Annotated in this window: 59 protein-coding genes, 1 tRNA gene and 1 riboswitch (1 of these 61 cut by a window edge); of the genes, 33 read left to right on the forward strand and 27 right to left on the reverse strand. The window is 44.8% G+C overall.

Annotated elements, in window-relative coordinates; all coding sequences use genetic code 11:
• Positions 1–155: 155 nt before the first annotated feature.
• The 3 genes from AB4138_RS09265 to AB4138_RS09275 form a co-directional block, all read right to left on the reverse strand.
• On the reverse strand, positions 156–1,409 hold the full coding sequence (locus AB4138_RS09265; RefSeq protein ID WP_017063746.1) for an HD-GYP domain-containing protein: 1,254 nt from the start codon (positions 1,407–1,409) through the stop codon (positions 156–158).
• Between the two features lie 83 nt (positions 1,410–1,492).
• A complete protein-coding gene (locus AB4138_RS09270; RefSeq protein ID WP_017055297.1) occupies positions 1,493–1,900 on the reverse strand; it encodes a VOC family protein in 408 nt (135 codons plus the stop codon).
• Between the two features lie 586 nt (positions 1,901–2,486).
• Positions 2,487–2,571, reverse strand: a tRNA-Leu gene (locus tag AB4138_RS09275).
• A gap of 194 nt (positions 2,572–2,765) precedes the next feature.
• On the opposite strand from AB4138_RS09275, the gene AB4138_RS09280 reads away from it, so the two are divergent.
• Positions 2,766–3,242, forward strand: a complete 477-nt coding sequence (locus tag AB4138_RS09280; protein WP_017058939.1) for an RDD family protein — start codon at positions 2,766–2,768, stop codon at positions 3,240–3,242.
• 64 nt (positions 3,243–3,306) lie between these two features.
• On the opposite strand, the gene lptG is transcribed toward AB4138_RS09280, so the two are convergent.
• Together lptG and lptF are read right to left on the reverse strand one after the other, a co-directional pair.
• Positions 3,307–4,377, reverse strand: coding sequence for an LPS export ABC transporter permease LptG (gene lptG, locus AB4138_RS09285; RefSeq protein WP_017058938.1), 1,071 nt, complete (start codon positions 4,375–4,377; stop codon positions 3,307–3,309).
• Between the two features lie 3 nt (positions 4,378–4,380).
• Entirely contained in the window at positions 4,381–5,481 is a 1,101-nt protein-coding gene (lptF, locus tag AB4138_RS09290; RefSeq protein ID WP_017058937.1) for an LPS export ABC transporter permease LptF, read from the reverse strand.
• A gap of 192 nt (positions 5,482–5,673) precedes the next feature.
• On the opposite strand from lptF, the gene pepA reads away from it, so the two are divergent.
• The 5 genes from pepA (at position 5,674) to AB4138_RS09315 (ending at position 11,894) form a co-directional block, all read left to right on the forward strand.
• On the forward strand, positions 5,674–7,194 hold the full coding sequence (pepA, locus tag AB4138_RS09295; protein WP_017058936.1) for a leucyl aminopeptidase: 1,521 nt from the start codon (positions 5,674–5,676) through the stop codon (positions 7,192–7,194).
• A gap of 99 nt (positions 7,195–7,293) precedes the next feature.
• Positions 7,294–7,743 (forward strand): DNA polymerase III subunit chi, encoded by a 450-nt coding sequence (locus tag AB4138_RS09300; protein WP_017058935.1) that lies wholly within the window; start codon positions 7,294–7,296, stop codon positions 7,741–7,743.
• Between the two features lie 102 nt (positions 7,744–7,845).
• Positions 7,846–10,719, forward strand: coding sequence for a valine--tRNA ligase (locus AB4138_RS09305; RefSeq protein WP_017063742.1), 2,874 nt, complete (start codon positions 7,846–7,848; stop codon positions 10,717–10,719).
• 228 nt (positions 10,720–10,947) lie between these two features.
• Entirely contained in the window at positions 10,948–11,352 is a 405-nt protein-coding gene (locus tag AB4138_RS09310) for a DUF2061 domain-containing protein (protein ID WP_017058933.1), read from the forward strand.
• 47 nt (positions 11,353–11,399) lie between these two features.
• Entirely contained in the window at positions 11,400–11,894 is a 495-nt protein-coding gene (locus AB4138_RS09315) for a GNAT family N-acetyltransferase (RefSeq protein ID WP_017066666.1), read from the forward strand.
• Positions 11,895–11,943: 49 nt separating this feature from the next.
• Here the strand turns inward: AB4138_RS09315 and AB4138_RS09320 are convergent, their stop codons facing one another.
• A complete protein-coding gene (locus tag AB4138_RS09320) occupies positions 11,944–12,738 on the reverse strand; it encodes a glycosyl hydrolase 2 galactose-binding domain-containing protein (protein ID WP_017058931.1) in 795 nt (264 codons plus the stop codon).
• A 125-nt stretch (positions 12,739–12,863) separates the two neighbouring features.
• Positions 12,864–13,280 carry a ribonuclease E inhibitor RraB gene (rraB, locus tag AB4138_RS09325; RefSeq protein WP_017058930.1) on the reverse strand — a complete coding sequence of 139 codons (417 nt, stop codon included), beginning with the start codon at positions 13,278–13,280 and terminating at the stop codon, positions 12,864–12,866.
• Between the two features lie 576 nt (positions 13,281–13,856).
• Between rraB and arcA the strand changes: the two genes are divergently transcribed.
• The 5 genes from arcA to AB4138_RS09350 all read left to right on the forward strand — a co-directional run bounded on the left by arcA (position 13,857) and on the right by AB4138_RS09350 (position 18,435).
• Positions 13,857–15,077: an arginine deiminase gene (gene arcA / locus AB4138_RS09330; protein ID WP_017069412.1), complete on the forward strand. Its 1,221-nt coding sequence runs from the start codon at positions 13,857–13,859 to the stop codon at positions 15,075–15,077.
• Positions 15,078–15,234: 157 nt separating this feature from the next.
• The gene (locus AB4138_RS09335) at positions 15,235–16,239 is read left to right on the forward strand and encodes an ornithine carbamoyltransferase (protein WP_017066667.1); all 1,005 of its coding nucleotides are present in this window, start codon (positions 15,235–15,237) and stop codon (positions 16,237–16,239) included.
• Positions 16,240–16,505: 266 nt separating this feature from the next.
• Complete coding sequence (gene pyrB / locus AB4138_RS09340; protein ID WP_012604860.1) at positions 16,506–17,435, forward strand: aspartate carbamoyltransferase; 930 nt, start codon at positions 16,506–16,508, stop codon at positions 17,433–17,435.
• A gap of 12 nt (positions 17,436–17,447) precedes the next feature.
• On the forward strand, positions 17,448–17,909 hold the full coding sequence (gene pyrI / locus AB4138_RS09345; protein WP_017058927.1) for an aspartate carbamoyltransferase regulatory subunit: 462 nt from the start codon (positions 17,448–17,450) through the stop codon (positions 17,907–17,909).
• A 136-nt stretch (positions 17,910–18,045) separates the two neighbouring features.
• Positions 18,046–18,435 (forward strand): RidA family protein, encoded by a 390-nt coding sequence (locus tag AB4138_RS09350; protein ID WP_004735319.1) that lies wholly within the window; start codon positions 18,046–18,048, stop codon positions 18,433–18,435.
• A gap of 124 nt (positions 18,436–18,559) precedes the next feature.
• Here the strand turns inward: AB4138_RS09350 and AB4138_RS09355 are convergent, their stop codons facing one another.
• The 8 genes from AB4138_RS09355 to mlaF all read right to left on the reverse strand — a co-directional run bounded on the left by AB4138_RS09355 (position 18,560) and on the right by mlaF (position 24,039).
• On the reverse strand, positions 18,560–19,285 hold the full coding sequence (locus tag AB4138_RS09355) for a 1-acylglycerol-3-phosphate O-acyltransferase (protein ID WP_017058926.1): 726 nt from the start codon (positions 19,283–19,285) through the stop codon (positions 18,560–18,562).
• Between the two features lie 152 nt (positions 19,286–19,437).
• Complete coding sequence (gene murA, locus AB4138_RS09360) at positions 19,438–20,703, reverse strand: UDP-N-acetylglucosamine 1-carboxyvinyltransferase (protein ID WP_372305775.1); 1,266 nt, start codon at positions 20,701–20,703, stop codon at positions 19,438–19,440.
• An 8-nt stretch (positions 20,704–20,711) separates the two neighbouring features.
• The gene (gene ibaG / locus AB4138_RS09365; protein WP_017058924.1) at positions 20,712–20,966 is read right to left on the reverse strand and encodes a BolA family iron metabolism protein IbaG; all 255 of its coding nucleotides are present in this window, start codon (positions 20,964–20,966) and stop codon (positions 20,712–20,714) included.
• 13 nt (positions 20,967–20,979) lie between these two features.
• Positions 20,980–21,288, reverse strand: a complete 309-nt coding sequence (locus AB4138_RS09370; RefSeq protein WP_017058923.1) for a lipid asymmetry maintenance protein MlaB — start codon at positions 21,286–21,288, stop codon at positions 20,980–20,982.
• Complete coding sequence (locus AB4138_RS09375; RefSeq protein ID WP_120459707.1) at positions 21,288–21,917, reverse strand: phospholipid-binding protein MlaC; 630 nt, start codon at positions 21,915–21,917, stop codon at positions 21,288–21,290. The genes AB4138_RS09370 and AB4138_RS09375 overlap by 1 nt, the downstream gene beginning before the upstream one ends.
• A 52-nt stretch (positions 21,918–21,969) precedes the next feature.
• Positions 21,970–22,461: an outer membrane lipid asymmetry maintenance protein MlaD gene (mlaD, locus tag AB4138_RS09380; protein ID WP_017058921.1), complete on the reverse strand. Its 492-nt coding sequence runs from the start codon at positions 22,459–22,461 to the stop codon at positions 21,970–21,972.
• A gap of 2 nt (positions 22,462–22,463) precedes the next feature.
• On the reverse strand, positions 22,464–23,243 hold the full coding sequence (gene mlaE, locus AB4138_RS09385; RefSeq protein WP_017058920.1) for a lipid asymmetry maintenance ABC transporter permease subunit MlaE: 780 nt from the start codon (positions 23,241–23,243) through the stop codon (positions 22,464–22,466).
• 1 nt (position 23,244) lies between these two features.
• Positions 23,245–24,039, reverse strand: coding sequence for a phospholipid ABC transporter ATP-binding protein MlaF (gene mlaF, locus AB4138_RS09390; protein WP_372305778.1), 795 nt, complete (start codon positions 24,037–24,039; stop codon positions 23,245–23,247).
• Positions 24,040–24,303: 264 nt separating this feature from the next.
• On the opposite strand from mlaF, the gene AB4138_RS09395 reads away from it, so the two are divergent.
• The 12 genes from AB4138_RS09395 to mgtE all read left to right on the forward strand — a co-directional run bounded on the left by AB4138_RS09395 (position 24,304) and on the right by mgtE (position 33,576).
• Positions 24,304–25,269, forward strand: coding sequence for a calcium/sodium antiporter (locus AB4138_RS09395; RefSeq protein WP_017063737.1), 966 nt, complete (start codon positions 24,304–24,306; stop codon positions 25,267–25,269).
• A gap of 34 nt (positions 25,270–25,303) precedes the next feature.
• Positions 25,304–26,275, forward strand: coding sequence for an arabinose-5-phosphate isomerase KdsD (kdsD, locus tag AB4138_RS09400; protein ID WP_017058917.1), 972 nt, complete (start codon positions 25,304–25,306; stop codon positions 26,273–26,275).
• Positions 26,275–26,832 carry a 3-deoxy-manno-octulosonate-8-phosphatase KdsC gene (gene kdsC, locus AB4138_RS09405; protein WP_017058916.1) on the forward strand — a complete coding sequence of 186 codons (558 nt, stop codon included), beginning with the start codon at positions 26,275–26,277 and terminating at the stop codon, positions 26,830–26,832. The genes kdsD and kdsC overlap by 1 nt, the downstream gene beginning before the upstream one ends.
• Positions 26,829–27,392: an LPS export ABC transporter periplasmic protein LptC gene (gene lptC / locus AB4138_RS09410; RefSeq protein WP_004735306.1), complete on the forward strand. Its 564-nt coding sequence runs from the start codon at positions 26,829–26,831 to the stop codon at positions 27,390–27,392. The genes kdsC and lptC overlap by 4 nt, the downstream gene beginning before the upstream one ends.
• Positions 27,373–27,867 carry a lipopolysaccharide transport periplasmic protein LptA gene (gene lptA / locus AB4138_RS09415; RefSeq protein WP_017058914.1) on the forward strand — a complete coding sequence of 165 codons (495 nt, stop codon included), beginning with the start codon at positions 27,373–27,375 and terminating at the stop codon, positions 27,865–27,867. Before lptC ends, lptA begins: the two co-directional genes overlap by 20 nt.
• Positions 27,868–27,869: 2 nt before the next feature.
• The gene (gene lptB / locus AB4138_RS09420) at positions 27,870–28,595 is read left to right on the forward strand and encodes an LPS export ABC transporter ATP-binding protein (protein ID WP_004735304.1); all 726 of its coding nucleotides are present in this window, start codon (positions 27,870–27,872) and stop codon (positions 28,593–28,595) included.
• 54 nt (positions 28,596–28,649) lie between these two features.
• A complete protein-coding gene (locus tag AB4138_RS09425; protein ID WP_017058913.1) occupies positions 28,650–30,110 on the forward strand; it encodes an RNA polymerase factor sigma-54 in 1,461 nt (486 codons plus the stop codon).
• Between the two features lie 62 nt (positions 30,111–30,172).
• Complete coding sequence (hpf, locus tag AB4138_RS09430) at positions 30,173–30,460, forward strand: ribosome hibernation promoting factor (protein WP_009847742.1); 288 nt, start codon at positions 30,173–30,175, stop codon at positions 30,458–30,460.
• A gap of 1 nt (position 30,461) precedes the next feature.
• On the forward strand, positions 30,462–30,923 hold the full coding sequence (gene ptsN / locus AB4138_RS09435; RefSeq protein ID WP_004738707.1) for a PTS IIA-like nitrogen regulatory protein PtsN: 462 nt from the start codon (positions 30,462–30,464) through the stop codon (positions 30,921–30,923).
• 1 nt (position 30,924) lies between these two features.
• Entirely contained in the window at positions 30,925–31,794 is an 870-nt protein-coding gene (gene rapZ, locus AB4138_RS09440) for an RNase adapter RapZ (RefSeq protein ID WP_017063735.1), read from the forward strand.
• A gap of 2 nt (positions 31,795–31,796) precedes the next feature.
• Positions 31,797–32,072 (forward strand): HPr family phosphocarrier protein, encoded by a 276-nt coding sequence (locus tag AB4138_RS09445; RefSeq protein WP_017066670.1) that lies wholly within the window; start codon positions 31,797–31,799, stop codon positions 32,070–32,072.
• Positions 32,073–32,220: 148 nt separating this feature from the next.
• Positions 32,221–33,576 (forward strand): magnesium transporter, encoded by a 1,356-nt coding sequence (gene mgtE, locus AB4138_RS09450; protein WP_017058911.1) that lies wholly within the window; start codon positions 32,221–32,223, stop codon positions 33,574–33,576.
• A 96-nt stretch (positions 33,577–33,672) separates the two neighbouring features.
• Here mgtE and pmbA read toward each other — a convergent pair whose 3' ends face one another.
• On the reverse strand, positions 33,673–35,016 hold the full coding sequence (gene pmbA, locus AB4138_RS09455) for a metalloprotease PmbA (RefSeq protein WP_017058910.1): 1,344 nt from the start codon (positions 35,014–35,016) through the stop codon (positions 33,673–33,675).
• Positions 35,017–35,134: 118 nt separating this feature from the next.
• Between pmbA and yjgA the strand changes: the two genes are divergently transcribed.
• Positions 35,135–35,659, forward strand: a complete 525-nt coding sequence (gene yjgA / locus AB4138_RS09460) for a ribosome biogenesis factor YjgA (RefSeq protein ID WP_017063733.1) — start codon at positions 35,135–35,137, stop codon at positions 35,657–35,659.
• Positions 35,660–35,784: 125 nt separating this feature from the next.
• Here the strand turns inward: yjgA and thiQ are convergent, their stop codons facing one another.
• The 5 genes from thiQ to mpl all read right to left on the reverse strand — a co-directional run bounded on the left by thiQ (position 35,785) and on the right by mpl (position 41,424).
• The gene (thiQ, locus tag AB4138_RS09465; RefSeq protein ID WP_372305781.1) at positions 35,785–36,489 is read right to left on the reverse strand and encodes a thiamine ABC transporter ATP-binding protein; all 705 of its coding nucleotides are present in this window, start codon (positions 36,487–36,489) and stop codon (positions 35,785–35,787) included.
• Entirely contained in the window at positions 36,489–38,102 is a 1,614-nt protein-coding gene (thiP, locus tag AB4138_RS09470; RefSeq protein WP_017058907.1) for a thiamine/thiamine pyrophosphate ABC transporter permease ThiP, read from the reverse strand. Before thiP ends, thiQ begins: the two co-directional genes overlap by 1 nt.
• A gap of 92 nt (positions 38,103–38,194) precedes the next feature.
• Positions 38,195–39,187 carry a thiamine ABC transporter substrate binding subunit gene (gene thiB / locus AB4138_RS09475; RefSeq protein WP_372305783.1) on the reverse strand — a complete coding sequence of 331 codons (993 nt, stop codon included), beginning with the start codon at positions 39,185–39,187 and terminating at the stop codon, positions 38,195–38,197.
• Between the two features lie 53 nt (positions 39,188–39,240).
• Positions 39,241–39,360, reverse strand: a riboswitch (TPP riboswitch).
• Positions 39,361–39,403: 43 nt separating this feature from the next.
• On the reverse strand, positions 39,404–40,027 hold the full coding sequence (locus AB4138_RS09480; RefSeq protein ID WP_016787846.1) for a flavin prenyltransferase UbiX: 624 nt from the start codon (positions 40,025–40,027) through the stop codon (positions 39,404–39,406).
• Positions 40,028–40,065: 38 nt separating this feature from the next.
• Positions 40,066–41,424 (reverse strand): UDP-N-acetylmuramate:L-alanyl-gamma-D-glutamyl-meso-diaminopimelate ligase, encoded by a 1,359-nt coding sequence (gene mpl / locus AB4138_RS09485; RefSeq protein ID WP_372305786.1) that lies wholly within the window; start codon positions 41,422–41,424, stop codon positions 40,066–40,068.
• Between the two features lie 271 nt (positions 41,425–41,695).
• Here mpl and fbp point away from each other — a divergent pair, with 271 nt between their 5' ends.
• Positions 41,696–42,706, forward strand: coding sequence for a class 1 fructose-bisphosphatase (gene fbp, locus AB4138_RS09490; protein WP_017063728.1), 1,011 nt, complete (start codon positions 41,696–41,698; stop codon positions 42,704–42,706).
• 87 nt (positions 42,707–42,793) lie between these two features.
• Here fbp and AB4138_RS09495 read toward each other — a convergent pair whose 3' ends face one another.
• Genes AB4138_RS09495 through AB4138_RS09505 form a run of 3 tightly spaced genes read right to left on the reverse strand, consistent with a single transcriptional unit; the run spans position 42,794 to position 48,636 of the window.
• Positions 42,794–43,150: a gamma-glutamylcyclotransferase gene (locus AB4138_RS09495; protein ID WP_017069403.1), complete on the reverse strand. Its 357-nt coding sequence runs from the start codon at positions 43,148–43,150 to the stop codon at positions 42,794–42,796.
• 18 nt (positions 43,151–43,168) lie between these two features.
• Positions 43,169–46,927 (reverse strand): translocation/assembly module TamB domain-containing protein, encoded by a 3,759-nt coding sequence (locus AB4138_RS09500; RefSeq protein WP_372305789.1) that lies wholly within the window; start codon positions 46,925–46,927, stop codon positions 43,169–43,171.
• On the reverse strand, positions 46,924–48,636 hold the full coding sequence (locus AB4138_RS09505; RefSeq protein WP_017063725.1) for an autotransporter assembly complex family protein: 1,713 nt from the start codon (positions 48,634–48,636) through the stop codon (positions 46,924–46,926). The genes AB4138_RS09500 and AB4138_RS09505 overlap by 4 nt, the downstream gene beginning before the upstream one ends.
• A gap of 195 nt (positions 48,637–48,831) precedes the next feature.
• Here AB4138_RS09505 and msrA point away from each other — a divergent pair, with 195 nt between their 5' ends.
• Entirely contained in the window at positions 48,832–49,461 is a 630-nt protein-coding gene (gene msrA, locus AB4138_RS09510; protein ID WP_017058899.1) for a peptide-methionine (S)-S-oxide reductase MsrA, read from the forward strand.
• Positions 49,462–49,571: 110 nt separating this feature from the next.
• On the opposite strand, the gene AB4138_RS09515 is transcribed toward msrA, so the two are convergent.
• Positions 49,572–49,772, reverse strand: coding sequence for a DUF1107 family protein (locus AB4138_RS09515; RefSeq protein ID WP_017058898.1), 201 nt, complete (start codon positions 49,770–49,772; stop codon positions 49,572–49,574).
• 253 nt (positions 49,773–50,025) lie between these two features.
• Here AB4138_RS09515 and AB4138_RS09520 point away from each other — a divergent pair, with 253 nt between their 5' ends.
• The 7 genes from AB4138_RS09520 (at position 50,026) to AB4138_RS09550 (ending at position 55,774) form a co-directional block, all read left to right on the forward strand.
• The gene (locus AB4138_RS09520; protein WP_017063723.1) at positions 50,026–50,577 is read left to right on the forward strand and encodes a YtfJ family protein; all 552 of its coding nucleotides are present in this window, start codon (positions 50,026–50,028) and stop codon (positions 50,575–50,577) included.
• A gap of 91 nt (positions 50,578–50,668) precedes the next feature.
• Complete coding sequence (locus tag AB4138_RS09525) at positions 50,669–50,959, forward strand: DUF2607 family protein (protein WP_372305792.1); 291 nt, start codon at positions 50,669–50,671, stop codon at positions 50,957–50,959.
• A gap of 40 nt (positions 50,960–50,999) precedes the next feature.
• Positions 51,000–51,707: a DUF2796 domain-containing protein gene (locus AB4138_RS09530; protein WP_372148590.1), complete on the forward strand. Its 708-nt coding sequence runs from the start codon at positions 51,000–51,002 to the stop codon at positions 51,705–51,707.
• Positions 51,708–51,848: 141 nt separating this feature from the next.
• A complete protein-coding gene (locus AB4138_RS09535; RefSeq protein WP_017058894.1) occupies positions 51,849–52,565 on the forward strand; it encodes an ABC transporter ATP-binding protein in 717 nt (238 codons plus the stop codon).
• Positions 52,562–53,821 carry an ABC transporter permease gene (locus AB4138_RS09540; RefSeq protein WP_017058893.1) on the forward strand — a complete coding sequence of 420 codons (1,260 nt, stop codon included), beginning with the start codon at positions 52,562–52,564 and terminating at the stop codon, positions 53,819–53,821. The genes AB4138_RS09535 and AB4138_RS09540 overlap by 4 nt, the downstream gene beginning before the upstream one ends.
• Positions 53,822–53,835: 14 nt before the next feature.
• Complete coding sequence (locus AB4138_RS09545) at positions 53,836–54,351, forward strand: DUF3299 domain-containing protein (protein WP_017058892.1); 516 nt, start codon at positions 53,836–53,838, stop codon at positions 54,349–54,351.
• 514 nt (positions 54,352–54,865) lie between these two features.
• Entirely contained in the window at positions 54,866–55,774 is a 909-nt protein-coding gene (locus AB4138_RS09550) for a TIGR03899 family protein (protein WP_017069397.1), read from the forward strand.
• A gap of 163 nt (positions 55,775–55,937) precedes the next feature.
• Here AB4138_RS09550 and cysC read toward each other — a convergent pair whose 3' ends face one another.
• Both cysC and AB4138_RS09560 read right to left on the reverse strand, forming a co-directional pair.
• The gene (cysC, locus tag AB4138_RS09555; RefSeq protein WP_372305794.1) at positions 55,938–56,558 is read right to left on the reverse strand and encodes an adenylyl-sulfate kinase; all 621 of its coding nucleotides are present in this window, start codon (positions 56,556–56,558) and stop codon (positions 55,938–55,940) included.
• Positions 56,559–56,582: 24 nt separating this feature from the next.
• Positions 56,583–57,142, reverse strand: the 3' portion of a protein-coding gene (locus tag AB4138_RS09560) for an SLC13 family permease (RefSeq protein ID WP_017058888.1). The gene runs 1,165 nt beyond the window's last position; 560 of the gene's 1,725 nt are visible here — the last part of the coding sequence; its start codon lies off the right edge, out of view; its stop codon occupies positions 56,583–56,585.

The raw sequence follows: 57,142 nt of genomic DNA on the forward strand, positions 1-57,142 counted from the left end.
GAGGCGGCATTATAGAGATGCCGCTCATATTGGCAAGCAATAAATGCGTTTTTTATTAAAAAAAGAGGTTAAGCGAAGACATTTCAACCAAGGGCTTATTTATACCACTTTCACCCCAAGTTTCGAACAAATTACCCACAACGACCTGTGGATAACTACTCTCCACTATCAAAAAAGTAAGATAAACGAGCCCTAGGGTTTAGATACTCTCGAACTTGTTCAGGTAATTTGCTTGGATGAACGGCATTAACGATTTTGATCTCTTTAATAAAGAGGTCAATGATCGGAGCTTGGGTTCTTGGCACGCTAGGATCATAGATAAGTACATTTGGATAAAGCATATGTTTAGCGTTAACGGATATCACAATCCCAATCGAGTCATTTGAAAGCTGTACTACAGTTCCTGGTGGATAGACTCCCATGAACTTAACTAACAGCCCCAAGTTATCTTGGCTATATAGATGCTTGCAGCTCTTATATAGGTGGGACAGTGCCAAATACGGGATCATTTGTTGAGATTGCGTTTTACCATGGCAAAGGTTATCAAATGCATTAGCCACGGCGACTATCTTGGCAAATTCATCAATCTCATGTTCTTTTAAGCCCTCGGGGTAGCCAGAACCATCATTCATCTCATGATGTTGAGCGATCACCTTTTTAGCACTTTCAGGAAAGTCATCAATTGCCGATACAATATCCGCACCGTATTTAGTATGAAGCTTCAGGTAGTTCTCTTCTGGCACCGTTAGTGCACTCTGCTTTCTTAGTATCGCGACTGGTATTTTGATCTTGCCTACATCGTGAAACAACGCTGCGAATGAGAGGTCTTTCAATTGCTGTGTGTTATAGCCTTTGGCCTTTCCTATCATCAGTGCAACAACCGAAACATTTAGAGTATGAAAGTAAATATCTTCGAAATCTGCTTTAGCATTCATAAGGTGCAAGGTGACGTTATCATCGCTCACTAGAGTTTCAACGATATCATCAACAAGAGCCTTAACCTCCCCTACCGCATCTAAAGGTCTGTTACGGATCTTGGTCATCACAGATCGCATTCGAGCAAGCGAACGTTCAAACTCTCTCTCACAATGACTCACCCTGCGGCGGTAAGAGCTAAGGGTTTCGATACGCTCATGCTTATCTTTCCACATTCTTTCCGTTTCAAGGCTTACCTGTGAATCAATATCGACTTCTTGTTCACCTACGTGATTAACAGGTAAAGGTGAGGTATCACTTTGACTCAGGTTTATATAGACGTGCTTAATCCCAAGATGTCGAATTACTTTTACTTGAGCGTCATCTTTGATTTTAAAGCTGTTGAATAAAAATGGGTGTTCATTCCATTTTACGGGGAGTCGTATATGCAGACCGGGCTGAATGCGATCTACGGTAATCTTTATGCTGCCCATTTTTATATATAATATTGATGATTAATCTCTATTTATAATTCTAATAAAACCAAGCAGCAATTTCACTATCCAATTTCACAGGCTCAACTTAAAGAGTCGCAGTGCACCATCCAGCGTATACCGAATTTATCTTCTACTTTGCCAAATCGAGCCCCCCAAAAAGTATCTGCGAGTGGAGTCATTATCCGCCCTCCCTTCTTGAGCTTTTCAAAGATTTGTTCTTGAGTCGCGGTATCTTCAGTCACAAGAGAGAGAGCGAGATTGTTGCCTTCAAGTTCTTTTGCCTTAACACCATCAGACATCATCAGCTTCATACCAAACGCTTCGAACTCAGCATGCATAACCCAATCAGGTTGAGCGCCCTCGATTACCTGTGGTGCATCACTAAAAAGCTGCTTAGATAAAACCACACCACCAAAACACTTGTGATAAAAATCCAACGCTTCATTACAACGACCATCAAAAAACAAGTAAGGGGTTACTGTCAGCATATCTATCTCCTCTGTTAGTCCTTTAAACATAGACAATAGAAAAGAGAATGACAGGTAACATCATGATTTAAGATAATTAATTCATTATCAGATCGAATAGCGAAGGGAAATTATGAGATTTAGGAGTGAAACATCAAGATCTGTCTGATTGAAGAGCAACTGCAACGACACGCCGGATTTCAAATTCACATACGTCCAAAACATAGAAAGGTCGCTATAAAAGCGACCTTTCTATGTTTGGTACCGATAGGCGGACTGATTGGACAGGCATTCTTGCCGCCACCGTGAAGGCAATGCTTCCTATACCCCAGATACAACAAAGCCCCGATTTTCATCTAGGCTTTGTCATTTAAATATGGTGCCGGTAGGTGACTTGACTGGGCTTGCATCCAAGCCGACACGCTGGATTTAAAATTCACAAACGCCCAAAACGACGAAAGGTCGCTATAAAAGCGACCTTTCTATGTTTGGTACCGGTAGGCGGACTGATTGGACAGGCATTCCTGCCGCCACCGCGAAGGCAACGCTTCCTATATCCCAGATACAACAAAGCCCCGACTTTCGTCGAGGCTTTGTCATTTAAATATGGTACCGGTAGGCGGACTTGAACCGCCACGCCCGAAGGCAACGGATTTTGAATCCGTCGTGTATACCAATTTCACCATACCGGCATTATCTTGGGGCATTGCCCTTTCGATGTTTGGCATTATACGTATGCGAACTGATGTGGCAAGTATAAAAACTTGAATTCATGTGTGTTTGCCGATAATTTCGCCACTAAGTCATAAGCTGTGCGTCATGTCTCTTTTCAGGCTAAGCCTTAAACTATATTCTGACGCCTCAATTTTTAAAGAAGTAATAACACATGACATCAACAAACACTCTGCCACCAGCAGGAGTCATGCGCCGATTTGGTGCCTTGTTCTACGACGCTCTGATCGTAATCGCTATTGAAATGTTGGCGGCTGGCGTCATTGTCGCTCTACTGCACGCGCTCATGGCTCTCGGCATTTTTAACCACAGCGGTTATGCCGATGTTAGTGACTTCTTAACCAACCATCCGATTTGGAGCCCTGCATATACCTTTTACTTAGTCGCCGTTTGGGTATATTTCTTCGTGTTCTTCTGGACTAGAGCTGGTCAAACTCTCGGCATGAGAGCTTGGAAGCTGCGCGTTCAAAACAAAGATGGCTCAGCGATCACAGTAACTCAGGCGCTGATTCGTTTAGGTACTTCAGGTTTTGGACTGGCAAACCTATGTGTTCCATTCGATCCTGAAAAACGTGGCTTTCACGATATCTGGGCAAAGACCGAAGTCGTTGTGTTACCACAAGCACGATAATGTGATTTAAGTTAGCTCCAATCAAGATCAAAAAAGGAAGGCGTTATGCCTTCCTTTTTACTATTTACAGTTTCCGCCTCAAGAGCATGATGGCAATTCCAAGGAACACCACGCTCGGGGCTATTGCGCCAAAGGCGGGTGGTATTTGATAAACCAAACTCACTGGGCCAAAGAACTCACTGGATATATAGAAGGTAAAGCCAGCAATAACACCTGACAAAATCCTCGCACCCATGGTCACACTACGCAAAGGACCAAAGATAAACGACAGTGCCATCAACATCATAACCGCGATCGAAATTGGCTGGGTTATCTTTCTCCACAGCGCCAATTCATAGCGTGATGCATCTTGCTCTGACGCCTTCAGATAAGAAACATAATCATACAACCCACTTAACGATAGCTCTTCTGGTTTAACCGTTACTATCGCCAACTTATCTGGAGCTAATGACGTTTCCCAAGAGTAAGTCGGTAAACTTTCTTTAGTAATTTGAAGTTCGTTTTCAAAAGACGTGATCTCTACATCCTTCATCGTCCACACGTTGTCTCCAACGTAATCAACTTCGTCAGAATAAATAGCGGTTTTAAGTGCCTTGTTTTCATCAAAGCGCCACATGTTCATTCCATATAGCTTCTGGTCATCGATTTTGACAATGAAGATGAAGTCATTGGCATCACGAGCCCAGACACCACTTTGCGTCGAAATAATATTACCACCAGCAATCGAGATAGTTCTTAAATCACGAGCCATTTTCTGCGCTTGCGGTGCTCCCCATTGACCAAGCAATGTCACCACGATCATCAGTGGAATAGCTGTTTTAAGTACTGATAGGCCGATATCTAACTTAGAGAAACCAGCTGCCTGCATAACGACAAGCTCAGAACTTGCAGCAAGCATACCAAGCCCTATCAATGCGCCAAGCAATGCAGCCATTGGAAAGAACATTTCGATATCACGAGGGATACTCAATAAAACGAAATACAGCGCTTGTAATAGATCGTATGTACCACGGCCAACTTTTCTTAGCTGTTCTACATATTTGATGATCCCAGAGAGACCAACAAACGTCACCAATACCAGTGACGTCGTTGCGATGATGGTTCTGCCTATATATAAATCGAGAATCTTAAACACGGCTTAAGCCAACCTCTTATTCTTGAATTTTTCTTTCAAACGCCTTACTGGCACGCTATCCATAAAGTTGGCACCAATCGCGACAAATAACAATAACGCATTGATTGGCCACATGCCGATTACCGCAGGAATGCTCCCCTCTTCGATTGAAGACTTGGTTGCACTGATTGCTAAGAAATAGGTGAGATAAATCAGTATTGCTGGGCCGATTTTCGCAAAACGACCTTGTCGAGGGTTTACCGCAGACAGTGGCACGACAAGCATGGTCAACAATGGAATACAAAGTACCAAAGAAATACGCCACTGCAACTCTGCTTTCGCACTATTATTTGAGTTACCAATCAGTTCAAGCGTAGGGATCGCTTCCCAGTCTCGACCTTTCTTCTCAACTTCACGCTGACCAATCAGGCCTTCGTATTCTTCAAAGTGCGTCACCCTGTAGTCGAGGCGAGTCGGAATGCCTTCATGACGAGTACCATCGTACATTACGATCACTTGGCGACCATCACTGAGCTCTTTTACATCACCTGACTTCGAGAACATCACACTTGGCAGTACAGAATCACGCGGACGCATTTGAGCTACGAACACGTTTTCTAACTTATTACCGTCGATATCATCAATAAACACGACAGAAGAGCCATCCGGCGTACCTTCAAACTTACCTTTTGGCAGTAAATCCACACTGTTCTCTGCAGCCACTTCTTCATACATTTGCTCAACTTTATCTTGCGACCAAGGAGACAGCCAAAATGAGTTAAAAGCAGCAACAGATGCTGTGATTAAGGCCAAGTAAAGTGCAGATTGAATAAGGAATTTATTACCAATACCAGTCGCGTTCATTACGACTATTTCACTTTCAGCGTAAAGGCGACCAAAAGTAAGTAAAATACCAATATAGATACTGAGTGGAAGCATCAATAAGCCCATCGCGGGCATATTTAAGCCAACAATCGATAATATGAGGCTCGCTGGGATATCACCATCAGAGGCGTCCGCTAAAACACTGATGAATTTTTGGCTGAGAAACACGAGAAAGAGAACAAAAAAGATCGCAAATTGGCTCTTGATTGTCTCGCGGATCAAATATCTAACAATAATCACGCTCAAATTACCTATACAAAACTTGTTTTTTTGATTGAATCACTATAATTTCCCGTTGAACCTTTTATTTTTTTAAATTTTTAGCTAAGTGTTAGCGTTCTTCTTTAAGGTTAGTTCCATTATAGGATCCAACAAGTAAGAACCCATTATCTAACATTTAGTTCGATTTGTCTTCAGGATGTAGGAGTACGCATGGAGTTCAGTGTAAAAAGTGGCAGCCCAGAGAAACAACGCAGCGCATGTATCGTTGTCGGTGTATTCGAACCGCGCCGCCTTTCTCCAGTCGCCGAGCAATTAGATAAGATTAGCGATGGCTATATTAGTTCACTGCTTCGTCGCGGTGATCTAGAGGGTAAACCTGGCCAGATGCTACTACTGCATCAAGTACCTGGTGTACTTTCAGAACGTGTTCTACTGGTAGGCTGTGGTAAAGAGCGTGAGCTAGGCGAGCGTCAATACAAAGAAATTATCCAAAAAACCATCAGTACACTAAACGAAACAGGTTCTATGGAAGCTGTATGTTTCCTTACAGAACTTCACGTTAAAGGTCGCGACACTTATTGGAAAGTTCGCCAAGCGGTAGAAGCGACTAAAGATGGTCTTTACACATTTGACCAATTCAAGAGCAACAAGCCAGAGACTCGTCGCCCACTACGTAAATTGGTATTCAATGTACCAACACGTCGCGAATTGAGCCTGGGTGAGAAAGCAATCTCTCACGGCCTTGCTATTGCTTCAGGTGTAAAAGCGTCTAAAGATCTAGGCAACATGCCACCAAACATCGCAAACCCTGCTTACCTTGCTTCTCAAGCTCGTCGTTTAGCCGACGATTACGAGACAGTGAAGACTAAGATCATTGGCGAAGAAGAGATGGAAAAACTGGGTATGACATCATACCTAGCAGTTGGCCGTGGCTCTAAAAATGAATCGATGATGTCTATCATGGAATACAAAGGCGCTCCGGATCCAGATGCGAAGCCGATTGTATTAGTAGGTAAAGGTCTGACTTTCGATTCAGGCGGTATCTCGCTTAAGCCTGGTGAAGGCATGGATGAGATGAAGTACGACATGTGTGGTGCGGCGTCTGTATTCGGTACAATGAAAGCACTGGCTAAGCTGAACCTGCCTATTAACGTGGTTGGTATCCTAGCCGGTTGTGAAAACATGCCGGGCAGCAATGCTTACCGTCCAGGTGATATCCTAACGACAATGTCAGGCCAAACGGTTGAAGTACTCAACACTGATGCTGAAGGTCGCTTGGTTCTATGTGATGCTCTAACTTACGTTGAGCGTTTTGAACCTGACTGTGTTGTCGATGTTGCTACGCTAACTGGCGCATGTGTTATCGCTCTAGGTCACCACATCAGTGGCGTTCTATCGAACCACAACCCACTTTCTCACGAACTTGTTAATGCTTCAGAGCAAGCAAGTGACCGTGCATGGCGTCTACCAATGGCAGACGAGTACCATGAGCAGCTAAACAGCCCATTCGCTGATATGGCGAACATCGGTGGCCGTCCTGGCGGCACAATCACTGCTGGTTGTTTCCTGTCTAAATTCACTAAGAAGTACCACTGGGCACACATCGACAGTGCTGGTACAGCTTGGAAGTCAGGCGCAGCGAAAGGCTCGACAGGTCGTCCTGTCTCAATGCTAGTCCAATTCTTATTGAACCGCAGCGGCCAAGAGACTGAAGAGCAATCTTCAAAATAATAAAAAGGGCCTACGGGCCCTTTTTTAATAAGCGCTATTTGTTAGACCCTGTTAACCAAGTAACATTGATATCCACGATTTTCAGTTCGAGTATTAAGTATGCAGACTGCTACATTTTACATTGTGCCTTCAGACAGCCCGCAAGCCAGTGAAGAAGGTTTTGCTCACTATGTGCTGTTTCTTGCTCAGCACTTTGCGAAACAAGGCGCTAAACTTTACCTCAACTGTAATGACAAAGAACATGCCGAGCGTATCGCAGAGATTTTCTGGCAAGTTGAACCCAGCGAATTTATTGCGCACAACTTAGTTGGCGAAGGGCCGAAATATTCAACCAACATTGAAATCGGCTACCAAGGTGTAAAACACAATTGGAATCGTCAGCTGGTAATTAATCTGGCCGATAATCATACAACCTTTGCGAACGCCTTTGCTCAGGTGATAGACTTCGTTCCTTGCGAAGAAAAAGCTAAGCAACTCGCTCGAGAAAGGTATAAAATTTACCGTCAAGCTGGATATCAGCTACAAACTATCGAGATTCAACATCCATAGTCAAACCTCATAGTTAAAGCTATCTTTGGATTTAGATTCAAGAAGCTTCACTTATGAAGTTTGACCACGATTAACCATTCACAGTATCCGTTTAAGAGCACTATGGAAAAGACATACAACCCAACATCAATCGAACAAGCTCTGTATAAGACTTGGGAAGAGAAAGGCTACTTTAAGCCACACGGTGACACATCAAAAGAAGCTTACAGCATCATGATCCCGCCACCGAACGTCACTGGCAGCCTACACATGGGTCACGCGTTCCAAGATACGATCATGGATACGCTTATCCGTGCTCAACGTATGAAAGGCAAAAACACGCTTTGGCAAGTGGGTACTGACCACGCTGGTATCGCAACTCAAATGGTTGTTGAGCGTAAGATTGCTGCCGAAGAAGGCAAAACAAAACACGACTACGGCCGTGAAGCTTTCATCGACAAGATCTGGGAATGGAAAGGCGAATCAGGTGGCACGATCACTCAACAACTTCGTCGTCTTGGTGCATCTGTAGATTGGGATCGTGAACGATTCACTATGGATGACGGCCTATCGGCTGCGACTCAAGAAGTGTTTGTTCGTCTATACGAAGAAGACCTAATCTACCGTGGTAAACGTCTAGTAAACTGGGATCCTAAACTGCACACGGCAATCTCGGATCTTGAAGTTGAAAACAAAGACAAAAAAGGTTTCATGTGGCACTTCCGCTACCCGCTAGCGAACGGTGTTAAAACGGCAGATGGTAAAGACTACATCGTTGTTGCGACGACTCGTCCTGAAACCATGCTTGGCGATACTGGTGTTGCTGTTAACCCAGAAGATCCTCGTTACAAAGATCTTATCGGCAAAGAAATCCTACTTCCTGTTGTAAACCGTCTTATCCCTATCGTAGGCGATGAGCACGCAGACATGGAAAAAGGCACGGGTTGTGTGAAGATCACTCCAGCTCATGACTTTAACGATTACGAAGTGGGTAAGCGCAACAACCTACCGATGATCAACATCCTAACGTTCAATGCTGATATCCGTGATGCTGCTGAAGTCTTCACGACTAACGGCGAAGAAAGCGATGTTTACTCAACAGGTATCCCTGCTAAGTACCAAGGTATGGAGCGTTTTGCTGCACGTAAAGCTATCGTTGCTGAATTCGATGAGCTTGGTCTTCTTGAAGAGATCAAAGATCACGACCTGACTGTCCCTTACGGCGACCGTGGTGGCGTGGTTATCGAACCAATGCTGACTGACCAATGGTACGTGCGCACAGCACCTCTTGCAGAACCTGCAGTTAAAGCGGTTGAAGATGGTCAAATCCAATTCGTACCTAAGCAGTACGAAAACATGTACTTCGCGTGGATGCGTGACGTGCAAGACTGGTGTATCTCTCGTCAACTTTGGTGGGGCCACCGTATCCCAGCATGGTACGACAACGATGGTAAAGTTTACGTAGGTCGCACTGAAGAAGAAGTTCGTGAAAAGAACAACCTAGCGCCTGTTGTTGTGCTTAAGCAAGACGACGACGTACTGGATACTTGGTTCTCTTCTGCACTTTGGACGTTCGGCACACAAGGCTGGCCTGAAGATACTGAAGCACTGAAAACATTCCACCCATCTGAAGTACTAGTATCTGGTTTTGATATTATCTTCTTCTGGGTTGCTCGTATGATCATGATGACCATGCACTTCGTGAAAGACGAAGATGGCAAGGCTCAAGTACCTTTCAAAACTGTTTACATGACAGGTCTTATCCGTGATGAAAACGGCGATAAGATGTCTAAGTCGAAAGGTAACGTACTTGACCCAATCGACATGATTGACGGCATCGGCCTTGAAGAGCTAGTAGAGAAGCGTTGTGGCAACATGATGCAACCTAAACTGGCTGCTAAGATCGAAAAGAACACACGTAAAACATTCGAAAACGGTATCGAACCCTACGGTACTGACGCACTGCGTTTCACTCTTGCTGCTATGGCTTCAACTGGCCGTGACATCAACTGGGACATGAAGCGTCTTGAAGGTTACCGTAACTTCTGTAACAAGCTATGGAACGCAAGCCGTTACGTACTGATGAACACAGAAGAGCACGACTGTGGCATGTCACTGTCTGTAGAAGACCGTGCAAACATGGAATTCTCTCTAGCCGATAAGTGGATTGAGTCTCAGTTTGAAGTTGCAGCGAAAGAGTTTAATGCTCACCTAGACAACTACCGTCTAGACATGGCAGCAAACACGCTTTACGAATTCATCTGGAACCAATTCTGTGACTGGTACTTAGAGCTAACTAAACCTGTTCTTTGGAAAGGTACTGAAGCTCAACAACAAGCGACTCGTTACACGCTTATCACGGTTCTTGAGAAGACTCTGCGTCTTGCTCACCCTGTTCTTCCTTACATCACTGAATCTATCTGGCAGAGCGTTAAGCCGCTAGTAGACGGCGTTGAAGGCGAGACAATCATGACTCAAGCGCTTCCTCAGTTTAATGAAGCTAACTTCAATGCTGAGATCGTTGACGACATCGAATGGGTTAAGACTTTCATCACTGCTATCCGTAACCTACGTGCGGAATACGACATTGCACCAAGCCAAGGCTTAGAAGTAATGATCAAGGTTGCTGATGAGAAAGATGCCGCTCGTATCGAAGCGAACAAGATCGTTCTTACTTCTCTAGCTAAGCTAGACGATATTAAAGTTCTAGCTGATGGTGAAGAGACTCCTGCTTGTGCAACTAAACTGGTTGGCAAATCTGAGTTGATGATCCCAATGGCGGGTCTTATCGACAAAGATGCAGAGCTTGCTCGTCTAGATAAAGAAGTCGCTAAGACTCACGGCGAGATTAAACGTATCGAAGGTAAGCTAGGTAACGAAGGTTTCGTTGCTAAAGCACCAGAAGCAGTTATCGCGAAAGAGCGTGAAAAGCTTGAAGGCTACAAGGAAACTCTTGTTAAGCTTGAAGAGCAAAAAGCGACAATCGCTGCGCTTTAAAACCGAGTGAACGAGAAGGCTTCAAACTTCTCGGTCTAAATAGAAAGGTTGGTCTTGGTGACCAGCCTTTTTTTATGTCCCTGATTCCAATATTCCAATGCTTCTCACTCTAGCCGCACTGATTGATAGGTTTCATCTATCAAATTAATCTCTACTTCCCATTATACTTAATGATAATAATTCTCAATAATAGACCTATCAAAACAACACAACGACTGAGTAATTATCATGAAAAAGACACTAACCTTTGCTGCATTACATTTTACTATCGCATTTAGTGTCGCTTATGTACTAACAGGCGACATCTTAATTGGTAGCTTAATCGCTATGATTGAGCCCTCTGTGAATACTGTTGCCTTCTATTTTCATGAAAAGGCGTGGGCTCAAGTTCCAGCTCTTAAAGCACGCCAGTGGATGACCAAATTAAAAACAGCAAGCTTTGCTACCATCCACTTTAGTGTTGCCTTTACCGTTGTCTACTTGTTGACTGGAGATGCTTTCATAGGCGGCGTGATGGCTTTGCTAGAGCCAACTTTAAATACCGTTGCTTACTACTTCCACGAGAAAGTCTGGTTACGTAAATCAGGCGACCAAATGGCACAACAACAATTCTGTTTGCACCAACATGCTTAGTCACCATATATTGGGTCACATATTAGTGACCCTTTCATAGGCAGATCATGGAACAAATTGCTGAGTTCACCCTTAGACCCATTACACCGCAAGACAACCCAAGCATCGCACAAATCATTCGCCAAGTTTCGGCTGAGCATGGGCTCACAGAAGATAAAGGCTATGGCGTGGCCGATCCAACACTCGACGATATGTACTCTGTCTATAGCCAAGCGAATGCAATGTACTGGGTTATCGAACACAACGGAAAGATCGTCGGAGGCGGTGGCTTTGCCCCTCTAGCAGGTAAACCCAATGTGTGTGAGCTACAAAAGATGTACTTCTTACCGCAAACTCGAGGGCATGGCCTAGCCAAGCGAATTGTCGCTTTGAGCTTAAAGCAAGCCAAGCAACTTGGGTATCAACACATGTATTTAGAAACGACGAAGTGCTTGGGTGCTGCGGTCAAACTCTATGAGAAGCTTGGGTTTGAGCATCTTGAGTCAGCTTGGGGAGAAACAGGCCACGACGCTTGTGAGGTTGTCATGGCCAAGTCGTTATAAGCAGAATGCGCCGCTATAGCGAAAGAAGATAACGCTAAAATATACGGAGTTAACGTAGAAAGTTACTGACGCAAGAAGTTGGGTTCAAGGCAACAAAAGAACTCTCTTCTTGCCCATCAAGTACCACTTCTAATGGGTATAGATACTTGGGGTTAGGATTCTCAATATCAAAAATGATAGGAGCTTCGACCTGGAACACGACGCCAGTATGTTCAGCGCGTACATCAATCGGCATCACGAGAGTCATACCATTAAACTTGATGGATGCCGATACTAACCCCGCCTTTAGCGTTTGATAGATAACATCCACTTTAAACTCACAGCCACCACCGTGGTGCCAGATCTGCTCTGTGACAACTTGCTCTAGCTTGACGTTTCGAACGAACTGCAGGTATGGCGCTTGCCAAATCCCGATGCGTGAATCAGATTTAGCGATAGCCTGTGAAGATACAGAGTCATCCATGTCTTCTTCAAGCAATAGGCTCTCCTCTTCTTCAAGGAAAAGGATCTCGAAACGGTTTCGGCCGGACTGCATATAAGGACGGATATCTTTACGGTATTCAGCTTGGCTACCATCACAATCAAAAACAGCCACACCATTAAGTCGAACTTCAGCAAAATAATCGACTCCAGCCATCACTAACTCAACAAATGGACACGCTAACATAGCGTCATCCACTTCGATGTCGTGCATCAGGTGCCACTCTTGCTCTGCAATTTGACTTTCACTCAAGCTATCAGGGAGCTTTGAGCTTAACGGAGCCGGAAAGGTGATGTCATCTTGTGGGATAGAGAGATCCGTCAGTGGCGAAATTTGCCAAAGACCATCGAGAAGCAACCGCATATCATTCCTTGAGCTAGATCAATTTTGACCGCATTATAATGAATGAATGCATATAAAGACATTTATTTTTCTGAGGGTAAAAAAATGCCAGCTCGAGGCTGGCATTTTTTAAAATTGGGAAAGAATTACTCTTCGCCTTCATCATCTTCGTCTGGGTAGATAGCATCTTCACCTTCGTAGTAAGTGCCCCAACCGTCGTAGATAATGTCAAACTTCTCTGCAAGGTTTACAAGCTTCTCAACTTGCTCATCAATCGCTTCTGCATTCAGAGTACATTGCATCGTTGCATCACAACAAAGTAGCTTATTGCCATCTTCGTCTTCTGTCTCTTCAGCTTCAAGCACTTCAAAGCCCATTTTGAATGCTTCAACAACCGCTTTCTCAAGCACATCGAAATCTTCAGCAAATAGGTGATGCTCGATATCGTATAGAGCTTCAGGATCGCTACCATCTTCAATTAATGCTGTAATGATGTCGCGAGTCTCTTCCTTTTGAAATTCAATTAATTCCGCTACTGATAGATATTCATCTTCGTGAGACATGTGTCTGCTCCAGAGTGTTGACTATGAAAAGATCAAATTTGATTGCCACGAAATATGGCACGGATCGTCCAGAAAAGCCACCCAGATCAGGCCTAGAAAGGTAAGTTTATCGCGAGATCGCAGCGCCAATATCAATTCAAAAGTGAAATCAAAATCACAGAAACAAATTTTCAACATTTTATTAACTGCGCCGTATTTTAGCATTTCGTTTTTGTGGCCACTTTAGGGCTTATTGAATAAAACTTGCGTGATTAGTCACGTTAGGTGCATACGCTAAACCGCTTTTGGGGTGCATAAATCCTCAGCTTGTTATCAAAAAGTGCATAATAGTGAATAAAAAATCACGATTAATAAGCAAAATTCAATTCTAACAAGCCACGAATTGAGCATAGATCCTCAAAAACGTTGTTCCGTTCGATAGCCAGTTAGTTGGAATTTAATCTGTATAAACTTAAAAATAACAGGTTTTATGACCAATTATTACCCAAATACCTTGTATTAACTCAATCTACAAAACTTGCATATTACGGACAAGCTTGTCATAAATAGACGCTGGATTAATAGTAAGGATGCAAAATGAGTAAGCTGTACGTTGGCTCCGAAGTCGGTCAATTGAGACGAGTTCTCCTAAATAGACCTGAAAGAGCACTCACCCACCTCACCCCTTCAAACTGTCATGATCTTCTATTTGATGATGTACTTGCCGTTGAAGCCGCTGGTGAAGAACATGATGCCTTTGCAGAAACGCTGCGCAGCCAAGACGTAGAAGTACTACTGCTACATGACCTGCTAGTAGAAACGCTTGCCGTATCTCAGGCTCGTGAGTGGTTGCTGAATACTCAAATCTCAGATTTCCGTTATGGGCCGACTTTCGCCCGTGACTTAAGAAACTACCTTGCTCAAATGGATAATGAGCATCTAGCAACGATCTTACTCGGTGGCTTGGCCTACTCTGAGCTTCCTATCAAATCATCATCGATGCTGCCTAAAATGCATCGACCACTCGATTTCGTTATCGAGCCACTGCCTAACCACCTATTTACGCGAGATACTTCTTGCTGGGTTTACGGTGGTGTATCGCTTAACCCAATGATGAAGCCTGCACGTCAACGTGAAACGAACCACCTGCGTGCTATCTACCGCTGGCACCCAGTGTTCGCAGGCCAAGATTTCATTAAGTACTTTGGTGACGAAGACCTTCACTACGACAACGCTAACATTGAAGGCGGTGACGTACTGGTTATCGGTAAAGGTGCGGTACTGGTTGGTATTTCAGAGCGTACGAAACCACAAGGTGTCGAAAACCTAGCGGCTAGCCTATTTAGATCAGGCCAAGCGAGCGAAGTGATTGCGATCGATCTACCAAAACACCGCTCTTGTATGCACCTTGATACGGTGATGACACACATGGATATCGACACGTTCTCTGTCTATCCAGAGATCGTTCGTAAAGACCTCGACACTTGGCGCTTAACGCCAAAAGAAAACGGCGAAATGCGTGTCGAGAAAGCTGAAAACTACCTGTCAGCGATTGAAGGCGCACTAGGCCTTGATCAACTGAAGATCATCACTACCGGCGGTGATAACTACGAAGCTGAGCGTGAACAGTGGAATGACGCTAACAACGTACTGACAGTGAAACCAGGTACCGTGATTGGTTATGAACGTAATGTTTACACCAATGAGAAATACGACAAAGCGGGTATCGAAGTTCTAACGATTCCTGGCAACGAGCTAGGCCGTGGTCGTGGCGGCGCGCGCTGTATGAGTTGCCCTATCGAAAGAGATGGTATCTAAGTCAAAGAGCTCAGTTAAACAGACTCAATAATCTTATCTAGGCCAGTATTCATTTACTGGCCTTTTTTATCAAATTAATAAAATAAATATTCACAAATATAGCATTTTTATGTTTAACTAAGTTCTTCATTGATTCTATATACGCAAGGAGCGAGAGATGGCCTTTAATCTTCGCAATCGTAACTTTCTAAAACTTCTCGACTTTACTCCTAAAGAGATTCAGTTTTTACTCGACCTGTCTGCTGACCTAAAAAAAGCTAAGTATGCAGGCACTGAGCAGAAGAAACTCAACGGCAAAAACATTGCTTTGATCTTCGAGAAAGCATCAACTCGAACACGATGTGCGTTTGAAGTGGCCGCCTTTGATCAAGGTGCTCAAGTCTCTTACCTTGGCCCTTCTGGTTCTCAGATTGGTCAAAAAGAATCAATGAAAGATACGGCGCGTGTATTGGGACGCATGTACGATGGCATTGAATATCGTGGCTTTGGCCAAAGTATCGTTGAAGACTTAGGCGCTTATGCGGGCGTGCCGGTTTGGAATGGTTTAACCGATGAGTTCCACCCTACTCAGATTTTGGCTGATTTCCTCACTATGCTTGAGCATGGTCGCGGAAAACATCTGCACCAAATCAGCTTTGCTTACCTAGGCGATGCACGCAATAACATGGGTAACTCTCTGTTAGTCGGAGCCGCGAAGATGGGCATGGATATTCGCCTTGTCGCGCCTAAAGCATTCTGGCCAGAAGAGCAGCTTGTTGAAGAGTGCCAAGCTATCGCGCAAAGCACAGGTGCCAACATCACGCTGACAGAAGACGTTGCTGAAGGTGTTCAAGGCTGTGATTTCCTTTATACCGATGTTTGGGTTTCAATGGGCGAGGCCCCTGAAGCTTGGGACGAACGTGTAGCGGTAATGAAACCATACCAAGTGAATATGGATGTCATTAAGCTCACTGGCAATCCTCAAGTGAAATTCATGCACTGCCTACCCGCTTTCCATAACAATGAAACCGTGATCGGCCAGCAAGTCGCAGATAAGTATGGAATGAACGGTTTAGAAGTTACTGATGAAGTCTTTGAATCGGATTACTCAATTGTGTTTGATGAAGCTGAGAATCGCATGCATACCATCAAAGCGGTGATGGTTGCGACACTGGGTCAATAGCGAATACTGAAAGTAAACAAAAGCTTGATGTAATCGCTTGCGCTCACAAATTGAAAGCGTATAATTCTCGGCAATTTGTCTGAGAGTAGTGAAAATGACGCCAACCAATATTGTGATAAAACATAATGATATTGTGAAAACACCAAATATTGCTCGTAAGCTAAGATGCTTACCAGGCCGTCTATTCTGCTTTTCAGCACTTTTTTAAAGCCTCCCATTATGGGGGGCTTTTTTATGGCCAATACATTATTGTGGGGAAGAAGATCATGGCGAACTCGCTCTATCAAAAGCACATCATCTCAATTCCAGAGCTTTCTCGTGAAGAGCTAGAATTAATTGTTCAAACGGCAGGTCAGCTAAAGGCTGAACCAAACCCAGAACTCATCAAGAACAAAGTTGTTGCCAGCTGCTTCTTCGAACCTTCTACGCGAACTCGTCTCTCTTTTGAAACTGCGATTCAACGCATCGGTGGTGATGTGATTGGTTTCGACAGTGGTGGTAACACTTCTTTGGCAAAGAAAGGCGAAACGCTAGCGGACTCGGTACAGGTTATCTCTTCATACGTTGACGCTTACGTGATGCGTCACCCTCAAGAAGGCGCAGCGCGTCTGGCTTCTGAGTTCTCAAACGGTGTTCCTGTTATTAACGCAGGTGACGGCGCAAACCAACACCCAACACAAACGTTATTAGACCTATTCTCTATAGCTGAGACACAAGGCCGCCTCGACAACCTAAACGTTGCATTCGTTGGTGACCTTAAGTACGGCCGTACGGTTCACTCGTTGACTCAAGCACTAGCAAAATTCGACAACATCTGTTTCTACTTCGTGGCTCCAGAAGCACTAGCGATGCCAGACTACATTTGCGAAGAGCTTGATGAAGCGGGCATCAAGTACCAACTATTGACGGACATGGAAGATGTGATTCCTGAACTAGATGTCTTGTACATGACTCGAGTTCAAAAAGAGCGCTTCGATGAGTCAGAATACGCGCACATAAAATCCGCATACATCCTGACCGCTTCGATGCTGGAAAATGCACGCGATAACCTGAAGGTTCTGCACCCTCTTCCTCGCGTTGATGAAATTACTGTCGATGTCGATAAAACACCTTACGCTTACTACTTCCAGCAAGCAGAGAATGGTGTTTACGCCCGTGAAGCATTGCTAGCCCTTGTTCTTAACGAAACGCTGTAGAGGAGAGATATAATGTCTAAAGAGACTCAATTAAAAGTTGAAGCAATCAGAAACGGTACTGTTATCGACCATATCCCAGCCAATATCGGGATCAAGGTTCTAAAACTGTTCGACATGCACAACTCTCATCAGCGCGTGACGATTGGCCTGAATCTACCGTCTTCTGCACTAGGCGGAAAAGACCTGCTCAAGATTGAGAATGTGTTTATCACAGAAGAACAGGCGAGCAAGCTGGCACTTTATGCGCCTCACGCAACAGTGAATCAAATCGAAGATTACGAAGTGGTTAAGAAACTACCACTAGAACTTCCTGAGCAAATCAACGATGTGTTCGAGTGTCCAAACACCAACTGTATTACTCACAATGAACCGGTTGAAAGTAGCTTTAAGATCTTTGAAAAGAAAGAAGATATTCGATTGAAGTGTAAGTATTGCGAAAAAGTCTTCTCTCGCGAGATCGTAACAGAAAGATAACGTCATACGGCAAAGCAGACCGAATGTAAAAACTATCAAATACCTCGCCTGTGCGGGGTATTTTGCGCTTTACCTATCCAAAGTTTGAAGGCACACTGAAAATTGATTTTTATCTAATAACTGATGGAATAAACCAATGACTAAAGTACTTCACACAGAATCTGCTCCAGCTGCAATCGGCCCATACGTACAAGGCGTTGACCTTGGCAACATGGTACTGACTTCTGGTCAAATCCCAGTAAACCCAGCAACTGGTGAAGTATCTGCTGATATCGCAGAGCAAGCTCGCCAATCTCTAGACAACGTTCAAGCGGTTGTTGAAGCTTCAGGCCTGACTGTAAAAGACATCGTAAAACTAACGGTATTCGTTAAAGACCTAAACGACTTCGGCACAGTAAACGAGGTTTACGGCAAATTCTTCGATGAGCACGGCGTTGCAAACTACCCTGCACGTTCATGTGTTGAAGTAGCTCGTCTACCAAAAGATGTAGGTATCGAGATCGAAGCTATTGCGGTTCGCAAATAGCTTTTAATCTCTAGATTAAACACCTTCGGATAAACGACTTAGCGTAATGCTGAGTGTTTATTAGATACAAAAAAGGTTGCCCCGTTGGCAACCTTTTTTATTGTTCATCGTTTCGCTTAGATAATTACTTTTTATTAAGCTCAACCACTTCTTTGTCTAACTCTTCAAGTTTCGCAGCCATCTGCTCACGAGCTAGGTTAGCCAGTTCACGAACATTAGACTTGTCGTAGCCTTCAGTGCTGATTGGTGGCAGCATTTCAACAATCACGTGACCATTGTTCCAACGGTTTAGCTTCACGCCACCGGTTGAGCTACACACGATAGGGATGATAGGCAAGCCAGCACCAATCGCAGCATGGAATGCACCTGTTTTGAATGGCAGCAGACCACGGCCACGAGAACGAGTGCCTTCAGGGAACATCCAAACTGAAACATCGCTCTCTTTTAGACTCGTCACGACCTGATCAATCGTACCTACCGCTTTGCTACGGTTAGCACGGTCAATTAGGATGTTACCCGTCAACCAGTAAAGCTGACCAAATAGAGGCATCCACACTAGGCTTTTCTTACCAACAGTTACCACTTTTGGCGTTACCGCTGATGAAATCGTGAATAGATCCCAGCTGTTTTGGTGGTTCGCCACATAAACATGTTGGCCGCGAGAGTAGGCATCTTCTGGGATGCGAAGCTCTAACTTCATGCCGAAGATCTTCGACATGCGACCGAAATAACGGCCAAAGGTAAATACGTGTTTCGGGTTGCGTGGACTTAATAGGCAGTAACCACAACCAAATACAAACATAAGAATCGCAAATATCGCCACTGCGAAAATACGTAATATTGCTATCATTTTGTTCCTCACCGACCGCCAAGTTGATTCATCTATTCGCGCAAAAATGAGCAATAGATTTACTCGCGGTAAATACAACTATAAAAAAGCCGAAACCAAGGTTCCGACTTTTATGTTTTCATCTTACTGATTCATGAATCCACTAACCTAGGTTAGTTCGACTCACTAAATCGTGTAATGTTTGCGCCTAAGGCTGACAATTTATCTTCAATCTTATCGTAGCCACGATCGATGTGATAAATACGGTCAACGATGGTTTCACCTTGAGCAATACAGCCAGCAATAACAAGGCTCGCAGATGCGCGAAGGTCCGTTGCCATTACTTGAGCGCCGCTCAGTTTTTCCGTTTCACCACAGATAGCCGTGTTACCTTCGATTTCCGCTTTTGCACCCATTCGCTGTAACTCAGGAATGTGCATAAAACGGTTTTCAAAGATAGTCTCAGTGATAACACCACTGCCCTTCGCCATCATGTTAAGCAGAGTAAACTGTGCTTGCATGTCGGTTGGGAAACCAGGGTGAGGTGCCGTTACGATTTTCACCGCTTTCAGTTCACGACCCGTCATATCAAGACTGATCCAGTCTTCGCCCGTTTCAACCTTCGCACCCGCTTCTTCAAGCTTCGCTAAGGCAGCTTCAAGAAGATGAGCGTTGGTGTTGCGACAAACCACTTTACCGCCAGAAACAGCAGCAGCAACCAGGAAAGTACCTGTTTCAATACGGTCAGCAACCACAGAGTGTTGGCCACCACCAAGACGTTCAACGCCTTCGATAGTAATCGTATCTGTACCTGCGCCAGAAACTTTAGCACCCAGTTTGTTTAGGAAGTCAGCCGTATCAACAATCTCAGGCTCACGCGCTGAGTTATCGAGTACTGTTGTTCCTTCCGCTAGCGTTGCTGCACACATGATAGTAATGGTGGCACCCACACTTACTTTATCCATCACGATGTGCGCACCTTTCAGACGGCCATCAACACTTGCTTTCACATAACCATCTTCCAACTTAATGGTCGCACCTAGTTGCTCTAGACCGTGGATATGCAGATCAACAGGTCGAGCACCAATTGCACAACCGCCTGGAAGTGACACTTGGCCTTCACCAAAACGAGCGACTAGAGGACCTAAAGCCCAGATAGAAGCACGCATTGTTTTCACTAAATCGTAAGGCGCACAAAATTCATTAATTTCGCTGCCATCAACATGAACACTACCATTACGCGATACTTTTGCGCCTAAACGCTTAAGCAGTTCCATCGTAGTATCGATGTCACGTAGGTGAGGAACGTTACTTACTTCCACTGGCTCTTCAGCAAGAATTGAAGCAAATAAGATAGGTAGCGCTGCATTTTTTGCGCCTGAGATCGTCACTTCACCGCTTAGCGGCTTATCCGATCCAATAACTCGAAACTTTTCCATCATAAACCTTAAAGTGACATCAGTTTCTTATCACGTTCCCACTCTTCCGGCGTGAAAGCCTTAATAGAAAGAGCATGGATGTCATTGCGTTGAATGTATTCCATTAGTGGGCCGTAGATTAGTTGCTGCTTCTTAACTCGATTCATGCCGTCAAAACATGGATCAACCGCAACAACTTCGTAATGACTGCCTTCCCCTTTCACGAAAATTTCCTGAAGGTTCAGTGCTTCTGCTAATAATTCTTGTACTTTTGTGCTGTCCACAAATAGCTCCTGCCTAATTTTTTATGTGTTCTGCCATCATTGGCTGGATATTGCTCAATTGGAACAACGTTCGTAATTGTTCTGGCACGAAACTGAGCATTATATGACAGTTTTGATTTTTTGCATGCTCTAATAAGTGAATTAGCATCACCATTCCTGCTGAATCGACTCGATTTATATGGCTAAGGTCAATTTCAACGCTCGATTCCGTCGTTTGCCACTTTTCCAATATACGCCAGATTGCAGGGACACTGTCTCGGTCTAAATCACCGAACAGTTGATACTCTTTAGAGCTTAGTGCTTGCCATTGAGAATGGCTCATTATTTGTTACTCTCAAAACGAATCGGTTGTGCGGCTAATTTCTCTAGTTCGTCTGCAACTTGTAAGATGCCTTCTTGACGAATCTTAGTATTCCACTCCGATTGCTTGCTCGACAACAAGCTAATACCTTCGGCAACCATATCAAATGCTTTCCACTCGCCAGATTTCTTGTCTTTGCGAAGCTTAAATTCAAGCTTAATGTTTGGTCGCGGCGTATCGATGATGTCGACCTTGATACTGGTAATGCGGCTATCCGCTTTGATTTTTGGTTCTGGACCAAATTCAATCGTCTGATCTGTGTATTGAGTCAGCACTTGGGCATAAGAAGAAACAAGGTATTTACGGAATGAATCGATAAACACGCCCACGTCTTTTCTATCCGCGCCTTTCAAGTTTGGTCCAAGTAACTTAAGAGCTGCATATTGTGCATTCACATAAGGCATCAACTCTTCTTCCACGATGACCTTCAATAACTCTGGATCTTGGTGGATGTTGTCTTGTTCACTCTTCAAACGCTCAAATGCCACTTCGGCAACTTGAGTCATCATCTGGTAAGGCTGAGTACGGTCAATCGATTCTGCAGCAAAGGCTTGGGTAGAAATAAGCAACGCCATTGCCGCCATAAACATTGATTTCAAGTAACCAATAGCTTTTAAATAACTAATAGTTTTCAACATTATCTTATTCCTTAGCTTCGCTGTCATTAGAACCACCAACGCTATACAGCACTTGGCCAATCAAATCTTCTAGTACCAATGCTGACTTAGTGTCTTCAATTGAATCACCATCGACCAACATCTCTTCATCATCAAAAATGAAGCCTGGAACCAGACTAATGTACTGCTCACCAATTAAGCCAGATGTTAAAATTTGAGCACTAGAGGTATCTGGAAATTGTGAGTACTTCCCGTCAATAGACAGTTCAACGACAGGAAGGTAGCTCTCGGTATCAAGCTCAATGCTTTTAACTCGTCCAACAACGACGCCACCCACTTTCACTGGAGAACGAACTTTTAGGCTGCCAATGTTGTCAAAGGTCGCTTTTAGATTGTAAGTATGGTTCGAACCTATGCCTTTTACGTCAGCGACTTGAAAGATCATGATTAAGATTGCGCAAATTCCGGCAATAACAAAGGTGCCGACCCATAATTCTAATTTTCGAGTTTGTTGCATGATTAATTCCCAAACATCAATGCGGTAAGAACAAAATCTAGCCCTAGTACCGCTAGAGAAGAGTGCACTACAGTGCGTGTGGTTGCCTGACTGATACCTTCTGAAGTCGGTACTGCGTCATAACCATTGAAAAGTGCGATCCAAGTTACGGTGATAGCGAAGACCATACATTTGATCATGCTGTTACCAATATCTCGGCCAAGTTCTACTGAAGACTGCATCGCAGACCAGAAACTGCCGTGATCAATGCCTTTCCAATCAACACCAACCAGTTGACCGCCCCAAATACCTACCGCCATAAAAATCATAGCAAGCAATGGCATTGAGATAAGCCCGGCCCAAAGACGTGGTGCAATAATGCGTTTAAGAGGGTCAACGGCCATCATCTCAAGGCTTGAGATCTGCTCTGTTGCCTTCATTAACCCAATCTCTGCCGTGAGTGCTGAACCGGCTCGACCTGCAAATAATAACGCAGTCACCACAGGCCCCAACTCACGTAACAGTGAAAGCGCGACCATTTGACCAAGGTTTCCCTCAGCGCCGTAGTCAATTAACACGACATAGCCCTGCAGGCTGAGCACCATGCCGATAAACAGACCCGAAACTAAAATAATAGCCAATGACTGAACGCCAACGCTATAAAGTTGTTTTACTAATAAGGGGAAGTTTTTTAGTCGCGGGATGCCAAACAAAGCCCCAAATAACATCAGGCTTGCTCGACCAAATGACTCACAGCTCGCAAGTGTACGCTTACCGACACCCGCAATAGTTTTAACAATCATATTAAAACAAATCCTTTTCTAAGCTCTTCGCAGGGAATCTAAATGGTACTGGACCATCGGCTTCGCCTTGCAAAAATTGCTGCACTCTCGGATCGCTATTGTTGTACAACTCATCAGGTGTTCCAGCGGCAATAATCTTGCTATCTGCCATGAGGTAAACCCAATCAGCAATACTCATCACCTCTGGCACATCGTGAGAAACAACAATCGAGGTTAAGCCCAAGGCTTGATTGAGATTTCGTATCAATTCAACCAATACGCCCATGGTGATGGGATCTTGGCCAACAAACGGCTCATCGTACATGATAAGTTCTGGATCCAGTGCGATTGCGCGCGCCAGTGCGGCACGCCTAGCCATTCCGCCAGACAACTCACTCGGCATCAATTGCGCAGCACCACGTAATCCTACCGCTTCAAGCTTAAGTAATACGATGGTACGAATGAAATTTTCATTAAGTTCAGTATGCTCTCGCAGCGGAAACGCCACATTATCAAAGACATTGAGATCCGTAAAAAGCGCACCCGATTGAAATAGCATGCTCATTTTCTTACGTGCTTGATACAGCTTTCGACGTGATAATGCAGGGACATTGTCGCCATCAAACCAAATTTCGCCTTCATCTGGCGGCAGTTGCCCACCAATCAAACGCAGTAAAGTCGTTTTGCCAATCCCAGACGGCCCCATGATTGCGGTTATCTTGCCTTGAGGCACCTCTAAACTGATGTCATCAAAGATAACGCGCTCACCACGTGAGAAGCTGAGGTTCTTAACTTTCACAAGCTCAGTGTTCAACATATTTTTGTTGTTTCCTTGCTTTAAAAAACGCCAATTATGGCTGCAATAATAATGAGTCTACTTTAGAATTAAAAGCACTGTTCAATTAATTCATATTAAACAGAAATCTATGCATGGATTTGAAAGCATTAGGAAATTATCTATTGAGCTCTCTTTCTTGCCTGCTAACTGGTAATTAATTTGCCGAGTGACTTCCCTTTTATCTAGCAACAGGTCAAAATTAGCGGTTAATTCTCCGTTTTTATTAATTTTTTAGGAATCATCATGCTTGAAGCGATTGCGTTTCTTATTATCGGTCTAGGTTTTTTGGTGTGGAGTGCAGATAAGCTGGTTTACGGTGCCGCTGCTCTTGCTCGCAACTTCGGTATTTCACCACTAGTTATCGGTATGACGATCTTAGCAATGGGGTCTTCGGCTCCTGAAATGATGGTTTCTGCGACAGCAGCCCTTGATGGCAAAACAGATACAGCTGTAGGCAACGTACTGGGCTCTAACATCGCCAACATCGCGCTGATTTTAGGTATTACAGCCCTTATCAAGCCGTTATCGATTAGCTCAGGCGTGATTCGTCGTGAACTACCATTAATGATCGGTGTCACTCTGCTAGCGGGCGCCCTATTGTGGGATAACCATTTAGGCTTCTATGAAGGCGTGTTGTTGTTTGTTCTTTTTGCCGCGTTTTTGTTTGCTATGTTGCAAATCAGCCGCAGCGAGAAAAAGAACGGCGATGCTTTCCTTGATGAGCAAGAATCAGAGATCCCTGAAGGCGTAAGTAACCCTAAGGCTGCAATGTGGGTCGTGATTGGTCTAATCGTCCTACCTTTAGCTGCTGATATGCTGGTAGATAACGCTGTGATCATCGCGAAGTTCTTCGGCATGAGCGACCTTGTCATTGGTTTAACCATCATTGCTGTTGGTACTAGCCTTCCTGAACTTGCAGCATCACTAGCCGGCGTTATGAAGGGTGAAGATGATATGGCTGTAGGTAATATCATTGGTTCAAACGTATTCAACATCCTTGCTGTTATGGGTATCCCGGGCATCCTAAACCCTTCGATCTTGAGCGAGTTCGCTATGGGTCGTGACTTCTGGGTAATGCTAGGCGTATCGCTACTACTTGTTGTGATGGCACTAGGAAAATCTCGTAGTGTGAATCGTATTGAAGGCGGCGTGTTAATTGTCACGTTCGTGGCCTACCAAAGTTACCTATTAATGAACATGTCGGCTTAATTGTTGATTTAACTTCCCGTACTTGGAGTATTTGATGTCTCAGCCATTTGATTACCGCAGCGTTGCAAAACAAGTTTTGGAAACCGAAGTTGCAGGTCTCACTCAATTAGACCAATATTTTAATGATGATTTTTGTAAAGCTTGCGACCTTATCCTGAACAACAAAGGCAAAGTCGTTGTGATGGGCATGGGTAAATCAGGCCACATTGGCAACAAAATCGCAGCAACATTGGCAAGTACCGGGACATCGGCTTTCTTTGTTCACCCAGGCGAAGCGGCGCATGGCGACTTAGGCATGATCGAACCTGGTGATATTGTGATTGCAATATCCAACTCCGGCGAATCGGGAGAAATCCTCAGCCTATTTCCTGTGTTAAAGCGTCTGAGCATCAAGATCATCAGCATGACAGGCAAGCCAGCATCAAACATGGCAACCCTGTCTGATATCCATTTACAAATTTCAGTACCGGAAGAAGCTTGTCCGCTGGGCTTAGCACCAACAACAAGCACCACGGCGACTTTGGTCATGGGTGATGCATTAGCCGTTGCACTTTTGCAGGCTCGAGGCTTCACCGCTCAAGACTTTGCCCTGTCTCATCCTGGTGGCGCTTTAGGTCGTCAGCTGCTGTTGAAGCTCGACGACATCATGCACACAGGCGATTCACTTCCTGTTGTAGCACCCGACGCACTAGTAAGAGACGCTCTACTAGAGATATCTCAGAAAGGCTTAGGCATGACAGCAATCGTTGGTGAAGATGGCCAAATGGCCGGTATTTTTACCGATGGTGATTTACGCCGTATCTTAGACAAACGCGTTGATATCCATAACACGCAGATCGGTGATGTGATGACGCTAAACCCGACGGTAGCCGAGCCAAACATGCTCGCGGTTGAGGGCTTAAACTTGATGCAAGCGAAGAGCATCAATGGCCTGATGTTATGCCAAGAAGGTAAATTAGTCGGAGCGTTAAACATGCATGACTTACTGAAAGCAGGAGTAATGTAATGACACAGACAGTCGAAACTCTATACGGCACTGTTAATTCAGATGTATTTGCAATTGCAAAAGAGATCAAACTGCTGATTTGCGATGTCGATGGTGTCTTCTCTGATGGTCGCATCTACATGGGCAACAACGGTGAAGAGCTGAAAACCTTCCACACTCGTGACGGTTACGGTATCAAATCACTGATGAACGCAGGCATTGAAATCGCGATCATCACGGGTCGCAAATCTCAAATTGTTGAGAATCGTATGACCGCTCTAGGCATTAAGCTGATTTATCAAGGTCAAGACGATAAAGTTAAGGCATACCAAGATATTTGCGATAAGCTTTCTGTAAACCCTGAAAATACAGGTTACATCGGAGACGATCTGATTGACTGGCCTGTAATGGAAAAAGTTGGCTTGAAGGTCTGTGTGGCAGATGGGCACCCGCTACTTGCAAAGCGTGCAAACTACGTGACAACCATTAACGGTGGTCATGGCGCGGTACGTGAAGTCTGTGACCTTATTTTACAAGCAAGAAATGAACTCGACGTGCATAAAGGTTTAAGCATATGAGTTTTACTCGTATTATCTATTTAATACTCATATTTATTGCCTCTTGGTCGACCTATTACTTGTACGACAAAGAGCAAACATCAACGATACAAGTGGCTCCAAATTTGGAGCTGCCCGCGTTTAGTGGCAAAAGCCTGAACAACATTAGCTACGACGAAAGCGGTATTCGCAGCTATCAGGTTGAATCGACGTATTTAGAACACTACTCAGTAGTTGGCGATACGCACTTTCAAAACCCAGTTCTTTCGGTATTCCGTGAAGGGCACACGATTGAATGGCAAGTCACCGCTGATCGCGCGATTATGGATGAGAATCAAGTTGTCACGTTTTATGACAACGTCGTAGCAAAGAACCTGTTGCCAGAAGCCAGCTTCGATACAATGACCACAGATAAAATGGTTGTTGAGCTGCCTAGCCGAGATTTTTATTCAGAGACTCCGGTCCATATGATCGGTACATTTTTTGAAACTGAGGGACAAGCAATGAAAGGTAACTTCGGTACCAACAATGCAACCCTCTTTAATTCTGTTCAAGGTAGATATGAAACTCTTACACCTTAGTTTATTCGCTTTGACCCTTGCGGCACCTAATGTCTATGCTCTGTCTTCGGATAGTGAGCAACCTGTCTACATTGACTCAGACAGCCAGCAATTGGATATGAAAAGTAACCAAGTGACTTTCCTTGGTGATGTGAACCTTAAACAAGGCAGCATCAATATCAATGCCGATAAGGTTATTGTTACTCGTAACGCCGTAAACGGTGAGATTGAAGAAATTCAAGGCTTCGGTAAGCCAGCAACCTTCTCTCAGCTTACTGACGACGGTAAGACACTCTACGGTGAAGCTGACGACCTGCACTACCAGCTTGTTGCCGACCGACTGATCATGACTAAGAATGCGATGTTATCTCAAGATGGCAGCATCATTCGCGGTTCTAAGATCACTTACCAGATCGGTTCTCAGAAATTAGTCGCTGACAGTGGTGAAAACAAACGAGTGTCAACGGTTTTACAACCAACGGAAGTGAATAAGTAACGATGGCTGTTCTTAAAGCAAAAAACCTAGCGAAAACCTACAGTAAACGTAAGGTTGTTACCGATGTAAGCTTACAGGTAGAGTCAGGCCAGATCGTCGGTCTGCTTGGGCCTAACGGTGCAGGTAAAACCACATCTTTCTATATGATTGTTGGTTTGGTGGCGCGTGATGAAGGTACCATCAGCATTGATGACCGAGACATCAGTATCTTACCAATGCACAGCCGCTCTCGTCTTGGTATCGGTTACCTGCCTCAAGAAGCATCGATTTTCCGTAAGTTGTCCGTAGAGAACAACATCATGGCGGTTTTACAAACCCGTGATGAAATGACCAACGAACAACGCCAAGATAAGCTGGAAGACCTGCTAGAAGAGTTCCACATCCAACATATCCGCACCAGCAATGGTATGGCTCTGTCGGGTGGTGAGCGTCGTCGTGTAGAGATTGCTCGTGCACTAGCAGCAAACCCGCAGTTCATTCTATTGGATGAACCATTCGCCGGTGTTGACCCGATCTCAGTAATCGATATCAAAAAAATCATTGTTCACCTGCGTGATCGCGGCTTGGGCGTTTTGATTACCGACCACAACGTTCGTGAAACATTAGACGTGTGTGAAAAAGCTTACATCGTAAGCCAAGGACACCTGATCGCTGAGGGTACTCCTGAAGATGTTCTCAATAACGAACAAGTTAAACAAGTTTATCTAGGCGAACAATTCCGTCTATGATTATATAGAGAGTATCGAGAGTTCTAAGAATAATAACTAGGTAAGTCACACTGAATGAAACCCTCATTACAACTTAAGCTAGGCCAACAGTTAGCAATGACTCCTCAATTGCAGCAAGCGATTCGTTTGTTGCAATTGTCTACTTTAGATTTGCAGCAAGAGATTCAAGAAGCACTTGAATCTAACCCACTACTCGATGTCGAAGAAGGCAATGAAGATACGCCAACATCGGAAGAAAAACCTAGCAGTGACGAAAAAGAAACTGTTGAAGCCACAGAGCAAGACTTACCTGATAGCTCAGACTTAATCGAAAAATCAGAGATTGGCAACGAACTAGAAATCGACACAACTTGGGAAGACGTCTACAGCGCGAACACCGGTAACACGGGTATTGCGATTGATGACGACATGCCGGTTTATCAAGGCGAAACCACTCAAAGCCTGCACGATTACCTACTTTGGCAACTCGACTTAACGCCATTCACTGACACCGACCGAAGCATCGCTTTTGCATTAATCGATGCCATCGACGACTACGGTTACCTCACTGTAACTTGTGAAGACATCCTTGAAAACTTCGACAATGAAGAGATCGAGCTTGATGAAATTGAAGCGGTACGTAAACGAATTCAGCAGTTTGATCCGCTAGGTGTCGGTTCAGTCAACCTGCAAGATTGCTTGTTACTGCAACTGGCAACCTTTCCCCAAGATACGCCTTGGCTTAACGAAGCTAAGTTAGTACTTACTAGCCATATCGACCAACTCGGCAATCGCGATTACAAACTGGTTATCAAAGAGACCAAGTTGAAAGAAGCAGAACTACGTGAAGTTTTGCAACTGATTCAACAGCTGGACCCTCGTCCTGGCAGTAAGATTACTCCGGATGAAACTGAGTATGTGGTTCCAGATGTATCTGTCTTCAAAGACCTTGGCAAATGGTTAGTGACCATTAACCCTGATAGCGTGCCTAAGTTGAAAGTGAATCAGCAGTACGCTGATCTGGGCAGTAAAGGCAACAGCGCCGACAATCAATACATCCGCTCAAATTTGCAAGAAGCAAAGTGGTTAATTAAAAGCCTAGAGAGCCGAAATGAGACGCTACTCAAAGTTGCGCGATGCATTGTTGAACATCAGCGTGATTTCTTCGAACATGGCGAAGAAGCGATGAAGCCAATGGTTCTTAATGATGTTGCGTTAGCTGTTGATATGCACGAATCCACGATCTCTCGTGTGACGACTCAAAAATTCATGCATACGCCACGTGGCATCTTCGAGCTCAAATACTTTTTCTCAAGCCATGTCAGCACTGACAATGGCGGTGAATGTTCATCTACAGCAATTCGCGCACTCATCAAGAAGCTTGTCGCAGCGGAAAATACCGCGAAGCCTCTAAGTGATAGTAAGATTGCTGCTTTACTGGCTGACCAAGGAATTCAGGTAGCTAGACGTACCATAGCGAAATACCGTGAGTCTCTGGGCATTGCCCCATCGAGTCAGCGTAAACGCCTGCTATAAGCTCATTTAGTCGCTAGTTACTTAGCAACTATGATCAGGCAACCAACTGAAAAGGAAAGTCTATGCAAATCAATATTCAAGGCCATCACGTTGATCTTACCGATTCAATGCAAGACTATGTTCACACCAAATTCGACAAACTTGAGCGCTTCTTTGATCATATCAATAGCGTTCAGGTTGTTTTAAAAGTTGAGAAAATCAATCAAATCGCAGAAGCTACCCTGCATATAAATCAGGGGGAAATCCATGCGACAGCAACAGATGAAAGCATGTATGCCGCGATTGATTCATTGGTTGATAAACTCGTCCGCCAACTCAACAAGCACAAAGAAAAGCTAAGTAGTCACTAACATGCAATTAAGCGAAGTACTTTCATTGGACTGCACCAAAAGTGCAGTCCAATGCACAAGCAAAAAAAGAGCCCTTGAGCTCATCAGCCAGATAGCAGCTGAGAGCTGCGGTCAAGATTCAACAGAGCTATTTGAGTGTATGTTGAGCCGTGAGAAGATGGGCAGTACCGGTATTGGTAATGGTATCGCGATTCCCCATGCTCGTATGAATGTCAGTGATAAAGCGATAGCTGTATTACTGCAATGCCAAGATCCTATCGAATTTGATGCGATTGATAATCGTCCTGTCGACCTACTATTTGCCCTGCTTGTTCCTAGCGAACAATGCAAAGAGCATCTAAAAACCCTTTCTTGTATGGCAGAACGACTAAACGACAAGCAGACTCTTAAACAGCTGCGTAATGCTCAGAGCGATCAAGAGCTTTACGACATCATGATTCAAGTGCCAACTTGCGAGCAATAACATGCGATTAATCGTGGTTAGTGGCCAATCAGGGGCCGGTAAAAGTGTTGCGTTACGAGTCCTAGAAGACTTGGGGTATTACTGTGTCGATAATCTACCAGTAAACCTGCTCAACAACTTTGTCGAATCGGTACGCGAAAGCAACCAAAACGTTGCGGTAAGTATTGATATACGTAACCTACCGAAAGAGCCTCAGTTAGTCACCGACACGCTCGAGCAACTCGAGTCAGCTACAAACATCGATGTTGATGTATTGTTCCTCGATGCCAGCAAGCAGACACTCCTTAAGCGCTACAGCGAAACCCGCAGAATCCACCCTTTATCAATTGGCCAAGAAAAGCTCTCTCTTGAGCAAGCGATTGATTTAGAGAAGACACTTCTGACACCTCTCGCAGAGCACGCCAGCATTGTGATCGACAGCAGTGACTGCAACCTCTACGAATTGAGTGAAAAGGTTCGATTTAAAGTTGAAGGCAAAGAGAAGCAAGAGCTGATCATCGTCTTTCAATCTTTCGGTTTTAAGTATGGCTTGCCAAGTGATGCCGACTACGTGTTTGATGTTCGCTTTTTGCCGAACCCTCACTGGGAACCTGCACTACGACCACTAACCGGGCTAGATGCACCAATTCACTCCTTTCTAGAAGAACATTCAGAAGTTCTGGAACTCAAGCAACAGATCCAAGGCTTTGTTGAACAGTGGTTACCAATGTTAGAGAAGAACAATCGCAGTTACCTAACGGTCGCGATTGGCTGTACTGGCGGCAAACACCGCTCGGTTTATCTAACCCAGAAAATTGGTGAGTACTTTGAGCAACTTGGCCATCAAGTTCAAATCAGACACGCCTCCCTAGAGAAGCACCAACAGGGCTAACCATGGAATTAACTCGAACTGTACTGATCCAAAATCGCTTGGGTCTTCACGCTAGAGCAGCCGTAAAGTTGGTTGAGCTTGCACAAAGCTTTGATGCAACCATCACTATCCATAGCGAAGAAGATAAAACAGCAACAGCAGACAGCGTAATGGGGTTACTTATGCTGGAATCAGCGCAAGGGCAACATATTACGATTCAAGCTGCAGGTACCGATTCACAGCAAGCACTGGATGCCGTCTGTCATCTCATTGAAGACAAGTTTGATGAGGGTGAGTAGCGAAAACGCTTCACTCACAACGCCTAAGACTCAAACAACGAACCAACCAATATTAAATCTTAGTTCTATCTAAGTTTATGATTTAAATAAGCCCCAGAATTAAGTTACTATTCCAACCATTGTTAGAATAATGAGATAGGAGGAAAATATGGCAGAGCAATTAGAATTCGACCAAGCTCACCAAACCCTCCAAGAAGTCAGCGAAGCCCTAGAAAACGGCCGATTTGTTCACGTACGCCGACAACTTCAGGACATGGAGCCTGAAGATATTGCACACCTTTTAGAAGCCTCCCCTCGCAAAAGTCGTGACGTACTCTGGCAACTCACCGATCCTGAAGACTACGGTGAAATTCTTGATGAACTAAACGAAGACGTCAAAGATGCTCTTGTGTCGAAAATGGCACCTGAGACCTTGGCAGAAGCAACCGAAGGTATGGAAACCGATGACGTCGCGTACGTACTTCGAAGCCTACCCGACGATGTTTCTCGCGAAGTCCTTTCTCAAATGGACTCCGTCGATCGTGCATTAGTTGAAACTGCCCTGTCGTACCCTGAAGATTCAGCGGGTGCGATCATGAACACCGACGTAATCACGATTCGTGGTGATGTCGATGTTGACGTTGTATTGCGCTACATGCGTATGCGTGGCGAACTGCCGGATGCAACTGATGCTCTGTATGTTATTGATGAAGAAGAACGTCTTATCGGTAACCTATCACTTACCACGCTAGTAACGACTCAACCTGATGTCCCTGTTTCAGAAGTGATGGATGATGCCGACGAAGCGATCGCGGTAGAAACCAGTGCGTCAGATATCGCGAGCCTGTTTGAACGTCGTAACTGGGTTTCTGCGCCTGTCATCGATAGTAACCAGCACCTTGTTGGTCGTATCACCATCGATGACGTGGTTGATGTTATCCGTGAAGATGCCGAACACTCAATGATGAGTATGGCGGGTATGGACGATGACGAAGATACCTTCGCACCGGTCGTAAAATCTGCTCGTCGTCGTAGTGTGTGGCTTGGTGCTAACGTACTCGCAGCACTGGCGGCAGCATCTGTATCAAACATGTTTGAAGCAACGCTCGATCAAATGGCAGCGATTGCGGTTCTGATGACTATCGTGCCTTCGATGGGGGGGGTTGCGGGTAACCAAACCGTTGCTCTGGTGATTCGTGGTTTGGCACTCGGTCATATCGGTGACAGTAACAAACGCGAACTGCTACTCAAAGAGGCAGCCATCGGCTTCCTAAACGGCGTTCTATGGGCCGTTATCATTGGTGGTATCGTGGTGGCTTGGAAAGGTAACTGGATACTGGGAGGCATCATCTCAGCGGCGATGATGACCAACTTGATTGTCGCAGGTATTGCTGGTGTAACTATCCCAGTGATGTTGAAGAAGATGAATATCGATCCAGCCCTTGCTGGCGGTATGGCACTGACCACAGTAACCGATGTTATTGGCCTATCGGTGTTCCTAGGCTTAGCGACCATACTGATCTAGTTAGCATAAGCAGTTAGCCAATTTTTGGCGAAATACAGAAAACAAAAAGGGAGCCACGGCTCCCTTTTTTAATTCATCAGATTCGCTTTAATTGAATTACTCACCCGCGACTTTCATCGACTCAAGCAGGATAGAACCCGTTTGAATTTGCGAACGTGTTTCTACGTCGTTACCCACAGCAACAATCTGAGTAAACATGTCTTTTAGGTTACCTGCGATTGTTACTTCTGATACTGGGTATTGGATCTCTCCGTTTTCAACCCAGAAACCTGCAGCGCCACGTGAATAATCACCCGTTACGGTGTTTACGCCTTGGCCCATCACTTCAGTGACTAGGAAGCCAGTACCCAACTCTTTTAGCATCTGCTCAAAGTTTTGACCGGTCGATTTAACGAACCAGTTATGAATACCACCAGCATGACCGGTTGGCGTCATATCCATCTTACGTGCGGCATAGCTCGTTAGTAGGTAAGTTGCTAGCACACCGTCAGTGATGATTTCACGATCTTGAGTGAACACACCTTCGCTATCGAATGGGCTTGAAGCCAAACCACGCAAGATATGTGGTCGCTCAGAAATGTTAAACCAGTCAGGTAGGATTTTCTGACCGAGATGATCCAATAGGAATGACGACTTGCGGTAAAGGTTACCGCCACTGATCGCCATAACAAGGTGACCAATCAAGCCAGTTGCCACATCATTAGCGAACATAATTGGGTACTGGCCTGTTGGTAGCTTTTTCGCATCCAAACGGCTAATGGTCTTTTCTGCAGCTTCTTGACCTACACGCTCAGGCGTCCACAGCTCGTCACGGTGACGTGCAACGGTGTAGCTGTAGTCACGCTCCATCTCACCGTTAGCGCCTTGTCCAATTACACAGCAGCTCGTGCTATGACGACTAGAAGCATAGCTTGCTAGTAAGCCATGGCTGTTACCATAAACCTTAACGCCATAGTGGCTGTCGTAGCTTGCGCCATCACTCTGTTTGATCTTATCGCTATAAGCTAACGCTTGCTTCTCAGCAGCAATCGCAATCTCAGCGGCATAGTCAGGGTTTGGTTCATCAGGGTGAAAAAGATCCAAATCTGGAATTTCTTTTACCATGTATTCTTTTGCCGCAGGACCGGCAAATGGGTCTTCAGAAGTGTACTGAGCGATATCAAGTGCGGCCGCGACGGTTTGAGCAATCGCCTTTTCACTCAGATCAGATGTAGATGCGCTGCCTTTTTTCTGGCCGCGATAAACAGTAATACCTAGCGCACCATCACTATTAAATTCAACGTTTTCCACTTCACACATACGTGTTGAAACACTTAAACCCGTTGACTTAGTAATAGCGACCTCAGCTGCGTCTGCACTCACTGATGCCATATCCAACGCTTTAGCTACTGCGGCTTCTAGCTCAACTCTTTGCTGGGCGACTTGCTGTTTTACATCCATATCTATTCTAATTTTTTAGGTCAATATTACGTAGGATAACAAGAATTTCGCTTTCTCCCCAAGATTCTTGCTAAAATAGGCAATATATTCGTTTGAGATAGTGACATAGGCAGAAAAGATGGCTCGCAAAAACCAAAAAGCCCCATGGGAACCAGAAGAAGAAATCATCTGGGTAAGTAAGACAGAAATGAAAACCGACATGGAAGCGCTACAAAAACTGGGGGAAGAACTTGTTTCCCTGAAGCCTTCTGTATTAGACAAGTTTCCTCTGTCTGAAGATTTGGCACAAGCGATTAAAGATGCACAACGCTTTAAAAATGAAGCGAAGCGCCGTCAACTTCAATACATTGGTAAAGTAATGCGCAATGTTGATCCTGAGCCAATTCAAGCGGCTTTGGATAAAGTACGTAACAAGCACTCGCAAGCAACCGCTGAACTGCACAAGCTTGAGCAACTGCGTGATCGCGTTGTTGCTGAAGGCGATGCGGCTATTTCAGAAGTAATGGAAATGTACCCTGAAGCAGACCGTCAGCGTCTTCGTCAGCTAGCTCGCCAAGCTAACAAAGAGAAATCAGCGAACAAGCCTGCAAAGTCTTCTCGTGAGATCTTCCAAATCTTAAAAGAGCTAAAGCTAGAAGACTAATCGTTATCTCGCTTTACTCATAGAGTGAATAAAAGACCTAGCACATGCTAGGTCTTTTTGTTTTTGACGCACTCGATATCAAGAAGCACTCAATATCAATAAATACTCACAGGAGTGATGAGTCGTCACTCACCCGCTTTAACAAATGAGCTTAATTCTGTCTGTGGATGATCCGCCGTCAGTGCCTCTATCGAGTCTTCAACCAACACCTTACCTAGCGCCACAAACACAAACTTATTCGCGATACTGCGTGCGTCACCTAAATGGTGAGTCACCATCAAGACCGTAATATTTCGCTCTGCCGCTAATCGCTTCACTAAGCTAAGCATCTCTTCACGCAGCAAAGGGTCAAGCGCAGAGAAAGGTTCATCAAGCAGCCAAATATCATGAGGTTGGACAAAACAACGCGCTAACGCGACACGCTGGCGTTGACCACCGGATAAGTGCTCAGGCAATCTATCCAAATACTCTGCAACACCTACTTGTGCGGCTGCTTGCTCAACTTTGAGCTTTTGGGTTGCCGTAAGCTTTAATCCCGGGTGCAGACCTAAACCAATATTTTCACGTACCGTGAGATGGGCAAACAGGTTGTGCTCTTGAAACAACATCGCCAACGGGCGTTGGTGTGCCTCTTTACCAATAAGCGACTGCCCAACTACTGAGATCTCACCCGATGTAGGCTCGATAAACCCCGCAACTAGCGCCAACAGTGTAGATTTACCCGCACCACTCGGCCCCATAAGCGCAACAATATCGCCCTGCTCAGCTTGAAAATCAAAGCTAAACAACTCTCTGTGATAGTGGTAATCCACATCTTTCATCACTAACATCATCGGTTCCTTAATTCTTTAGCATCGAGCTTAGATCTTCGAGTAAATAAGAATTCTATTAAGCTAAAACTGCCGACACTCAGTAACAGTAAGCTCACAGAAACTACCGCCGCCGCTTCCATTTGATAGCTGCCTAACAATTGGAATAGATACAAAGGCAGAGTTCTAAAATCTTGGCTACCAAACAAAGCAATCGCGCTTAAGTCACCCATCGCCAACATAAAGCTAATCGAGAAGGCTTGCGCCATCGGCTTACGCAATGCTCGCCACTCCACTAACCTAAAACGCGTGAAACCTGTCATACCCAAGCTTGCACACACATACTGGTACTGCTGAGACAAATGCAGCATAGGTTGAGCTAGGGTTTTAATTACGTAAGGCAGCGCCATTAAGCTGTTGACGGCAATCACGATAAAGAAAGCTAAACTGAATACATCGGTGAATGAACGCAGTAATAAGAAGATACCCGTACTGATCACCAGCCCCGGAGTCACCAAGATAATAGTGCCAATCAGCTCGATTTTATCGGCTCGAAAATTCTTGTTCTGTAAACGCCATGCTCGGCTAGTCAGCAGTATGGCGATACCAATACCAACCGCGATAACACTTGCTAATGACGCGACTTTAACCGAGGTCATTAACGCCGCCCAAAACGGCTCGCTGCTGAGTACAGTTAATGCCTGCGAGTTAATTCCACTGACGATAACCATAGCTAATGGCGGCAATACCAGCATTGAAACTATGATGATCCAAAAGCTATCCCAAGCTTTTGACCACCAGCTGTCCTTAACCAAATATTTCTCTTCAGACAACTGACTGGCCGTCACTGAAATAGGTTTCGATAGCCGTTGAATGCTCACCGCTAGCACACCACACAGCAGCATTTGCCATATCGCGAGCAAGGCACCAGCTTGAAGGTCAAAGTCGAATTTAATCGCCTGATAAATAGCGAGCTCGATAGTGGTTGATTTGGGTCCACCGCCTAGCGCCATCACGGTAGCAAAGCTGGTAAAACACAACATGAAGACTAAGCCACATACATGAGGTAATTGCTGTCTTAAGCGAGGCCATTCAACCCATCTGAATTTGTTCCAATGACTCATACCCAAGTGAGCACAAAGCTTGTGTTGCTCGGCAGGCACCGTATCTAACGCTTGCAGAAGTAAGCGACTGGCATAAGGCAAGTTGAAGAAAACGTGCGCCAGCAAAATACCATTCAATCCGTATATGGAAAATGGCAATTCAATATCGAAGTTCGCCAAAAACTTAGCTAACCAACCACTATTGCCATAGATCGCAAGTAAGCCAAATACACCCACTAACACTGGCAGGACTAAGGTCGACGCGAACAGCCTTAACAACAAAGCGCGTCCAAAAAATTGTCTACGACACAGCGCATGAGCAATAGGTATAGCAAAGCCAACACTCAGCACCGTTGAGAGTGTCGCCTGATAAAAACTGAATTTCGTTACATGCCAATAGTAGGGATCGGACCATACTTGGCTGATATCAAGAGAAGGGGCATTGCTAAGCAATGCCCCAACTGCTGAAACCACGAAGGCGGTAATGAGTATCGCTACCCAAATCCCAACCTTAGGTGTTTTCTTTATCATAGATTGATTTTTTACCGTAAATGGTTCGCTCAGTTAACATCGAACAAACCTTTAAATACAGAAAGTTAGAAAGCTAATTTTTTAAAAGCAAATTAAAAAGTAAGTGCACTCTGCCATTCACGAATCCATGGCTTACGCTTAGCTGCAATTTCTTCGGGCGTAAAGCTTAGCGCTTTCTGAGGAACCGTAAGTTGCTCGAACCCTTTTGGAAGCTCAATATCGGTCACTGGGTACATCCAGTTGCCTGTTGGCATCGCCGATTGGAATTCATCACTTAGGATAAACGCCATAAACTCATCAGCAAGCTTTTCGTTCTTGCTGCCTTTAACCTTAGCGGCCACTTCCACTTGAGTGTAATGCCCTTCTTCGAAGCTTGCTGCTGCATACTTAGAATCGCTTTCAGCAATAATGTGGTAAGCCGGAGACGTTGTATAAGACAACACTAAATCCGACTCGCCTTCTAGGAACATAGAGTAAGCTTCAGACCAGCCTTTGGTTACAGTCACTGTTTTCTGAGCAAGCTTCTTCCATGCTGCTGTCGCTTCATCACCGTATACTGATTTCATCCAAAGCATCATGCCTTGGCCTGGTGTTGATGTACGTGGATCTTGGTAGATGACCTTAAGATCATCACGCTGATCAACCAGTTCTTTCAAGCTCTTCGGCGGGTTTTCCAGTTTCTCTTTATTGTAAACAAAAGCAAAGTAGCCAAAGTCATAGGGTACAAAAGTGCTGTCGTTCCAACCATTAGGAAGCGTTACCGATGACGTATCAACATTATGCTCAGCCAATAAGCCCGTCGCTTTCGCTTCAGCCATCAGGTTGTTGTCGAGACCTAGCAAGATATCGGCTTTGCTGTTGCCGCCCTCAAGACGTAAACGGTTCAGAATAGACACGCCATCTTCTAGAGCGACAAAATTCACATCACAACCACACTTCTCTTCGAATGCTTTTTCAACGGCAGGACGAGGGCCCCAATCCGCAGCAAAAGAGTCATAGGTGTATATAGTCAAAGTGTTGTCTGCAGCAAAGGCAGAAAAAGAAATAGCTGTAGTAACAGCAAGGGTAGTTAATGTGAATTTCACTGGACGCTCTCCATGGTCTGAGCGGCACAGGTTTGAGGGAGGAGAACGGTAGAGGTTGTTCCTAACTCAATTCCTACGCCAGCATTATCTGGTTCAGGTTTACGGGTCCCAAGCACCTGCTTGATCTCAGCTCGCATTCATTATTTGAATGGTTCGCTCCCCGATGAGTGTTCAGAATTGTAATTTGATTTTTAACAATAAGCTATCAAGTTTGGATCAATTACGTTGATCGTAACCCCAACGTGGCACTAAACCTTGTTCGATACCAAGGTGATCTAGAATACGCGCCACCATAAAGTCGACCAGATCTTCAATTGACTTGGGTTGATGATAAAAACCCGGAGCTGCAGGCATGATCGTTACGCCCATGGTCGAAAGTTTGTGCATGTTCTCGAGATGAAGCGTTGAGAATGGCGTTTCACGAACCACCAATAACAGCTGGCCTCGCTCTTTCATCACCACATCTGCCGCGCGCTCAATCAGGTTATCCGATAACCCATGAGCAATGGATGCCAAACTGCCCGCAGAACATGGGCAGACCACCATCTGCTTCGGCGCTGCAGAACCTGATGCAACTGGAGAGAACCAGTCATCTTTGCCGCATACCACCAGCTTTTCTGGATCGCAGCCCAAGTGCTTAACCAAGGCTTGCTTTGCCGCATCTGGCCCAGCAGGTAACTTAAGCTCATGCTCAGTAGCCAACACCACTCGCGCTGCCGATGAAATCAGCAAGTAGACCTGATAATCGGCTGCCAAAAGGCATTCAAGCAAACGCAGGCCATAAGGCGCACCGGATGCGCCAGTGAAAGCAAGAGTTATCGCTTTATCGTGTTTTGTCATGTTCTCAATTACTTCAAATTATAAGGTCGTGGATGCAGTTAGCCTTTGAGTGCCAATCCATCCAACAGTTTTTGGTGAATGCCACCAAAGCCACCATTACTCATTACCAAGATTTGGTCGCCCGCTTGTGCCTCTGAGACAATTTTAGCAACGAATGCATCCATGTCATCACTCACGTGTGCCGGTTGGTGACAAGCGTCTGCAACATCTTGAACTGACCAATCAATGTTATCCGGTTGGAATAAGTAGGTAGAATCCGCCTGCTTCAACGAATCAGCCAAGGTTTCTTTATGCACACCACGTTTCATGGTGGCGGAACGAGGCTCTAAAACGGCAATGATTTTTTTCGAGTCGACCTTATTACGTAAGCCGCCGAGCGTAAGTTCAATCGCCGTTGGGTGATGAGCAAAATCATCATAAACAGACACACCTGCCACCTCGCCTTTAAGCTCCAAACGGCGCTTAGTATTAATAAAGGTAGCTAGTGATTCACAAGCAAGGTCAGGTGTCACGCCCACATGACGTGCAGCTGCAATCGCCATCAAAGCATTATTTACGTTGTGGTCGCCCACTAAATCCCAATTTACGGTTCCAACACATTCATTTTGGAAGTAAACCTCAAATTGAGAGCCATCTTTGACCAGTTTCTTGGCATCCCAGTCGCCTTGCTCGCCACTCGATTCAGTTTCACTCCAGCAACCGCGAGCTAGAACATCTTCAATAGCGCTGTCTTGCTTAGGTGAGAAAATGCGACCATTGCTTGGCACAGTACGCACCAAATGATGAAATTGTCGCTTAATCGCTTCAAGATCGTCAAAGATGTCCGCATGATCGAACTCTAGGTTATTCATCACTAAGGTTCTTGGGTGGTAATGAACGAACTTAGATCGTTTATCGAAAAAAGCACTGTCGTATTCGTCGGCTTCTACCACGAAGAACATGCTTTCACCAAGGCGAGCAGAGATACCAAAGTTACCCAACACTCCGCCAACTAAGAAGCCCGGTGCATAGCCACAGTCTTCCAAGATCCAAGCCAACATACTGGAAGTTGTGGTTTTACCGTGAGTACCGGACACCGCAAGAACCCAGCGGTCATGCAATAAGAACTCTTGCAGCCATTGTGGACCAGAGGTGTATCTAAGGTTGTTATCCAAGACATACTCAACACACGGATTACCACGGCTCATCGCATTACCGATAACCACCAGGTCAGGCCTAGGCTCTAGTTGGCTTGGGTCGAACCCTTCAATAATTTCAATCCCTTGCGACTCTAACAAGGTGCTCATTGGTGGGTAAACATTCGCGTCACTACCCGTAACCTTGTGACCTAATTGACGAGCCAATACCGCAGCACCACCCATGAAGGTGCCACAAATTCCTAAGATATGAATATGCATAAATTGCTTCCAAAACGCTTGGCTAAATTAACAGTGCCTAATTAAAACGGCTTGTACTCATTATCATTAAATGACGCTTAAAAGCGAGCAGCAATGCAAAACAAATTGAGTCGACATAGTAAGTGAGATCTGTGTCGCTTAGTTCATTACCATTAAAAAGATCTAACCTTTAGAATTTAGGTAAGCGTCTAGATGAATAAAGCCCACTCAAGAGGCCGAATCTACAGTGCTCAAATCCCCCCTAATATTGAGAGAAGTTTAAGGAAATAACATGTCTGAGATGCGCACCCTTGGTGAGTTCATTGTTGAGAAACAGAGTGACTTCCCCCATGCAAGCGGTGATCTATCATCCCTTTTGTCGTCTATTCGACTTGCTGCAAAAATTGTTAACCGTGAGATCAACAAGGCTGGCCTAGTCGACATCACTGGCGCTGTTGGTACAGACAACGTGCAAGGTGAAGAGCAGCAAAAGCTAGACCTTTACGCGAACGACAAATTTAAAGCGGCTCTAGAAGCCCGTGACCAAGTTTGTGGTGTTGCAAGTGAAGAAGAAGACGAAGCTGTCGCCTTCAATAAAGAGCTCAACAAAAACGCAAAATACGTTGTACTGATGGATCCACTAGATGGCTCATCAAACATCGATGTAAATGTATCGGTTGGTACAATTTTCTCTATCTACCGTCGAGTATCACCGATCGGTACACCACCAACACAAGAAGATTTCTTACAGCCAGGACACAAGCAAGTAGCCGCGGGTTACGTGATTTACGGTTCTTCAACCATGCTTGTATACACAACAGGTGCTGGCGTAAATGGCTTCACCTACGACCCATCACTGGGTACCTTCTGCCTATCTCATGAAAACATGATGATTCCAGACGAAGGTAAGATTTACTCAATCAACGAAGGTAATTACATCCGCTTCCCTACGGGTGTTAAGAAGTACATCAAGTACTGCCAAGAAAATGAGCCAAGCGACAACCGCCCTTACACATCACGTTACATCGGTTCTCTAGTATCAGATTTCCACCGTAACCTTTTGAAAGGCGGCATCTACTTGTACCCAAGCACGCAAAGTCACCCTCAAGGTAAACTGCGTCTGCTTTACGAGTGCAACCCTATTGCTTTCCTTATGGAGCAAGCTGGCGGTATTGCATCAGACGGTGCACAGCGTATCATGGATATCAAACCAACTGAGCTACACCAACGTGTGCCTTTCTTCGTTGGTTCAACAAAAATGGTACGTAAAGTAGAAGAGTTTCTTGAGCTGAACCCTGAGTAACCCTCTCATTTCATTCTCAAACTAACGCTATTAAAAAGCCAGCACCTCAGTGCTGGCTTTTTGTTGTCTCGTAAGGTGATTAACTAGTTAGGAATCATTGTTCCGCTGACACCAGTTACCCGAAAGTATTTCTTTATTAGCTGTTAGATCAAGCTGATACAAATATACCCATGCTAATCCAAATATAGTCTCTATTTGCTCGCGACGATACTCAACAGGAACATCTTCTAGCCGATCGAGCGACTCTAAAATTTCGTCGTTAATGATATAGACCTCACCAGCGACACTTTTCTTTCCCAAAATCATCGCCGGATAGGCACCTAAATCAAAAAGTGCGTATTCCTTAGGTGTATCAAACTGCCCTAATAAATCGCAGCCCTGCAAATAATGGTGATTGGACTGACCTTGCCTCAAGGTTCCATAGACAAAAACAAGATGCTGCATATGCCCTCCCATACGGCTCTACTCGAACTCAAATTGATAGAGAAGATCCACAGCACTGTCTAGGCCAGAAACAGCTTCAACATAGAGATCCTGCATCAATCTATAACGAACGGTAAACTCACCTAACGAGTTAAAGATACCCACACCATACTTCACCTGTAAGCCAGGCAGGATGTAACCACTTACCGTCACTTGAGAGTCATCGCCAGAGCCTGCAGTATCCAGTTGCAAGTCCTTTACACCAAAGGCTTCACCGATTTCACCAACAACCTTACCACTCTTCGCTAAACTCAAACCGATTAAAGTCGTTGTCATCGAACCGCTCGACTCACCGTCGATATCTTGGCCACGCAAAATATAAGACAGTGCGTTCGCTTGTGGCATCGCTGGGTCAGAATAAATCTCGATGGTAGGCTCTGTCGCAGGGCCAGTCACTCGAATACCAGCGGTCACGTCATCCTGAGTATTATCAGGATTACGAATCGCGTTGATGGCTACGTATGGCTGATCCGGTGGTCCATTCATTAGGATCTTACCCTCTTCGATCAAGAGGTCTTGCCCGAATGATTGATAAGTACCATCGACGATGTTCACTTCACCTGTAATAAATGGACCTTGGTCTTTTTGAGCCACGTTGAGCTTACCGACCAAATCACCTTCAAGACCGAAGGCAGACAGTTTAAAGTCATCACCAATGGAGATATTAATATTCGTCATCACATTGAATGGAATCGTATCTTCGTTTTCTGGCTCTAGATCTTTATTCAAAATAACCTGATCAGAAGAGACGCCAACCGCTGACGGTGGTAAATCTTCAACAACAATTCGTCCCCATGGTAATGCAATATCACCGGTGATTTTCGCCAGATCTGGTGTGACATCAATAGTCATATCAGGTACGACCTTCACCTTAACCATCGGTGGGATATCAACCATCAACTCATCAGCGAAAACTCTAACGTTCGAATGCCATGCTTTAAGATCTTGCCAATCTCCGGTTCCCTCAATATCAAGGTGACCATCAGGTGTTTCGACATTCGCATCCAGTTTTGCACTATAACCATCAAAGTCGAGGTCGATGCGGCCATCTTTCACATCAACAGGCGTAACATCGCCTTTGACTTGAATACCATCAACAGAGAATTGACCAAAGACTTGAGGGTGCATCAGAGAGCCTTTAACTTGAAGATCACTCTCAAGGTCGGCTTTCAATAAGCTGTATTCACCTAGAATTGGTTGTAAGAAATCAAGATGGAACGTGGTCAGCTTAATTGCCGCATCGACCATTTTGTCTTCGGCAAGAATATCCGGTAACGACACCGTGCCAGACAGGTCACCATTGTCGGAAACATCCAACTTAAAATCGGCATCCAGTTTGTTGTCTTTCAGTTGGGCATTCAATGCAACGCTTTCCCAACCCAGTGTGATTGGCTCACCCACTTGTTGAACAACCTGACCTTTCGGCATATCAACGCTTACCGTGACTTCAGGCTCATCTTGTTCAGACCACTTTGCATGAGCAGTCGCATTGACTAAGCCCTGTAATTGCGTCTCTTTAGGCACAAAGGCTTTAATCTGCTCGAAATCGAATTGATTGATGGCTACCTTGGCCTCACCCGATTTTCCGACACGAACGTCTTCATCCAAACACACGCTCGAACCCGATTGTTTCCAACAGTGCGCTTGAACATCGGCAAACTGTTTATCAACATCCGCATTTATCGCGACAGGTTGATCTAACACCCAAGGACCTTGCTGAGTGGTGATTTTGACTCTGTCTAACGATCCATACCAAATAAGAGAAGGCTTTTGAATCAACTCTCCGGAAATAGCTAAGCTTGTAGACACGATGTCGGATATCACATCAAGTGTCACTGTGTGTTTCTTCTCACCACCACTCACCGTGAGATCAATGCTTTTTACGCTCTGATCTTGATAGGTTAGGTTGTTAGCTTTTAATTCAAGATCAGCTTGAGCTTCAGGCAATGGCAGAGGAACCACAGAACCATTAAGCGACAAGGATTCTAGTGTTGCTTCGTTATTCCAATCTACCTTATCCACATTTAGAGCGAGATCGACTTCAGGCTTTTTCGTTGGACCACTGAGCTGGATGTTACCAATCACTTTACCTTTCAAATCAGGGACGCTTTTTACAAGCTCAGGGAAGTGAATCTCAACACCCATGTCCCATTTCTTATCAAGCTCACCCTGAGCCTTAATCGAGTTAACACCGTGAGCTAAGCTCAAACCACTGGTTTTCAGTTTTGGTTCACCGCTCGCGCTGCGATCCGACGCTGACAACTGACCTTCGATATCCAGAGGGTATTCTCGCAAGATCCCTTCAATATCCAATTTAGGCAGTTCAATCGCCCAGCCGCCCGCTTCCGTCAACTCACCTGAGGTGACGATGTTTCCACTAATGTTGCCCTCAGCTTCTGGCCACTGCAGACCCGGTTGAATATCTTTGAGTGTCACGTCAGCTTGCCAGTTAACGAGACTCTTCCAGTTCGCTTTAACGACACCGTTAAGCTCACCGCCTAGCGTGTTGAGCTTTAGACGCTCGAGAACAATTTGTTCCGTCGTGCCTTTACCCTGTAGATCGATGGCTAATTCAGGGATTTCCTTACCATCGGCTTCACCTTTAAGAAGAACATTAAAACCATCTAGTGAGCCATCAGCTTTAAATTGCTCAATTGTCGCTTGGTAATCGCTTTTTCCGGTAAGGGGCCACTGTGCTTGTCCGCCCTCTAAAAGAAGGTCAAATGGCAGAGTCGGTTCTAAGGGTTGAATATCCCCAGACAACTTTGCCTCAATCAGCTCAGAAAATTGGGAGTCTAGGTTTAGCTTAGCCACGCTGCCTTGTGCTTTCAGAGACAACTCCTGCCCAACAAGGTCGGTTTCTTTCACCAACGCATCCAAAGAAAGTTCTAGCGGGTAACCGCCCTTGAGCTCAACCTTCGTGGTTAGATTGGCGCTTGCTTGTGGCATATCGAGTTCGAGAGTTGAAACATCAACCGTGTGTTTGCCCGCGCGAGCTTCTAGCCCAAGGTGGTTAACAACGATTGGTGTTTCTTGTTCTAAGGTGAAACGGTTGAGGTCAAAACGCTCCAACACAACCTGCAGAGGAATCCAGACTTCCGGCAATTCGATAGCCGTTTTAACGGCAGCTTTTGGCTCAACCTTTTCTGCTTGCGGTTCTTCTGTCGACTCCGCGAGTTTAACCTTAAGATCATTGAATAAGGTTGGCGATACAGTTAGCTTTTCGCCCTGCATACTCAAAGCCGTAGAGAACAAGCTCCATTCAATTTCATGCCCTAAGATATTCAACTTGATATCAGACAAAGCGATACGGTTGATTACGATTGGCAACGGTGTTTTTACCGATGTTACGGGCGGAGTAGGTTCTGTTTCTTCTGTAGAGGCCGGAGGCAGTTCAGTAAATGCGAAGTCCAATCCTTGAATCGCTAAACGATCGACACACAACTTAGGGTCGATCAGACAGCGAGGATTAATCGCCAAGTTCAGCTTTTGAACTTTGGTGTCTATATGCAGGCTGTCATCTTTAAACTGAACATTATTAAGCGTAAAGCTCGGGAACAGAGCCCCTTTAGTGCTTTCCACTTTAAGCTGTGGCAACGCTTTTTCAGCGCCCCACAACACAGTGTTCAACCCTGGATTGGTGAACAAAACAAAACCTAGCAAGGCTATCAACAACAGCAAAATAGACGTCAATGAGATCGACGTCCACTTGATGTACTTGCCCATCACTTTGATCATAATTCTGGCCCTAAACTAAAGTGTAACTGGAACTCATCACCTTTTTCTGCATCTAGACCCCAAGCAAAATCTAAACTCACTGGACCAACAGGTGACGCCCAACGAACACCGACGCCGGTGCCGTGTTTCCATTCGGGTTTGTCATTAAATGCATCACCAATGTCGTAGAATGCTGCGCCCCACCAGTTTCCAACCAAGCGGTATTGGTATTCAAACGAGCTGGTTGCAATGAATTTGGCACCCGTTAGTGCGCCACTTTCATCTCGAGGAGAGATCGACTCATAACCATAACCACGAATGCTATTGTCACCACCAGCAAAGAATCTTAGGGAGGGAGATAGCTTATCAAACTCGTCGGCAAAGTTGCCGCCAAATTGAAGTCGAGTTAAGCCTCGGTGATTGTCGCCAATGCTTCGAATCCAAGCGGTTTGACCTTGAAAACGAACAACCTTAGTTTCAGATAACAAGGTATCATCACCCGCTTCAACCATAATGGTTTGTTTATCGCCCCACATCGGCATCGAACCGCCTCGAGTTCGAGTGCGTGAGAAAGAGATACCCGGCAGCACAAATTGCGCTAAATCATCCTGCAAACCTTGCTCATAGTTTTCGACCAAGTATCGAATGAAGACCGTGCGTTGCCAACCGTTATCCAGTCGCCAATATCTTTCTAGCGCTAAGTTTGACTCCAAACTCTTGGTATCACGATTATCCAAGTTTTTCATACCGTACTTAACTTGATAGTAGTCGTTCAGCACGTCATCCAGAGGGATTTTATAGGTAGCGGTAATCGTCTGTTCAGGTTTAGAAATCGACAGGCTGCTATTGAAGCTATGGCCTTGTTCATTAACCCAAGGTTTTTTCCACTTCAGAGTGCCTTTTACGCCAAGGTCGGTGGATACACCGATACCCGTTTCGATTTGGTTACGAGCTTGCGGAGCAAGGCTAACCTTCATCGGGATCTCTCGGCCTTCGCCTAACTGGCTTAAATCTGGTTCAACAAATACCGAGGAGAACCAATCCGTATTGGACAGGTTTTGGTTGTACTCACCGACTTTGGTGATTGAGTAAGGTTCGCCATCCTCAAATGGTTTAAGTGACTGCACCTTATCTTCTTCTATCTGGCTACCAGTAACCTGAGTAGTACCAAAGTGATAGCGGATACCACTGTTATAATGAAGACGAACATAAGCGCGGTTCAATTCAGGAGCGACTTCTAGCTTACTAAGATCATAAGCACCATCGAAGTAGCCTTTCGCTAAGCCAAGGTTGCGGATCGACGATTTCAAAGAGTCATAATTACCATGATTCAGAGTCGAACCTTTAGACAAGCTACTCTTCGCTATCAAGGCTAAAAAGTCTGGGTCATCCTTGGCTTCACCAGTTAGAACGATATCTGAAGTATAAATAACAACAGGCTCTCCCGGCTCAACCGTAACGGTCATTTCGGTATCATCTTCGGAGTGAGTAAATGTGATTTTAGGGTGGTAGTAGCCTAACGCATTCAGGGCTTCTTTAATCATAGATTCCAAGCGGGATTGGAATCTTAGTGAAACCGAATACTCTTCTTCAGGGATCGCACTCAGATAAGCATCAACATTATCCTCAAGCGCTCCATCTAGCCCTTTGATTTCAAGGGAAACGTCAGCGAAAGCGAGCGTCGATGACAATAGAGTGCCAATCAGAACTGGTAAAGTTTTTCTTATCATGTTTAATTGGTGAAGAAGTTATCAATACGTTAATAAGTGAAAAGAAATAATACCGCTAAATAGGCATTGAGTCTGTAATAAATCCTGGAATAACACGGTCTAATTTAAAGACTTATTCAATATTGACCAACAGTTAATATGAACCCACGTTAAATAAAAGCCAGCGCGGTAAACGTATGCGAAAAGGAATATAACATGCTAAACAAACAACAACTGGTTTCTGCAGCAACCGCACTACCGGGAAATGCTGACCCAATTCGAATCACTGAGCGCCATTTCGTCAATCAAACCGACCTGCTCGATGCACCCACGGGCTCTCAACAAGAAGTCCTGTTTGGTATGGGGTGCTTCTGGGGAGCTGAGCGTTTGTTTTGGCAATTGGATGGCGTTATTTCAACATCCGTTGGTTACGCTGGCGGATACACAGTTAATCCCACTTATGAACAAGTATGTACTGGGCAAACCGGCCATACCGAGGTCGTTCGTGTCATATTTGATAGTGAACAAACCTCTCTAGCTCGAATACTTGAAACCTTTTGGGAGCGTCATGACCCAACTCAAGGGATGCGCCAAGGCAACGATTTAGGGACTCAGTACCGTTCTGCGATTTACACCTTCAGTGAAGAACAACAATCTATCGCTGAGCACTCTAAACGTGAATATCAACGAGCAATGACTGAATCTTTAGGCAACGAGATCACGACGGAAGTTCTGCCTGCTGGAAAATATTTTTTCGCAGAAACCTACCACCAACAATACCTAGCCAAAAACCCTAACGGTTACTGTGGGTTGGGCGGTACGGGTGTGTGCTTCCCTCCGCAATAATGTGCGTTAGGCATACAAGCTAGAACAACATCCATTAAAAAAAGGGCTTCCATCAGGAAGCCCTTTTCATTGTTAATCTATTCGGTGCAAGACAAATCGATAAAGCTCAGTTACACCGGCAACGCTGCAATGGTGCCGTTAACTTCTTTAAAAATAGTGAGCTTTTGTTTGTCTGAAACTTCAGGAAGTAGCACCTTGCCTTGGTCGAAGCGAAACTCTCCAACACCTTCAATAGCAAATTGGCCTTTGAACAGGACTTTAACGAAACGCGCCACCTGACGTGGACGGTAAGTAGAAAATTTTCTTAACATAATACAACCTCAATTCCATTTGAGTACTACAGTCACATACCTGAACAGCGTCGCTGTTCAAAGCACATTTAATCGCTAATTCCTTTAGCAAACAGCAAGATAATCTATTGTTCATCTTGATATTGATGCATTATACCTTTTGGTAACAAGCCTGCAACTTCTTTCTACGTCGTACGATAAAAAAGTTAAAGAGGCATTTTTCAAATTTCATATTATACTTCCTGTGCAAACCAATAAGCGGAACAAAAATATAATGAAAAACAAAACTCTACTGGCTTTTCTAGCCGCAGCCTCTCCACTCTTCGCCAATGCTCACAACCTATCAGTAGGCGCTACCCTGCCTGCCGTCGATGTGAGTAACTATGGTGAGATTGTTCTAAACGACGGAAATACTGGATATCAAGCTTGGGCAACCAATGATCTTCTAGGTAAAGTTCGCGTCGTTCAAGCTATCGCTGGCCGCAGCAGCTCTAAAGAGCTCAACGCACCACTGATGGCAGCCATTACCGCATCGAAATTCTCAGAAGACAGCTACCAAACCACCACTATCATCAACCAAGATGATGCGATTTGGGGTACTGGGTCTTTTGTTAAGTCGTCTGCCGAAAGCAGCAAAGAAGAATTTCCATGGTCTTCTATGGTCCTAGATGAAGACGGCGCCGTTGCGTCAACATGGGCTCTAAAAGAAGAAAGCTCAGCGATTATCGTTCAAGACAAGCAAGGTAAAATCTTGTTTGTAAAAGAAGGTGCATTAAACGAATCAGAAGTCACTCAAGTCATTGAGTTGATTAAAGCGAGCCTTTAATAAGATATTCGCGTCTTTTTCGAGACCTAACCAAAGGATATTGTTATATTATAACAGTATCCTTTTTTTAATTCTGTGGTTAATCATCCTGATGTGGCAAAACACACCCAACAATGTGAAACGCAAAACAGGCTTCTTGCTTGGGCTTATGCTCATGTTAAGCGTGTTAGCCGCAACACACATTGTGGATATCGCACCAGAGCACCACACTTCACACCATTGTGAGCTGTTTTCGCTTAATCAGTTCATCACAGCGCACTCACTACCACAGATTCCAGAGTTCCATTCGGAATTTACTGTCGCTATTACAGAGTCAGTAACTTCACTACAGTGGCTATATTTCGCTTATTTGGCACGCTCACCTCCTGTAAATATCGCTTAATTACCACTACTTTTTAATTAACCTTTATTCAGGAAAAAACATGAAACCTACTTTTTTAGCCGTTGTTATCGGCATGACTGTCTCTACAAATGTTCTAGCTAACGAAGAATTCCGCTCTCATGATGCACACGTACATGGCCAAGTTGAAGTAAACATCGCGCAAGATGGGCAAGAATTGCTTGTTGAAGTGACAGCTCCCGGCGCTGATGTGGTTGGGTTTGAACATGCTCCAGAAACTGCAGAACAGAAGAAAGTGTTTGAACAGGCTATCGCACAATTAAACAAGCCAGAAGAGCTGTTTAGTTTTAACAATGCGAGTTGTACTCTGAAGTTCAAGTCAGTAGCAAACACCTTAGAAGGCGGTCATAACGACCATGAAGGCCATGACCATGCGGAACACGGTTATGGCGACCACAAAGACCATGATCACGCTGAACACGATCATGACGACCACAAAGACCATGACCACGCTGAACACGATCATGATGACCACAAAGACCATGACCACGCTGAGCACGATCATGATGACCACGAAGGTCACGACCACCACGATCACTCAGAAGGTGGCCACGGTGAGTTCACTGTTGAGTACCACTATGAATGTTCAGATGTTGCTAAGCTAGACACAGTTAGCACTCAGTGGTTCTCTAAGTTCAGCAACACTGAAAAAATGACGGTGAACCTACTAACAGACACAGCTCAAGTACAAGAAGTGCTTAACGCAGAGCGTATTAGTTTCCGATTCTAATCACTCATAGATCGGATTAAACGTAAAATAAACAGCCAGGTAAGTCATCGCTTACTTGGCTGTTCAAATCGGTGTGTTCCTGGGAATTTATGTTTCAAATTACTGTCCAGTAGATACACCGCTTTAATTATTGGAGCTAGCATGTCTTCTGACAGTTCATCACTTGTGGTCAAACTCGAAAATATCAGCTTTCGTTGGAAGCCTGAATTACCACCAACGCTAGAGATCCCCTCTCTTCACATCCAAGCCCAAGAGCACCTTTTTATTAAAGGACCAAGTGGTTGTGGAAAATCAACTTTGTTAGGGCTACTGACCGGAATCAACCAAGCTGAGCAAGGAGAAGTCTCTATCCTTGATCAAGACCTCACTCAGCTTACACCTCGTCAAAGAGATAAATTCAGAGCCGATCATATTGGTTATATTTTCCAACAATTTAACCTGCTTCCTTATCTATCAGTTATCGATAACGTGACGCTTCCTTGCCAGTTTTCACAGATTCGTAAACAGCAAGTCGCTGAAAGCCAGAAAAGCTTACAAGAGACGGCTCGAGAGTTGTTACTCCGATTAAAGCTACCTCAAGCTTTAATGGACAAGCCCGTTACCGAGTTGAGCATCGGTCAACAACAACGTGTTGCTGCCGCTCGTGCTTTGATCGGCCAACCCAAAATCATTATTGCCGACGAGCCAACCTCGGCTTTGGATCATGACAACCGAGAAGCTTTTATCGAACTGTTGTTAGAACAAGCCAACCAGGCAGGTTCTACTCTTATCTTTGTTAGCCATGATCCAACACTAGAAAAGTTGTTCACTCGAACCATAGATTTAAAAACCGTTAACCAAGCTAAGGTTGTCGTATGAAAGTAATTACTCACTTAGCCTTAAAAAGCGTACTCAACCGTAAAGCCACAGCCATTCTAACTATTCTCACTGTGGCTGTATCCGTCATTCTATTACTCGGTGTGGAACGTGTAAGAACCGAAGCTAAGAGCAGCTTCGCCAATACGATTTCAGGTACTGACCTTATCGTCGGTGGCCGCTCTGGTCAGGTAAACCTGCTGCTTTATTCCGTATTTAGAATCGGTAATGCGACCAACAACATCGACTGGAAAAGCTATGAAGAATTTAGCCAGCACAACGCAGTAAAGTGGGCGATCCCAATCTCATTGGGTGATTCACATAAAGGCTTCCGCGTAATGGGCACGAACCATAGCTACTTCGAGAATTATCGCTATGGAAGTAAGCAACCACTTACTTTTCAGCAAGGCAAAGAGTTTAATCAGCTATTTGACGTAGTGATTGGTGCCGACGTCGCGAAGAAGCTAGATTACAAAATAGGTGATCAAATCATTCTTGCGCACGGTATCAGTGATGTTGCGTTTAGCCGTCACGATAATCTGCCCTTCAAGATTGTGGGAATACTCGCGCCAACAGGAACACCAGTAGACAAAACCGTACACGTATCGCTAGAGGCAATCGAAGCAATTCATGTTGGCTGGGAATCAGGTGCCAACCTCGGGCACACACCGAATGCTGAAGCGCTAAAGCAACGTGACTTCCAACCGAAGCAGATTACCGCGATGATGGTTGGCCTTAAATCGAAGATCCAAACCTTCGCACTGCAACGAGAAATCAATAACTACCGCCAAGAACCTTTAAGCGCCATTATGCCGGGCATTGCGCTTCACGAATTGTGGGGAATGATGGCTGTAGCAGAACAAGCATTACTGATTGTTTCAGGGTTTGTTGTTGTCGCCGGATTATTGGGTATGCTCAGTAGCCTACTCACTAGCTTGCAAGAAAGGCGTCGAGAGATGGCTATCCTACGTGCGATGGGCGCAAGACCTCGTCATGTGTTTGGTTTACTGATCAGTGAAGCCAGTGCACTAACCTTCCTTGGCATTACATTAGGTGTTGCAGTGCTGTTTGCGCTGATCGCAGTAGTTGCTCCTATTGTGCAACAAAGTTATGGTATCAACATATCGATATCCGCAATCACACCGCATGAGTGGAAACTGCTTATGCTGGTACAAGTTGCCGGAATCATTATCGGCTTTATTCCCGCTTTCAGGGCTTACCGCCAGTCATTGTCTGATGGCATGACGATTCGAATCTAAAATAGGAACCTACGATGCAACGCAAATTCCTACTGATACTTGGGCTACTTCTGTTCCCATTTATCAGTACAGCTCACGCTGAAACCACTCAGAATGACGAATCGGTATTAACACTTGAATGGATTGATTTGATTCCAGAATCAGAACGTGCTCAGCTAGATTCATTTGGTATGCCGATGGTTGACCACAATAGTATGGACAAACCTCAACAATCGACACTTGGTGCTGTTCGCCCAGAGCTGAATGGCAGCACAGTGAAGATTCCTGGCTTTGTGATTCCATTGGAAGGTGATGAGAATATGATCACTGAGTTTCTGCTGGTACCGTACTTTGGCGCATGTATCCACGTGCCACCGCCGCCACCGAACCAAATCATCTACGTGAAGTTCCCGAAAGGTGCACCAATACAGCAGTTATGGGATGTGATCTATTTGGTCGGAACGCTGAAAACTGAGTCAATCAGCCATGACTTAGCGCAAACCGGTTATCTTATTGAAGGTACTGCGATTGAAGAGTATGACGACATGTAGTCATTAGAAGGGTGGCTCAAGGATGAGCTGCCGTCACTGAACGAGTGTGATCATTCAATAACAGTTTAATAACGATAATTTTCTTCTGAATTACGCGATGTAATTAGATAAGTAAGCTAGAACAGCGACATAAATCGCGAGTAATAACCCTATACTAAGCTGTTTCTTCAGCTTGTTATCATTGACTTGATTCATAACTCCTCCTTGAGAATTACAACAAATTTAACATTTTATTATCATTAACAAAAGTAAAATTTTGTTGAAACCTTCAACTATGCTCGCAAAATCTAGCCACCAATAAGATAAAGAGTTACATTTTAGACAGTTATACCAATCACAATAAGTAAGTGTTCAGAAATAGCGTAGGAAAAAGCCTTGAGAACAAGGCGGAGCTTTTTGATAAGTAGTTATTCTACAATCAAAAATTGTAGCTCAGTTATCAAGCGTTTTAACAAGCTAGGCTGAGCAATTATTTACTACGATTGGTTTTGAGTCGTCTCCTAACGGTACTCTTATGTCAAAAACCAAACAGCCAGTGATCATTGAGCATGCTAGCGACACACAGCATAAGCATGAGAAAAAGCCTCATATTGCCGACAGTGCCAGCAGAATGCTGCACATCGCACAAAGCTTCGGCCTCGATTCCTTAATTAGTCATAGTGCCAAGCCAAAGGATAAAGCTGAGAGTACGCTTATCGAACGGGCACTATTGCGAGAGAAAAAACGTAGAGAGCTTCGCCAAAAAAACCTAGAACAGATTCTAAAGTTGGCGCACTCTTCATGTAAGGATGAAGCGGCTGGAGACCCGGATCAGGACTGGTTATACCGTTTCTTCGACATGGCACAAGAGATCCACAATACATCGATGCAGAGGCTATGGGCTCAAGTACTGAAACGAGAAGTCACCAACCCAGGCTCGACGTCGATGAAGGCACTGCAAATCTTAAAAGACATGACACCAAAAGAAGCGTTAACCCTACAAAGGGCAGCATCACTGGGTTGTAGCTTTGGTAGCGATAACAGCAGAAAGCTCTTACTCGGCTTTAAATCTCATGCTGGGCTATTCAACTTTGGCAAAAGGGACACCACCAACACCATCAACCTTGGTGGGCACAACCTGCCCTACTCCAGCTTGCTCCACTTGATAGAGCTCGGGATTATTCTGGGCACAGAATTAGAATCCGGAGAGATTGATTTCGATCCAGCCCTGCACCTAACCTATCAAGGTAAGAGCATGTCACTGGCACCATTATCAAAAGGCGTGAAGCTGGTTTACTACCGATTCAGCCCTACAGGCAATGAGCTTTGTACCTTGCTCGGTAACAAGCCAAACACGCAGTATTACGATCAACTGATTGCACTATTGAGCCAGAAATTCACAGTACAGACAGAAGTGAAAAGCAGCGTAAATTACACCGTCTAGACACTCGACGGAGCTAAAATAGACGGTGTAAAAAGTGAAGTATAGAGAGGAATAAAGAGAATCTAGGGGATAGGTTTCTTGTCTCGGTAAACCAAGGCTGTACTACTTATCAGTCATGAATAAGTCGATAAGTAAGTGAACAGCCTTAGTCGTACCAACGATCTCAATTGGCTAAAATATTTCGCTTCTCCAACGCATCAATACACAGTTCGACCAATTCATCGAGTGTCTTCTCACCTGCAGGTAGATCAATCTCAGGGTTCAGAGGCGCTTCGTACACTGAACTAATACCTGTGAAGTTCGGGATTTCTCCGGCACGTGCTTTCTTATACAGACCTTTAGGATCACGCTGTTCGCAAACCTCTAATGGCGTATTGACGAACACCTCAAGAAACTCACCTTCCGGCAATAAATCTCTCACGAGTTGCCTTTCAGCTTGATGCGGAGAAATAAAGGCTGACAACACGATCAAGCCTGCATCTGCCATCAATTTAGCAAGCTCACCAATACGACGGATGTTCTCTCGACGATCTTGCTCAGAGAAGCCAAGGTCACTACATAATCCATGACGCACATTGTCGCCATCCAATAAATAAGTATGGTAACCAAGCTGTGCCAAGCGATTTTCTAATGCTCCAGCGACTGTCGATTTACCAGAACCAGACAACCCCGTGAACCAGAGCACGGCTGGCTTTTGTGATTTCAGATCCGCGCGAAATGTTTTATCAATCGAGTGTTGATGCCACACAATATTCTCATCTTTGGGTTTGAGTACTGCGGTCATAATTAGTCCTTTAAATAAACAGCATTAAAATGGGAAAAAATAAGGAATTAGGGTCAGCACCAAGCCCGAATATACAATCGAGATTGGAATGCCGATACGCAGATAATCCGTTAAATGGTAATTACCTACGCTATAAACAAGTAAGTTGGTTTGGTAGCCGTATGGAGAGATAAAACTGGCACTGGCACCAAACAGTACCGCCATGATGAACGGCATAGGGTCAACGCCATAACCTACTGCCATACTGTAGCCAATCGGAAATGAGAGTGCTGCAGCCGCATTATTGGTCACCAGCTCTGTCAAAACCAAAGTCATAAAGTAGGTAGCAACTAACGCACCGAATACGCCCCAGCCATTAAACGCCTCCATAAACATCAGCCCCATCCGCTCAGATAAACCCGATGAAATCATCAGTTGAGCAATAGAAAGTGCAGAGCCCACGATCACCACAATATCGACTGGGAAACGGCGGCGGAGCTCACCCAGTTGCACCACGCCAAATGCCACCAGCAACAGTAGAAAACCAGCTAAGCCTTTGATAATCGGTACTGCATCGATAAGGGCTAAACCAATCACGCTAGCAA

Origin of the sequence: Vibrio sp. 10N.286.52.C3, assembly GCF_041468865.1 — a bacterium.
GTDB lineage: Bacteria > Pseudomonadota > Gammaproteobacteria > Enterobacterales > Vibrionaceae > Vibrio > Vibrio crassostreae_C.

What these genes read in the sequence shown, in the direction of transcription:
- AB4138_RS09265 (WP_017063746.1), bottom strand. Translation starts at nt 1,409, where the DNA reads ATGGGCAGCATAAAGATTACCGTAGATCGCATTCAGCCCGGTCTGCAT.
- AB4138_RS09270 (WP_017055297.1), bottom strand. Translation starts at nt 1,900, where the DNA reads ATGCTGACAGTAACCCCTTACTTGTTTTTTGATGGTCGTTGTAATGAA.
- AB4138_RS09280 (WP_017058939.1), top strand. Translation starts at nt 2,766, where the DNA reads ATGACATCAACAAACACTCTGCCACCAGCAGGAGTCATGCGCCGATTT.
- pepA (WP_017058936.1), top strand. Translation starts at nt 5,674, where the DNA reads ATGGAGTTCAGTGTAAAAAGTGGCAGCCCAGAGAAACAACGCAGCGCA.
- AB4138_RS09300 (WP_017058935.1), top strand. Translation starts at nt 7,294, where the DNA reads ATGCAGACTGCTACATTTTACATTGTGCCTTCAGACAGCCCGCAAGCC.
- AB4138_RS09305 (WP_017063742.1), top strand. Translation starts at nt 7,846, where the DNA reads ATGGAAAAGACATACAACCCAACATCAATCGAACAAGCTCTGTATAAG.
- AB4138_RS09310 (WP_017058933.1), top strand. Translation starts at nt 10,948, where the DNA reads ATGAAAAAGACACTAACCTTTGCTGCATTACATTTTACTATCGCATTT.
- AB4138_RS09315 (WP_017066666.1), top strand. Translation starts at nt 11,400, where the DNA reads ATGGAACAAATTGCTGAGTTCACCCTTAGACCCATTACACCGCAAGAC.
- AB4138_RS09320 (WP_017058931.1), bottom strand. Translation starts at nt 12,738, where the DNA reads ATGCGGTTGCTTCTCGATGGTCTTTGGCAAATTTCGCCACTGACGGAT.
- rraB (WP_017058930.1), bottom strand. Translation starts at nt 13,280, where the DNA reads ATGTCTCACGAAGATGAATATCTATCAGTAGCGGAATTAATTGAATTT.
- arcA (WP_017069412.1), top strand. Translation starts at nt 13,857, where the DNA reads ATGAGTAAGCTGTACGTTGGCTCCGAAGTCGGTCAATTGAGACGAGTT.
- AB4138_RS09335 (WP_017066667.1), top strand. Translation starts at nt 15,235, where the DNA reads ATGGCCTTTAATCTTCGCAATCGTAACTTTCTAAAACTTCTCGACTTT.
- pyrB (WP_012604860.1), top strand. Translation starts at nt 16,506, where the DNA reads ATGGCGAACTCGCTCTATCAAAAGCACATCATCTCAATTCCAGAGCTT.
- pyrI (WP_017058927.1), top strand. Translation starts at nt 17,448, where the DNA reads ATGTCTAAAGAGACTCAATTAAAAGTTGAAGCAATCAGAAACGGTACT.
- AB4138_RS09350 (WP_004735319.1), top strand. Translation starts at nt 18,046, where the DNA reads ATGACTAAAGTACTTCACACAGAATCTGCTCCAGCTGCAATCGGCCCA.
- AB4138_RS09355 (WP_017058926.1), bottom strand. Translation starts at nt 19,285, where the DNA reads ATGATAGCAATATTACGTATTTTCGCAGTGGCGATATTTGCGATTCTT.
- murA (WP_372305775.1), bottom strand. Translation starts at nt 20,703, where the DNA reads ATGGAAAAGTTTCGAGTTATTGGATCGGATAAGCCGCTAAGCGGTGAA.
- AB4138_RS09370 (WP_017058923.1), bottom strand. Translation starts at nt 21,288, where the DNA reads ATGAGCCATTCTCAATGGCAAGCACTAAGCTCTAAAGAGTATCAACTG.
- AB4138_RS09375 (WP_120459707.1), bottom strand. Translation starts at nt 21,917, where the DNA reads ATGTTTATGGCGGCAATGGCGTTGCTTATTTCTACCCAAGCCTTTGCT.
- mlaD (WP_017058921.1), bottom strand. Translation starts at nt 22,461, where the DNA reads ATGCAACAAACTCGAAAATTAGAATTATGGGTCGGCACCTTTGTTATT.
- mlaE (WP_017058920.1), bottom strand. Translation starts at nt 23,243, where the DNA reads ATGATTGTTAAAACTATTGCGGGTGTCGGTAAGCGTACACTTGCGAGC.
- mlaF (WP_372305778.1), bottom strand. Translation starts at nt 24,039, where the DNA reads ATGTTGAACACTGAGCTTGTGAAAGTTAAGAACCTCAGCTTCTCACGT.
- AB4138_RS09395 (WP_017063737.1), top strand. Translation starts at nt 24,304, where the DNA reads ATGCTTGAAGCGATTGCGTTTCTTATTATCGGTCTAGGTTTTTTGGTG.
- kdsD (WP_017058917.1), top strand. Translation starts at nt 25,304, where the DNA reads ATGTCTCAGCCATTTGATTACCGCAGCGTTGCAAAACAAGTTTTGGAA.
- kdsC (WP_017058916.1), top strand. Translation starts at nt 26,275, where the DNA reads ATGACACAGACAGTCGAAACTCTATACGGCACTGTTAATTCAGATGTA.
- lptC (WP_004735306.1), top strand. Translation starts at nt 26,829, where the DNA reads ATGAGTTTTACTCGTATTATCTATTTAATACTCATATTTATTGCCTCT.
- lptA (WP_017058914.1), top strand. Translation starts at nt 27,373, where the DNA reads ATGAAACTCTTACACCTTAGTTTATTCGCTTTGACCCTTGCGGCACCT.
- lptB (WP_004735304.1), top strand. Translation starts at nt 27,870, where the DNA reads ATGGCTGTTCTTAAAGCAAAAAACCTAGCGAAAACCTACAGTAAACGT.
- AB4138_RS09425 (WP_017058913.1), top strand. Translation starts at nt 28,650, where the DNA reads ATGAAACCCTCATTACAACTTAAGCTAGGCCAACAGTTAGCAATGACT.
- hpf (WP_009847742.1), top strand. Translation starts at nt 30,173, where the DNA reads ATGCAAATCAATATTCAAGGCCATCACGTTGATCTTACCGATTCAATG.
- ptsN (WP_004738707.1), top strand. Translation starts at nt 30,462, where the DNA reads ATGCAATTAAGCGAAGTACTTTCATTGGACTGCACCAAAAGTGCAGTC.
- rapZ (WP_017063735.1), top strand. Translation starts at nt 30,925, where the DNA reads ATGCGATTAATCGTGGTTAGTGGCCAATCAGGGGCCGGTAAAAGTGTT.
- AB4138_RS09445 (WP_017066670.1), top strand. Translation starts at nt 31,797, where the DNA reads ATGGAATTAACTCGAACTGTACTGATCCAAAATCGCTTGGGTCTTCAC.
- mgtE (WP_017058911.1), top strand. Translation starts at nt 32,221, where the DNA reads ATGGCAGAGCAATTAGAATTCGACCAAGCTCACCAAACCCTCCAAGAA.
- pmbA (WP_017058910.1), bottom strand. Translation starts at nt 35,016, where the DNA reads ATGGATGTAAAACAGCAAGTCGCCCAGCAAAGAGTTGAGCTAGAAGCC.
- yjgA (WP_017063733.1), top strand. Translation starts at nt 35,135, where the DNA reads ATGGCTCGCAAAAACCAAAAAGCCCCATGGGAACCAGAAGAAGAAATC.
- thiQ (WP_372305781.1), bottom strand. Translation starts at nt 36,489, where the DNA reads ATGTTAGTGATGAAAGATGTGGATTACCACTATCACAGAGAGTTGTTT.
- thiP (WP_017058907.1), bottom strand. Translation starts at nt 38,102, where the DNA reads ATGATAAAGAAAACACCTAAGGTTGGGATTTGGGTAGCGATACTCATT.
- AB4138_RS09480 (WP_016787846.1), bottom strand. Translation starts at nt 40,027, where the DNA reads ATGACAAAACACGATAAAGCGATAACTCTTGCTTTCACTGGCGCATCC.
- mpl (WP_372305786.1), bottom strand. Translation starts at nt 41,424, where the DNA reads ATGCATATTCATATCTTAGGAATTTGTGGCACCTTCATGGGTGGTGCT.
- fbp (WP_017063728.1), top strand. Translation starts at nt 41,696, where the DNA reads ATGTCTGAGATGCGCACCCTTGGTGAGTTCATTGTTGAGAAACAGAGT.
- AB4138_RS09495 (WP_017069403.1), bottom strand. Translation starts at nt 43,150, where the DNA reads ATGCAGCATCTTGTTTTTGTCTATGGAACCTTGAGGCAAGGTCAGTCC.
- AB4138_RS09500 (WP_372305789.1), bottom strand. Translation starts at nt 46,927, where the DNA reads ATGATCAAAGTGATGGGCAAGTACATCAAGTGGACGTCGATCTCATTG.
- AB4138_RS09505 (WP_017063725.1), bottom strand. Translation starts at nt 48,636, where the DNA reads ATGATAAGAAAAACTTTACCAGTTCTGATTGGCACTCTATTGTCATCG.
- msrA (WP_017058899.1), top strand. Translation starts at nt 48,832, where the DNA reads ATGCTAAACAAACAACAACTGGTTTCTGCAGCAACCGCACTACCGGGA.
- AB4138_RS09515 (WP_017058898.1), bottom strand. Translation starts at nt 49,772, where the DNA reads ATGTTAAGAAAATTTTCTACTTACCGTCCACGTCAGGTGGCGCGTTTC.
- AB4138_RS09520 (WP_017063723.1), top strand. Translation starts at nt 50,026, where the DNA reads ATGAAAAACAAAACTCTACTGGCTTTTCTAGCCGCAGCCTCTCCACTC.
- AB4138_RS09525 (WP_372305792.1), top strand. Translation starts at nt 50,669, where the DNA reads ATGTGGCAAAACACACCCAACAATGTGAAACGCAAAACAGGCTTCTTG.
- AB4138_RS09530 (WP_372148590.1), top strand. Translation starts at nt 51,000, where the DNA reads ATGAAACCTACTTTTTTAGCCGTTGTTATCGGCATGACTGTCTCTACA.
- AB4138_RS09535 (WP_017058894.1), top strand. Translation starts at nt 51,849, where the DNA reads ATGTCTTCTGACAGTTCATCACTTGTGGTCAAACTCGAAAATATCAGC.
- AB4138_RS09540 (WP_017058893.1), top strand. Translation starts at nt 52,562, where the DNA reads ATGAAAGTAATTACTCACTTAGCCTTAAAAAGCGTACTCAACCGTAAA.
- AB4138_RS09545 (WP_017058892.1), top strand. Translation starts at nt 53,836, where the DNA reads ATGCAACGCAAATTCCTACTGATACTTGGGCTACTTCTGTTCCCATTT.
- AB4138_RS09550 (WP_017069397.1), top strand. Translation starts at nt 54,866, where the DNA reads ATGTCAAAAACCAAACAGCCAGTGATCATTGAGCATGCTAGCGACACA.
- cysC (WP_372305794.1), bottom strand. Translation starts at nt 56,558, where the DNA reads ATGACCGCAGTACTCAAACCCAAAGATGAGAATATTGTGTGGCATCAA.